A 57,671-nucleotide genomic window follows, 5' to 3' on the forward strand; every position below is an offset into this window, starting at 1 on the left:
AGGAAGAGAGTTGGAAGAATGGCAGAAACTTATTTCTTCAGAAATTTTCTCATTTGTCACAAGCGGCTCAAGAGGATGGGCAAAATATTACTCTAAAAAAGGAGAGCAATTATTCGTTCGAATAACGAACATGGATTATGGGACGTTTAAGCTTAACCTTGCTCGGACTAAACTACAGTTCCTTGATTTACCTGATTCATCGGAAGGAAGAAGAACGTTGCTTCAACCGAAGGATATTTTAATATCGATAACTGCAGACGTAGGTATGATCTCCTTAATTCCAGATGATTTTAAATATGAAGCATATGTAAATCAACATATTTGTTTAGCTCGTCCCAAAGCTGATTTCAATGAAAAATACATCGCTTTATACTTAATGTCCGAGAGTGGGCTTGGACAATTTGAAGAGAAAAAAAGAGGTGTTACAAAAGTTGGACTAACACTGGGAGACATTAAAAGTTTAATGATCCCTATACCTTCGTTTGAAGAGCAGCAAGAAATCGTCCGACGGGTAGAATCCCTTTTTGTTAAAGCCGATAAAATAAAAGCCCAGTACCAAATCATAAAAGAGAAAATCGAACAGCTGCCACAAGCCATCTTAGCGAAAGCTTTCCGAGGTGAGCTGGTGGAACAGTTGCCCTCTGACGGAGACGCCCGGGAGTTACTGGAGCAAATCAAACAGGCCCGGGCCGAGCTGGAGAAAAAACCGAAAACAACAGCCAAACGTGGTAAAACCCGGAAGCTGGCGCAGGAAAGAGCGGAGAAGAGGGTGGCGGAGCCAAAAGTAGAATACAAGAAATCATAATATCACTTTAAAGTTAAATTTTAAAACAAATGTTGTACAATATTCAACTTTTTAGTGTAATCAAGATAAAAACATCTTAACTTTGTCACGAATGACAACCAAAGCAGAGGTTGAACGTTTTTTGAAAGACTTTAAGGTCAAAACGGGCATTTTTCAAATCATCTACATGAATAGAGGGAAAAATGCTCAGGCTCTCCTGGACCTCGACATCAGCCCGAATCGCAGAACAGAAATCATTGAAAAGCTGACGACAGAAGATTATTCAGAAGGTCCGTTGGAAGAGAATATGCGCGGATTACCGCCAATGTGGGTGTTTGGAAAAATGGTGAAAAAACAGGAAGTGTACATCAAAATCAGTATGGGTAGGGAGAATTCAAATACCATCTGTATCTCATTTCACTTGGCCGAGCACTCAATGAATTACCCATTCAAATAAAAAACCATGAAACCAGCCATGAAAAGTCCGTTTACAGGGAAGGATATGATAGTCGTAAAGGAACAGCGGACCATGACATACCGGAAGGAGCCTTTTGATGTCATATTTCACGCGTATCAATGTGAAGATACCGGTGAGCAGTTCGAAGATGAGCATTTCGCTCAATTGAACTATCAACAGGTGGTTCATCAGTACCGGGTCAGGCATCGCATCCCGTTTCCGGAACAAATCAAAGCCATTCGGGAAAAGTATGGTCTCTCTGCTGCAAAAATGTCGGAGATAATGGGCATGGGGGCCAACTCCTGGGGGCTGTATGAAAAAGGTGAAGTCCCGTCCAAAGCTCACGCCAGCTTGATTCAGCTTATCCGCGATCCGGATAACTTTGAGCTGCAGGTATCGAAATTTGCTGAACTCAAAGAGGCCGAAAAGGCAAAAATATTAAAACGCATCAGTAAGCTGAAAAACGAAGGGATTGACTTCAATGATCAGCTCCTTCGTTTCAAAAACGAACCAGACCTCGTCACCGGATTTAAAGAGTTTAACCGGGAAAAAACCAAACAGGTTATCCAATTTTTTGCGGAGTATTTAAAGCCATATAAAACAAAGCTCAACAAGCTGCTCTTTTATTCTGACTTTGCCTTCTTCAGAGCGTACGGGGAAAGCATCACCGGCTTAAAATACCAGGCCATCCAATTCGGACCTGTACCCGTGAATTATGACATCCTTTTCGGTGCATTAGCCAATACAGATGTCATTGATGTGGAATATGCAATGACATCCAAGGGCGAGGTGGAACGGATTCTCCCATCGCCAGTCAACCCGTTCAACAAATCATTGCTTACAGAACAGGAGCTCGAAGTACTGGAGTACGTCGCTCAGAAATTCAGAAAGACCGGAGCAGCAGAAATCGCGGAAATCAGCCACAAAGAACCCGCCTGGATAGACAACATTGAAGAGAAGAGCATCATCCCGTTCTTCTATGCTTTTGATTTGAGGATGGTGTAAAACAGCGCTGTAAAAAGCATTCTTTGTTTAATTCGTGTAATCCGGATTCAAAAATTAGCGTAATCTGTTTTAATGTCAATCCGTGAACTAAATCCGCCCCTATCGGTGGTTTTTCTCACCTTCACCGTTTCTCCCACTCTCCCCCTTCACACCAAAATGATTCCCACCAATTTAACCATTGGCATAGTATCGGAATATGTTTGTCGATAAAATATCCCAAATTGTCGATTGCGTTTTAGAAAGACGACCTGTCCAAATACTTTTATATCAATAAAATCATAAAAACGTATTGATATGAAAGCAATAAAATCAATTTTGGCAATAGCATTCTTTTTAACGTGTAGTTTAACTTTTGCACAACCTCCGGGTGGTGGACAACGGGACGGGCAACAAGGCCCTCCACCAATTCCGAACAATAAACAGATTACACAGTTGGTCAGCGACTTGGCCGACAACCTTTCACTAAGTGACGAACAGGAAGTCAAAGTTCTTGAATTATACAAAGAGCATTTCGCACAAGTGAAAGCAAAAACATCGGGCAATAGTCGTCTCAAAAGGGAAGAAATGGAAGCGCTAAACACTGCCCTTGTAAAAAAAGTGAAGGCTGAATTAACAAAGGAACAAACCAGTAAATATGAAGCCTATCTGAAAAAGCAAAGCAAACAAAGACCTCGTAGGAGGTAATAAAATTTAAAAATGAAACGGGCATGACAACAAATTTGGCTCACACACAACGAATTGAAATCATGTGAGTTCCTGGATGTGCAGAAATATTTCGAACACTCAGAAATCAAAGAAATTTAAACAGATGAAATTGTGATGCAAAGCAAACCTGACAAATACAGATTTAACAAAGTTGGACTATTTCCATCTATTTCATTAGGAGAAATGGAGAAGGTAAGGCTAATGAACCGTACCGATACCAAGTACTGGTTCCATGCCAACCATCTGCACCGGCTACTGGAAATGGTTCAGGACAACTATTTCATTCTGAACATGCATAACGAAGTTGCCCTGCCCTACTCAACCATATACTACGACACGGATAGAAACCGGATGTTTACAGCCCACCATAATGGCAAACTCAATCGCTATAAAATCAGGCGACGGTGCTATGTATCCAGTGGTATTGGCTTTTTAGAAGTAAAATTTAAAACCAACAAAGGCAGGACCATAAAAAAAAGGATACCGACCGATATTGAAAATAACGAGTTCAATGAAATAGAAAACGTATTTATACAGGGTATCACACCTTTTTCAGTTGAAGACTTAATACCCTCACTAATTAATAATTTTTCGCGCATTACGCTGGTCAATAAAAACTTCAACGAGCGTTGTACCATCGATTTCAATCTGAATTTTGCACATAACGCCAAACAAATTACGCTTAACAATCTGGTTATTGTTGAAATTAAAGCGGATGGTTCGCCATCCGGATCGCCACTTGCCAGGGCTTTGCGCAACCAACGAATAAAAATCTCAGGATTCAGCAAATACTGCATTGGCCGAACAGTAATTGATTCTGGAATCAAACGAAATGCGTTCAAACACAAAGTCAGAATGATTGAAAAAACAATCAACATAACAGGTTTGTATCACGATTAATTCAAAAACCATGAATGCAATAGAAATAGCGGCCAACGCATCGAATAACCTAGCCAACGGAAATTTTGAGGCGCTGATAAATTGGACAGAAAACCTGCGCTTTCTAGACATTAAAATTATTAACGTTGGCGACTTCACCGAGCTTTTGGTACGCCTGACATTAAACTTATTTGTAAGCTTCCTGGTGGTGCACTTTATGTACGCGCGGAACAGCAGAAGAAAAGACTTCTACTTTAGCTTTTTAGCTGTAGGAACTGTTGTTTTCCTCTTAAGCTTTTTACTCAATAGCGTAAAGCTCGAATTAGGATTTGCACTCGGACTTTTCGCCATTTTTGGCATCATCCGCTACCGGACCGATGCCATTCCGATTAAGGAAATGACCTATCTGTTTATTGTGATTGGCATATCCGTTATCAACGCTCTAGCCAACAAAAAGGTGAGTTATGTTGAGCTGATTTTCACCAACTCGGTAATCGTATTTGGCTTATGGTTACTCGAGAAACGATTGATGCTGAAACAGGAAGGATCGATTCGGTTGATCTACGAAAAAATTGAAAATATACACGCCGATAAACAGGAAATGCTCCTTGCAGATTTAACAGAACGTACCGGTATCAATATTAAGCGCTATGAAATACAGAAAATTGACTTTTTGAAAGACGTGGCAGACATTACACTCTATTTTGACGCGAATGGAAAAAACGAAATACATCAAATCTCATCAACAAATAATGAACCTAATGAAAACCATAATGCCATCTAGCATGAAACAAAATATTTTCATCGCTATACTATTGGTTGCCTTGTTGGCCGCAGCATCCAAAAGTTATGCGCAAGAAACAATAAATGAGCTGCAAACCCGTACCAGCCTCGACTTGAGTTTTAAGCCATTTAAAAAGGTGAAGTTCACGCTAAGCCCGGAACTGCGTTTCGATGAAAATTTTTCACTCGATAAATACCTGATAGAAGGAGAAGTTGAATATAAAATATGGAAACCTTTTTCGGTAGCAGCACGATATGGGTTCGTAGCAAATTTACGAAATAAAAAAAACACCGAATATCTTGGCCGTTACGCATTTAGTGCACAAATCGAAAAAGAGTTTAAACACTTCGAACCTTCGCTGCAAATCATGTACAGCAACTATGCCGATGACGATGTAGATGACAAAAACTTTTTACGCTATAAAGCAGGGATAAAATACGATATACCCAATTGCAAAATTACTCCTTTTGCCGCCGCCCAGCTTTTTCAGGACTTGAATAGTGGTGAACGATATAAAGCCAGGTATGCCGTTGGTGCCGATTATAAAATCAATAAAAAGAACTATCTGGGGATGAGTTATAAGTTCGATTATTATTATACAGAATACCTAAACAAACACATTATTAGCCTGAATTATAAGATTAAATTTTAAATGTTTCCGATATGAAAAAAATAAGCCTGATTATAACAGCGATTTTACTTGTGATATTTAGTGCCTGCAGAGACGATGACTTCATAGCTGAAAATGAGGAAGACGAGGAAGTGAAAGTTGACACAACCGTTTACTCTGATTGGACCGTTGCCACTCATGGTAAAGATGCCGAATTGAATTACGATGTAGTGTTTAACCAGAACGAAGTACTGCGTTTCGACATTACAATCGACAGCGATGATTGGTCTGATATGCAAGCCAACCTTGCCACTGTTTTAAGCTCGGGCAGCATTCGCCCCGGACAGTCACTCGACTTTGATGACCCGATGTTTGTGCCCTGCTCATTTAAGTTTAATGGTATTGAATGGTACCATGTGGGCATTCGCTACAAAGGCAATTCCAGCTTGCAATCTACCTACCAGTCGGGTATTAAAAAATTCTCGTTTAAACTCGATTTCGATGAGTTTGAAGACGATTACCCTGCTATAAAAAATCAGCGCTTTTATGGCTTCAAGCAACTGAACCTGCAAAACAATTACGAAGATGCTTCACTCATGCGCGAAAAAGTAGCGGCAGACCTGTTCCGTCAATTTGGACTGGCTTCGTCGAAAACAGCTTTTTGTGTAGTTTATATTGACAATGGCAGTGGTCCGCAATATTACGGTGTTTATGCCTTGGTTGAAGAAGTGGACGACACTGTTTACGAAACACAGTTTGAGCAAAGTACAGGCAATCTCTACAAGCCCGACGGCGATGCAGCATCATTTGCCAGCGGGACATACAACACCAATGAATTCTATTTAAAAACCAACGAAGATTCAGCCAATTATTCTGATGTAAAATCATTGTATGATGTTATTAACAGTTCACTGCGTACATCGGATGTGGAAACCTGGAAAAGTAACCTCGAAAATGTTTTCAACGTGGATGGCTTCTTAAAATGGCTGGCAGCCAACACGGTTATCCAAAACTGGGATACCTATGGTAACATGACACACAACTACTACCTGTACAACAATCCTGAGAACGGCTTGCTAACCTGGATTCCGTGGGATAATAACGAAGCATTCCAGGAAGGGAAACAAAGTAGTTCACTTAGCTTTTCGATGAGCGAAGTAAGTAGCAGCTGGCCCTTAATAAGATATATCATTGACCAACCCGATTATGAAGCTGAGTATGAAACTTACCTGCAACAGTTTATCGACCAGGTATTTGTTCCTGCTGATATGATAAACACTTATTCAACGTACTACGAATTGCTAAAAGACTATGCGTATGCTGAAGAGCCGGGGTACACCTTTATCTATAACAACAGCCAGTTCGACTCAGCTGTTCAAACCCTGAAAACTCACGTACAAGCAAGAAATGATGCGGTAATTTCATACCTGCAATAAATCATAATAGCATGGCTGTAAATTCAATCAAAGGGTGCATCGGTTGTGGGATATGTGTAAAAACATGCCCCACCGATGTAATCCGGTTAAATGAGAAAACCAAAAAGGCAGAAATAAAATATCCGGCCGATTGCCAGATTTGTCACTTGTGCCGTATGTACTGCCCGGTTGATGCCATTACCATTACACCGGAAAAGTCGATACCGGTAATTGTTTCGTGGGGGTAAAGCCCCTCCTAATCTCCCCCAATGGGGAGGAACAAAAAAACGCATTAACAATTAAATGAGCATGGAAAACAAGATGGCAATATACAATGGGATCGCAGCGATTACGGTCTTTATTGTCTTACCGGTATTGGTGTATTCCCTGGGAGATTTTGAACGGCGTACACTTCTTAAAGAGGCAATTTCTCTGCTAACCATTCTGGCTTTTTTTATCATGCTCATGCAGTTTTATCTGTCAAGGGCAAACAGAAATGTGTTAACCGGCCATAAAATGGCAAAAGTGGTAAAATGGCATAAGGTTCTGGGCTATGTGTTTGTGAGTGCTTTACTCTTCCATCCATTCCTAATCGTACTACCCCGCTACTTCGAGGCTGGAATTGATCCTCTTGATGCTTTCACTGAACTGTTATCCAATTTTAACCAGAAAGGACTATTGCTGGGACTAATTGCCTGGATATTTATGGTTATCATTGGCTTAACTTCCTTGCTTAGGAACAGGCTTCCTTTTTCGTATAAAACATGGCGTGTTATTCATGGCTATTTGTCTATGGCGTTTATTATAACTGCTTCGTTACATGTTGTCGACATGGGCAGGCACATAAACCAACCAATGGCCTGGATTATTGCCATCCTTTCCATATCCGGAGTGGCCATGTTACTGAGAACATTCATTCTCAAATCTGTATTACCAAAAATTAAGAACCATGCCTAAAAATGTATCACGCAGGGAATTTATTTCAATCTCCGGAACGGCTGCTTGCGGGGTGACAGCACTTGCCTCCATGGGAATCTATTCAGGTTGGGGAAAAAACGAACCGGAAATGACCGCAAATGAAATGGAAACCACAAACTTTAGTACCGATGTATTAGTGATTGGCAGTGGCATGGCCGGATTATTTGCAGCAGTAAAAGCACACGATGCCGGCGCCAAAACCATCATGGTATCCAAAGGGCGCTTGGGCTCATCAGGGCAAACCCCATTTGCAAAAGGTATTTTTGAATTCGATGCAAAAACATCAAAATATAGTATCGATGAATTTGTCGAACTGGTTGGAAAATCAGCTTTAGGAACCAACAATCCGGTTTACACCCGGCAGGTTGCCGAACATTCCCTGGCTCGGGTAAATGAGCTGCGCCAATGGGGTTTTTTCGATTCACCACTTTATAATAAATCGTTCAGAAAACCAATTAACGAACGAAAAATTCCCGCCATTGAACGGATAACCATCACCCACTTGATAAAGGAAAACGGCAAAATAGCCGGAGCAGCTGGTTTTAGTATTGACGAGAAGAAAATATATTTCTTCCAGGCAAAAAGCGTAATTCTTTGTACCGGGGCAGGTGGTTTTAAACCCAATGGTTTCCCCATTTGTGACCTGACACACGATGGAACCATTATGGCCTACAATATCGGAGCTAAGGTAACCGGTAAAGAGTGGAACGACGGTCACGGTGGCAGTGCTAAAAATGCAGCCGCTTGTTATGATGGCTGGCATGGCATGTTCGATCAAAAGCCTTCTACAACATCAGTCGAGATACACCACGATTTAGGTGTAGATATGAATTATCTGGCTTATGTAAGCGGAAATCCACTGAAGATGAGCCATCCGGGCGACTTGAATTCGATGAAAATATCAGGAGGTCCCTATCGCCCTGAAGGCTTCAACCAGGACGAAAAAAGGAAACCTTCGGGAGTATCTGATGGTGACAGGCCCGATGGACCACCTCCTCGTGACGGAAAAAGTGGAGAAGACGGCCCTCCCGGAATGGGTGGTAGCATGGTCGGAGGCTCATCCGCAGGGATGTCCATCCATAAATCGGAAGGACTCGTTCCGATAAACGACAAATGCGAATCGAATATTCCCGGACTGTATGCTGCCGGCGATGCGCTTGGCTCATACATGTCAGGTGCAATATATACACAAATTGGTTCATCATTGGCCGGATCGGCAGTTCAGGGTGCTATTGCCGGTGAAGCAGCGGCCGGATATTCCAAAACAGCCGGTATCCAAACAATATCGGCTAGTCAAATCAGCACAATACAGCAGGAGATAACTGCCCCGCTCGAAAGGGAAGCGGGCTACAGTCCTGCCTGGGTTACCCAAACCCTGCAGGGGATAATGATACCCAACTTTGTTCTCTACATTAAAAAAGAAAGTCTTTTAAAGGCCGCTCTGGCTTACATCGAAGAATTGCGCGACCACCACATGCCCATGCTTCGCGCATCAAATTTACATGAGCTACGGTTGGCGCACGAAACCGCCAACATGATTATCAGCGCTGAAATGAAACTGAAAGCCTCGTTGATGCGGACCGAAAGCCGTTGCAGCCACTACCGCCTCGATTACCCCGATATAGACAATGAAAACTGGCAGGCATGGATAAACATCTTCAAAGGCAGTGATGGAACCATGAAATTCGAAAAACAACCTTTTAGTTCCTGGAGTGAATAGTTGTATATTTAGGGTTGATTAATATGACAAAATTTTTCAAAAATAATCAGGAGCGTGCCCAGCTGTTGCTGGTAGTGATGGTTTGGCTGTTGCTATTTGCTATTCCCATCTTTTTTGGTGACTCGGCTGAACAAACCAACTGGCACCACATTTTTAAAATATGGAAAGAGTACAGTATTTTACTCATCATATTCCTGGTTAACCGGTTTGTATTAATGCCATATCTGTTTTTTAGAGAAAAGCAAGTGGCCTATTTCGTATCGATTACCGGGGTTATTCTACTCTTTTCCTCGGCTTTATTCCTTCTTCAATACATCGAAAGACCAGTTCCTTCCCTCGAGTTACCCCCGCCGCCCGCTGGTGGCGTACCCAATGGTTTTGAGCTTCCCTTGAGGCATGGCCCACGTGAGTTCATACCTCCGTTTGCAAATATGATCATCATGAGCATTTTGCTTATCGGTTTCGATTCCGGGCTGATTTTTTTCAGTAAATGGATGATATCAGAACAAAACAAGCTAAAAGCCGAAAAGGAAAGTATCCGGAATAAAATGGCGTTTTTACAAAACCAGGTAAGCCCGCACTTCTTCATGAATACGCTGAACAATATTCATGCTTTGGTCGACATCGATGCAGAGGAGGCAAAAGATGCCATCATTAAACTTTCGCAGATGATGGATTATATGTTGTATGAATCGCAATCGAATGGGATATCGTTAAAACAGGAAATGGATTTCACGAGGAGCTATGTGGATTTAATGAAGTTGCGCATCACCGATGAAGTTGACCTAAAACTGGAAATCCCGGAAACTTTGCCGCAGGTGAAAATACCACCGTTATTGACCATCTCATTTATCGAAAATGCCTTCAAATACGGTGTTAGTTACCAATCGCCCTCCTTTATCCATATCACGATCAATATCCGTGATAATCGTTTTATTTTTCATGTTGAAAATCGCATCCATCAGGAAATAAAACAAAATAAAAATTCGGGCATCGGTATTGTAAACACACAAAAGCGGCTGGAACTACTATTTGGCCATAGGTACGAGCTGAATATCGATAAGAAAGACGATATTTTTAAAGTGAACTTAACAATTCCGCTATGATTAGCTGTATCACGATAGATGACGAACCACTGGCACTTAAACAATTAGGTAGTTACATTGACAAGATACCGTATTTAACCCTCTTGAAGAGCTTTTCCAGTGCGGTAAAAGCATTGGAATTTCTTCAGGAAAACGAGGTTGACTTGATGTTCGTTGACATTAATATGCCTGACCTCTCCGGGATGGAATTTGTAAAATCTCTGACCAATCCATCCAAAGTGATATTTACTACGGCCTATCGTGAATATGCTGTGGAGGGATTTCAGGTGGATGCTGCCGATTATCTAGTCAAACCCATCTCATTTGCCGCTTTTTCCAAAGCAATAGAAAAAACAAAGCAACGTTATTTTTCACAAAACGAACAGCTCGTAAATATTAAGCACGATGATAAATTTCTGTTTATAAAGTCAGAATATAAAATAGTTCGGATCGACCTAAACAACATTAAATATATTGAGGGGATGCGCGATTACATCCGCATTCACCAGGTTCATGAAAAACCCGTTATGACCTTGCTAAACATGAATAAAATAATGGAACATCTTCCTGCTAAAAACTTTATGCGGATCCATCGTTCGTATATCGTAAATCTCGAGAAAATTCAAACCATCGAGCGCAACCGCATCATTTTCGACAAGGACGTGTACATCCCAATTAGCGACCAGTACAAAGATGATTTTCAGAAATTTTTGGATGATAACTTTCTGAAGTAGATGTCCACCCACTTACACCTGGAACGAACTGACTTCCTATATCATCCTACCGATATTTGCATCTAAAATTCATGTGATTGCCTTCGTCGAACTTCGTTTCGTGTAATTCGCGTTAGATGCCCTGCGTGCTGACCTAAATGTGTAAATTAACCCCAACCATCGGGGCAACATCTCCCATTAATACTCTTTTGAAAAATAGTATCTCGCAACCTGTCCCCCTCTGGAGGGGGTGGCCGGAGGAGGATAATGAATTCCAAACCCGTGTAAATCAGTAGACCTTAATTCGTGAAATTCGTATTTAAACGGAAAACAGCCACCATACATTCGCACGCCGGGTATTATTTGGGTCACACTTTTTGTGTGGCCACCTCCAACACCTTACAGCACTTTGCCTTTCGGTAAATAGAGTTTTCAGTGCGTTTTACTGAAGACCAGATCATCCGTCTATTACATAGTCACAGGAGCGAAGTCAAAAAGCTGTAGCCATCCCGGGTGTCCCAACAAAAAGACCGCTGCCTCCATAGCGCCCCTGGCAGCGTTGCGCCCAAAATAACACCCTCCCCTCACTAACTGAATTTACATAACATGTAGTTCATAGGAACAACCCCCACAGCCCAACCGTGGGCCTTATTGTCCTATAACCTAATTATGTAAATCACTTAGCCCCAACCACTCCACCATTCCATAGCACCGTCCATCATTCGTGTAATTCGCCTTAATTCGTGTAATCTGTATTTAGCCAATTCTCCCATTCTCCTTCTTCGCCTGAGCCTTTGCCTGAGCCAACCCCATATCAGCTGTTTACGATACCCAACCTTCATCCTTCTTTTAAGTCAGTCTAAATACAAACTACTGACCTGCAAAAGATTAAGTCAGAGTATAAAAAACAATCGGACAACCGCTACTGTTCCGTGGTTAACAAAATCAATTAGCTATTATGGATACTCTTCAGGTTAAAGGCTCTTCCGGAAGAGGCTCTCCCGGAACAACACTCGGGTTCTTCTTTGGCTTTGAAGCCAATTCGTTATATGGCCCCCCCTCTGGCAATTTTAAAGAGCTCATAGAACTGAGCGCCACGATGTTCGGACTCTTGGTGGCTACTCCCTCCCATACCTCCTCACTGCCTGGCATTCCTTTGGTGACCAGGGGCGATACGACAGGTGAAAAAAACATTTTTTTTCTGCTCCTGCTATCCGTCACCGGTTTGAGCGGAGTAACCGCGCTGTTGCACTGTTTTCGTTCTCATGACCGGCCATTACGGACAGAAGCGCGGCTTGATAATCCCCATGCAGCTAGGCGTTATGATGAAAATCCGCCTTACACCCCGTTATGGCAGGAACAAATCGCCGGTATTCCGAAAGAACAGGTGACCACCGTCGCTCGCCAGTTTGCGGAAAACGCGGCAAAAACCAAAGGGCGATCGATGATCATCATCGGGCCGGAGTTCTAATAATTGGCCTTTGGCCTCTTACCCGGCGGGTCCGTATGTGGGTTTTCCGATTGCTCATTAAAAAGTCGCATCGTATATCGAAGATAATGCAGGGGCCTGGTAATCATGCGACTTCTGTTGATTAACAACGGCAACTATTTTCTAATCAGTTTAACAATAAAAGCATGAAAAAAATATTTCATCTATTTGTAATCGTTTCGATTCTTTTTCCCTTTTGGGGAGGGAATTTGAATGCTCAATCACTCACTTTTTCGGGAGAAATCCGTCCCCGGTACGAGTTTCGCCATGGTTATAAGACAATTATCCCGGATGGAAATTCAGCAGCCAATTTCATATCGCAGCGTACGAGACTGAATCTTTCCTACGGAAGTAAGATGTTTAAATTTGGCATCGCATTACAGAACGTTCGCGTGTGGGGCGATGTTCCGCAGCTCAACAGCTCTGATGTTTACGGGACAGCTATTCACCAGGCATGGGGCGAAATGATCTTTAGTAAAAAGCTGGCTTTCAAAATCGGAAGGCAGGAAATATCTTACGATGACCAAAGGATTTTTGGAGGTGTGGACTGGACGCAGCAGGCAAGAAGTCACGATGCAGCGATTTTTAAATACCGCCCCAACAAAACGACGGAAATAGATGTTGGTATTGCGCAAAACGCCCAAAGCGAAGCGCTTTATAAGACTGATTATCTTGTTAGTAATTATAAAACCTTTCAGTACATCTGGTACCATGAACGGTTCAGCAAAACGGGACTAAGCCTGCTGTTTTTAAACAACGGTATGCCTTATAATGAATTAAATAATTCCCAGACAGTTGTTTACAGTCAAACCTATGGCGGCAGGTTTACCTATAAATCGAACCCGCTGAAATTTAATGCCTCGTTCTATTATCAGGGCGGGAAAAACAAACTCGATAAGACCCTCTCCGCAGAATATGCTGCAGCTGGTGTTACCTATTCATTGCCATCTGAATTTACATTCGGCCTGGGGGGCGAATATCTTTCGGGGACTTCTTCCAAAGAACAGGCTTTGAACCAAACGGATAAATCATTCAAACCCTTTTACGGAACGAACCATAAGTTTGATGGCTGGATGGACTACTTTTACGTAGGAAACTTCATGTACAGCAATGGTTTGTTTGATGTGAGTCTACCATTAACTCAAAAAGTAAATAAGTTTACGTTCAAATTAATCCCCCATTATTTCTTTGCTGCTGCAAAAGTATCGGCTTTACAAGGTGACGGAACCTGGAAGGATTATAAGAGTAACCTGGGAGCTGAAATCGATTTTTCAGCGAATTATAACTTCTCCAACGATGTATCTATTAGCGGAGGATATTCGCAAATGATGGCAACACAAACTCTTCAGGTATTGAAAGGTGGAAACTACAAAAATTCCAATAATTGGGCGTGGTTGATGCTTACGTTCAAACCGACTTTTTTCAGTAAACTCTGAGTTTTGGAAATTGACTAAACCCGGGCATTGAAAATATAATTTTGACCTTTCAATCCCGGGTTATTTTTTCCGGCCATTTCACTAAATGATATGACAATATTCGCTTTCCGACATTCAGGCTTCGAATATGAGTAAAGTCTTGTGATACTTCCGGAGTTTCGGGATTTTCTCCTGCTTCTTTTAAGTCAGTCTAAATACAAACTACTGACCCGCAATAGATTAAGACAGCATGTAAAAAACAATCAGATATCTGCCACTGTTCTGTGGTTAACAAAATCAATTAACAATTATGGATACTTTTCAGGTAAAAGGCACACCTAAACGGGGCTTACTAGGAACCACCCTGGGTTTCTTCTTCGGCTTCGCAGCCGTCTCGCTCTATGGTCCAACCGCCGTAAATTTTAAAGATGCAATGGGAATCAGCTCCACTCTCCTGGGACTACTGGTGGCAATTCCTTCACTTTCCGGGTCGTTATTGCGCATCCCTTTCGGGGCCTGGGTTGATACAACAGGAGGAAAAAAACCATTTTTTATCCTCCTCTTGTTGTCAGTCATCGGTTTGGGAGGAGTCACCCTGTTGCTGCACTTTAGCTATCCAAACCATATGCAGGGTATGTATGGCCTGATTTTATTCTTTGGATTCCTCAGCGGTTGTGGTATTGCCACCTTTTCGGTAGGAATTGGACAAACCTCCTATTGGTATCCTCAGAAAAAACAAGGTAAAGCGTTGGGCACTTATGCCGGTTTAGGAAACCTGGCACCAGGTATATTCTCGCTTATCCTGCCGTTATATCTTGCTCACTATGGCTTCATATCGGCTTACTTTGCCTGGTTTATTTTCCTTTTTATTGGCCTTCTGATTTATGCTAAGCTGGGTGTAAATGCCTATTTTTTTCAGTTTCGTGATGCCAAAATGAGTGTTGACGATAGTAAGGAGGAAGCCAAAAAGCTCGGACAGGAAATTTTCCCTTCAGGTGGGGTCAAAGATAGCCTAATCAATTCTGCAAAAGTGAAAAACACCTGGGCACTGGTTGTCCTTTATTTTACCACATTCGGCGGTTTTATAGCCCTCACTGCCTGGTTTCCAACTTATTGGAATCAGTTTCAGGGATTCAGTGGTGTGAAAGCTGGTCTGTTTACCGCCATTTTCTCGCTACTGGCATCGCTGCTTAGGGTACCAGGTGGCTCTTTCGCCGATAAGGCAGGAGGGGAAAAAATGAGCCTGCTGGCCATGGTTCTGGTTTTGCTCTCTGCCATTGTACTTTCAATCACGCAAAGTTCAGTCATTGGCATACTGGCGGCTATTGTACTGGCTGCCGGGATGGGATTTAACAATGCTGCTGTTTTTAAACTGGTTCCTCATTATGTCCCTAAATCGGTAGGTGGTGCAGCCGGATGGGTTGGCGGACTGGGCGCATTCGGTGGTTTTGTAATCCCTCCGGTAATGGGAGCTATAGCGGATAGCTATGGAAAAATTGGTTATGCACGCGGTTTCTTTGTTTTTGTTCTTTTAGCTGCCATCAATATGTTCATTATTTACCGGTTGCTAAAAAGTAAACCAGTTGCGGAAAATTAGATTGACAACATCTTTCAAACCTGAAAATCATTAGCATGAGTTTATTAAACCGGCTTTTCTACTTTAGCAGGGTGGCAGAAAAAACCACGGACCGACACATCGTTACAACAGAACGAAACCGCGACAGCGAACAATTCTACAGGAATAGATGGCAGTACGATAAAATTGTTCGTTCAACTCACGGAGTGAACTGCACAGGTTCCTGCTCATGGAAAGTATTTGTAAAGAACGGTTTGGTGACCTGGGAAATCCAGCAAACCGATTATCCCGAAACCCGGCCCGACCTTCCAAACCACGAACCGCGTGGTTGCCCACGGGGTGCCAGCTATTCGTGGTACCTGTACAGTGCCAACCGCGTAAAACATCCCATGGTGCGGGGAACACTAATCGATGCTTACCGCAAAGCCAAACTGAACTGCAGTGACCCGGTCGAAGCTTGGCAAGCCATAATGGAAGACACAGTTATCTCTAAAAAATACAAGGCCGAGCGTGGTCTTGGTGGATTTGTCAGAGCAGACTGGGAAGAGGTCAATGAAATCATCGCTGCCGCTAATATTTATACCATCAAAAAATTTGGCCCCGACAGGATAGCAGGATTCTCGCCCATTCCGGCCATGTCGATGGTTTCTTATGCTGCTGGTACCCGGTACCTGAGTCTTATCGGTGGTTCCGTTTTAAGCTTCTACGACTTTTATTGCGATTTGCCACCGGCATCGCCACAGACTTGGGGTGAGCAAACCGACGTACCGGAAAGTGCCGACTGGTACAACTCCTCTTTCCTCATGCTCTGGGGCTCCAACGTGCCCGTGACCCGGACACCCGATTCTCCGTTTTTTACCCAGGTACGTTATAAAGGGACCAAAACGGTGGTGGTTGCTCCTGACTACAACGACGCTGCCAAGTTTTCCGACCTGTGGATGAAACCCAAACAGGGAACTGATGCGGCCGTGGGAATGGCCATGGGACATGTGATTCTTAGGGAGTTCTTTCTGGAACAAAAAACGGCCTATTTTGATGAGTATGTACGACAATATTCTGACCTCCCCTTTCTGGTAAAACTGGAGAAGCACGAGAAGGGTTATGTCGCCGGCGCATTGCTTCGTGCCTCCGACTTTGCCGATAAACTGAGTGTTGATAAATCTCCCGAATGGAAACCTGTACTTCGGGATGAAAATTCCGGTGAATTATCTGTACCAAACGGAACCATCGGTTCGCGATGGGATAAGAGCCAGAAATGGAACCTGGAAATGAAGGATGCCCGCACCGGGAAGGATATTCAGCCGCTCCTGTCTGTATTAGGGAAACAGGACGAAATAATTGATGTGGCATTTCCATACTTTGGCGGGCCAACCTATAAACATCAACACTTCAATGCATCGGAGCATGACGATATTATTTTGCACAAAATTCCGGTACAAAGAATCCACACCAATGAGGGAGAATCCTGGTGTTGCACCGTCTTCGATCTGATGGTGGCCAATTATGGACTCGACCGTGGATTGAATGACCACAATGCAGCAAAAAGCTACGACGAGAATCTACCCTATACACCATTATGGCAGGAGCAAATAACCGGCGTTCCCAAAGAACAGGTAATTACTGTCGCCCGCCAGTTTGCCGAAAATGCAGCAAAAACTCGAGGACGGTCGATGATCATCATCGGAGCAGGTGTCAACCACTGGTTCCATACCGATATGATCTACCGGAGCGCTATCAATATGCTCGTCTTCTGTGGATGTGTGGGGCAATCTGGTGGTGGTTGGTCCCACTATGTTGGACAAGAGAAGTTAAGGCCGCAAACCGGTTGGTTACCGCTGGCTTTCGGTCTCGACTGGAACCGGCCTCCCCGCCATATGAATACAACCTCCTATTTTTATCTTCACAGCGACCAGTGGCGTTACGAAAAAGTGCAGCTGGATGAATTACTCTCTCCCCTGGCTGACCAAAAGCTTTGGAAAAACCTAACCATGGTAGACTGTAACGTGAAGGCCGAACGAATGGGATGGTTACCTTCTTCACCGCAGCTAAATGCTAATCCGGTAAAACTGGCTGGTGAAGCGGAAAAAGCCGGGAAGAAGCCGGAAGATTATGCCCTGGAGAAACTAAAAAGTGGTGAAATACATTTTGCTTCGGAGGACCCGGATAATCCGGTTAACTTTCCCCGTAACCTGTTTGTTTGGCGCTCCAACCTGCTGGGCTCAAGTGCCAAAGGAATGGAGTATTTCATGAAACACCTGCTGGGTGCCCAAAACGGTGTTTTAGGAAACGATCTGAAGGCCACCGGGCAACCGTTACCATCCGAAGTAAACTGGCACGATCAGGCGCCCGAAGGTAAACTGGATTTGCTCGTTACAGCAGATTTCCGCATGTCCACAACGGCTCTTCATTCCGATATTTTGCTGCCAGCTGCCTCCTGGTACGAAAAGAACGATCTGAGTACGTCTGATATGCATCCTTTCATTCATCCTTTTCATCAAGCCGTTGACCCGGTATGGGAATCGCGTTCAGATTGGGATATATACAAGGGACTTGCTAAAAAATTCTCCGAACTATCCATCGGTCATTTGGGTAACGAAAAAGATGTAGTTCTCTTGCCGTTGCAACATGATTCGCCCATGGAAATGTCCGAAACGACAGACGCCAGCGATTGGAAACATAGCGGGAAAGAGCCAAAACCCGGGCTTAATATGCCCAAAATCATCACCGTAGAACGCAACTATCCGGAAACATATAATCGCTTTACCTCTTTGGGTCCACTGATGAAGAGTGCCGGAAACGGGGCGAAAGGTATTAGCTGGAATACCGAAGAGGAAGTTGAGTTTTTGAAACAATTGAATCACACTGTTTCAGAGGAGACGGGTGCTCATGGGTTGCCACAAATCAGGACGGATATTCAGGCTGCAGAAGTAATTCTGAGTCTGGCACCGGAAACCAATGGCAAGGTCGCCGTAAAAGCTTGGAAAGCCCTCGGTGAGACTACCGGACGAAATCACCACGCATTGGCTGCCAGCCGTGCCGACGAAAAAATAAGGTATCATGATATCCTGGCTCAACCCCGGAAAATCATTACTTCCCCCATCTGGAGCGGAATCGATTCGGAGGAGGTTTCTTACAATGCTGGCTACACCAATGTCCATGAGTTGATTCCCTGGCGTACCCTCACAGGCAGGCAAACACTTTATCAGGACCATGCATGGATGAGGGCCTACGGTGAAAACCTGGTTTGCTATAAACCTCCCATTCAGACAAAATCGGTGGAAAGGATCCTTCAAAAACTACCCTCAGACGGAAATTACCTGGTCATTAACATGATGACCCCTCACAACAAATGGACGATCCACTCCTCATGGTCTGATAACCTTCTTATGCTTACCCTCGGAAGAGGTGGTCCGGTGGTATGGATGAGTGAGAAGGACGCCGAAAAAATAAAACTCGCAGACAACGATTGGGTGGAAATCTTCAACCAGAATGGTGCGTCGGTAACGAGAGTGATTGTATCACAACGCATTCCGGAAGGTGCTCTGGTATATTACCATAACCAGGAGCGGACCGTCAACATGCCGGTCAGTCAGGAAACTGGCAACCGCGGTGGTGTACACAATTCCCTCGAACGGTTGAGCCTAAAGCCAACCCATATGATAGGCGGATATGCACAACTGGCTTATGGCTTCAATTACTACGGTACCATCGGTTCGAACCGCGATGAAATTGTGGTCATACGTAAATTGGAGAAGGTAGAATGGAAAGATGAGGAAATCGGTTGATAATAACAGAGTAAATTACTGATTATGAGAATTCGTGCTCAGATAGGAATGGTGTTAAACCTGGACAAATGTATCGGTTGCCACACGTGCTCCGTTACTTGCAAAAACGTATGGACCACTCGCCAGGGAATGGAATATGCCTGGTTCAATAATGTGGAAACCAAACCTGGAACAGGCTACCCGACCGATTGGGAAAATCAGGATCACTACCAGGGTGGATGGAAGCTGGATAAAGGTGCGCTGCATCCCCGGATGGGTAGCAAAGCAGGGATTATGAAAGGAATATTTGCTAATCCTCATCTGCCGCAGATTGACGATTATTACGAACCTTTTACGTTTAACTACTCCGTCCTGCACAAACAGGCCAAATTCAAGACACCTCCATCGGCTCGGCCATATTCGATGATAACCGGTAAGTTGATGGATAAGATTGAGAAGGGCCCTAATTGGGAGGACAACCTGGGTGGAACTTTTGCCAAACGCAGCCAGGACCGGAATTTCGAACAGGTACAAAAAGAAATTCTCAGGGAATTTGAAAATGCATTCATGCTCTATCTTCCTCGTCTGTGTGAGCACTGCATGAATCCTACCTGTGTAGCTGCCTGTCCATCGGGTGCCATATACAAACGGGAAGAGGACGGGATAGTTCTAATTGACCAGGATGCCTGTCGTGGTTGGCGCGAATGTGTCAGTGCCTGTCCGTATAAGAAGATCTATTTTAACTGGCAGAGTAAGAAATCAGAAAAATGCACCCTCTGCTTTCCGAAAATCGAAAATGGCGAACCAACCATCTGTTCCGAATCCTGTGTGGGACGAATAAGGTACCTGGGCGTTATGTTGTATGACCAGGATCAAATCAAATCGTTGGCTTCAACTCCCGAAACAGAAGATTTATACGAGGCTCAGTTAAAAATCTTTCTTGACCCACACGACCCCGAAGTTATCAAAGAGGCCAGGAAACAGGGGATGACGGAAAACTACCTAAAAGCAGCTGCTGCATCGCCCGTGTATAAAATGGTGATGGACTGGAAATTAGCGCTACCTCTACACCCGGAATTCCGCACCTTACCCATGGTCTGGTATATACCTCCTTTGTCGCCCGTTCAAACCGCCGTTGACAGCGGAGAACTGGGGATTAACGGAATTTTACCCGATGTTGAGTCCCTCCGTATTCCGGTCAAATACCTGGCCAATCTTTTTACAGGCGGCAAAGAAAAACCGGTTACCGCCGTACTGAAAAAAATGTTGGCCATGAGAGCCTGGATGCGGGCTAAATCATTGGAGGAATCTCCCAATCCTGATATTCTACCGGAAGCTGGACTCTCTGAAACACAAGTCAGTGAAATGTACCGTTATCTGGCACTCGCGGACTATAAAGACCGTTACGTTCTTCCAACCCGTATGGTTAAACCAAATGAAGATGCCTACCGGGAGAAAGCCGAAAAAGGATTTGATACAAATAATTCAAACCGCCCACGAACCAACTTATTCGGAGGAATATAGCCATGATAAAAACATATAAAATACTATCTCTGCTACTCTCATATCCTCAAAAGGAGTTAAAGAATTTCCTACCGGATTGCCTTATGCTCCTCAGACAGGAGGAATTATTGAGGGATGAACAGATGAAAGGCATACAGAATTTTATCGATGTCTTTTCGAACGAGGAATTAACGAAATGGCAGGCACACTATGTTCAGCTTTTCGATTATTCCCGGTCGGTTTCCCTGCATCTTTTTGAACATGTGCATGGTGACTCGAGAGACCGTGGACAGGCGATGGTGGATTTGATTCGTTTTTACCAGGAGGCAGGTCTGGAATGGAAAACAAACGAATTGCCCGATTACATGCCTGCGTTCCTGGAATTCATTTCGCTTTCCCCTTCAACACAGGTGGCCGCTGAAATTCTCTCTGAACCGATCACCATCATCGGCAAGGTTTACCAAAAACTGCAGGAAAAGGAGAATGCTTATCAATATATTTTCAGCGCTATTATTTCCCTCTCCGCCAAACAACCGGAAATGGACAAGGTCAGTTCCCTCACTGAGGCGGAAAAGCCGATGAATCTAGATAAAGAATACAGTGAAGACCCCATCCGTTTTGACGGAGATAATGGTTGCTCAACCTGTCACTAAAAGAATTGGATCATGGAAAATTACATCAATAACTTTCTATTTACTTACCTGCCGCATATCGCGATGGCAGTCTTCTGGTTTGGTCTTATTACACGGATTGTGAAAACATCCCGGACCATTCAGGCAAAATCCAGTCAATTCCTGGCCGGAGATGGATTAAAGTGGGGCAGCAACCTTTTTCATTATGGCATAATCCTGGTGTTCATAGGTCATTTTACAGGCCTCTTCACCCCCGAAAAATTATACCACCTGGTCATGACGACCGCTACCAAGCGAGTCTTGGCCGTATCTCTAGGGGCTGTTTTTGGAACCCTTACCTTCATTGGAATCATCATCCTGATCATCAGACGGTTTCGGAATGAACGAATCCGACTAAACAGCAGCCCGCAAGACTATTTCATTATTTTTCTGCTGTTGGTAGAAGTGGGATTAGGCCTGGCTTCCATGACTACTACTGCCACCTCTTCGGTGCAAAATTATGCGGCGCTGGGCGAATGGGCACAAAAAATTATCACCTTTCAGCCCGACGCTGGTGCGGTGATAGCGGGGCATAGTCTAATCTACAAACTACACATTGTAACCGGCCTGTTCATCTTCATCATTTTCCCATATACCAAATTAATGCATATGATGGTTTTACCAATAGCCTACTTCTTTCGTTCAGGATACCAGTTGGTGCGAAGAAGATGAGAAACGGCTAAATAGAACTGTTTTTAATAAACAACTTCCGGTGGATTCACTCGTTACGAATATGACTTAAAATCGAATGCCCGATGGCTTCCGGTTTGTAGGCCGAAAGGTCATAAACAGATATATCCGCTCCGTTTAACCTGCTGATAAGGTCCTTAGCATATCGCGTTCTTGTCGTCAATAAAAGATGACGCTGATTCCTATGGAGCAATTGATTTAGGCTATCGGACCACCCTCTGTCTTTCAGCTCCAATTGACCAACTTCATCAATAACAACAATGTCGCAATCAGAACCGGTTGTCAGCAAACTGTTTGTTCCCATACGTAGTCCATTCGGATGAATGTAATACCGGCCAATCTGTTCAAATTGAGGTTCACCGGTTAATCGAAGAAAAACCTCACGTTCTCCGCTTTTGATATCAACAACATCATATCCGATGGTTGTATCTTCATTCATAACCCGATCGGAATAAATACCGCCGACTGTAATTTCTTCTTGTCGAAACAAGTTGATAATTTCACGGATGTAGCGGGTCTTTCCTTGCCCACGTTCTCCAATGAGGATAAATATCCTGGGGTGCACTCGTTTTTGCCTTTTCATTTCGGTTAAACGTTCTCCAGCCTGCGACAGTATCTGATAGAAAAAAGGAATCGGTTTCCGGAAGAAAGATTGAGCGTTGGGCAAATTGGCGACCGTAGTGGGCAAACTGTTAAAAGAAAGCTCCAGGGCCATCGACAGTTTCTCAAAAGACCTTCTTTTGAAAAACTCCCGAATTTTAGGATGATATAATTCCGTTCCCAGTACCGAAAATCCCATGATGATGACCACCGCTCTGAAATTCATTTGTAAGCCAATAAGCAGTCTCTCGCCTATGCTGGAATCACCGTTAAAGACTAATGCAACGAGCATGGTGATGAAAACAAAATATACCCAGAATTTGGGGCTGGCTATCTGCCTGAAGGCCCTTTTATATCGAATGGACCAGATCGTTCCAATGAGAATAATTGCGATACTCCATATTTGCCAATGGGAAAAACTGAGCAGAAGAAAGGAGCCGATCAGGAGAATGACATCCACAAACAACCAGTTGAGTGAATAATCAAATTTGCCTCTTTGCGGGTTTTGTCTGGAAGATAATGTAGAAGTGCTTCTTCCGGGTCGGTACAAGTCTTGTTCATTTCGTAGCTTCCGTCCAATTTTTATCCCCAAAAAACCATATACTATTCCCAAAAGAACATAAATCCCTGAGAAAATTAAAATCGGCATCCAAACTGTCTGGAAATGGAGCTGCATCTCTTTTTCAGCCATCTCAACAAGATGAGTGTAAAGCTCAACAATATGAAAACCGTAAAAAATAATTAAGTTGATGATTCGCTGAACCAGATTCCATGAAACAGCCAGTGCGGCTCCAGTTAAATAACCGGCTATGGTGCGCCCCAAAAGCAACGTGGAAAATTCAAGCAATACTGATTCGGCAAAAATGGCGATCATCGGCCCAAAAATAACAGCACTTGGCGATAACGTCTTCAAAATGGCCGTTATCAAACCAGCCCGCCAAAACAAACCCTTTTCATTCCATAGATAGCTCACCGAAATCAATACAATCAATCCAATTCCGGTGAGTAGCGTTCCACTAAAAGGAATCCGTAGGTTATGCAAAAAGCTTCCAAATACAATCTCGAACGAAGCCCAAATTGTTCCAATCGCTGAGGCCTTTATCCATTTATCGTGGTTTCTCAAGTTCTTATGTGTTTAAATGTTTTGCCATCAAGTATAAAAATAGAAGAGAATCATCAGAGAATAGTTGGCCTTGGGATAAAAAATCACTTACCAATACCTTATTCGTCACAACATAATTTTCTGACAGTTTCAATCTTGCACTTAAAATCCGAAGATACAATTTGGCAAATAATATTATATTCATAAATGATTAAAATTTCAACAGCATCCTCGAATATTTCTCACATATCAAACATAAATCATGCAATGCCCTTCATTCATTCATTTAAGTATTTTACTAAAAACTACCTTGAGGTGTATTATTTCATGAATTAACTCTTTTTGGATTTAATTCACTTTATCGTTAGTTAATATTCACTAACTTTGTTCGAGCAGAACATACTTAGGTGTAATGATGGCAAATAGCACTATATAAGTGGATCTGAGTAAATCTTTGGTATTAAAAAGGTGGGGGCATCCACCATTGCAGTAGGGGACGTAAGCCCGGCACAGGCCGACTGACCCTGTTGATAGCAGAATCCCAGCTGGTTTAACCGTCGGAGTATGTCAATTACTAAGGGGAAAACCCTTTTTTGTCGACAAAAGTTGCACCAAGTTTCCGTTGCAGCTGAGTGCCGACTTCGGCCGGAAGTCGATTTTTCAGCCCTCTTATGTGCCCTTTAGCGTAACCAGAGAAGAACGGCTCTTTTTAGGACTAGTCATTTTGTGCATAATATTTTTACACGTTGTCGTTTGAAACGGGCCGCTTTTTGTTTAATCTATTCTTTCAGACAAATCATCAATGTTTTATCTTTTTCAAAGTGAAATATTTTCCCCTCCCTTGCTAGCCAACCAATTGCCATGAAAAACTCGGGGGTACCCAATTTTAGTTCTTTTTTCAACTCTTTTACTGAGTTTTCTCCATGTTCATCGAGATGTTTCCATATTTTCCCAGCGTTTAAACCAATATCATCTGTTATCATTTTTTTTTTGTTTAAGTTATTATTTAGTACTTAGTGTTATATAATCAACATATCATAAGCTATTTATGTTTTCAGATTCCGTAATCGCGATTTCATGCAAATTCCTTTGATCTAACCCGTTATGAGAATAGCATACTGATAGATATAGTGCTGATGTATAGTCTCTTGTGATTGTGATGCAAATAAATCAATCCGTCATATATACGATGTAAAAGCGAAATTAAAATCCTCTTTTAAGTTAGTCTAAATATAAACTAATGGCAGATAATACATAATACATGAACAGAAAAAACAATAGGGAATTCAAAGCTGTTTCTGGTTAACAAAATCAATTAACAGTTGTGGATACTTTTCAGGTAAAAGGTACACCTAAACGGGGTTAATCGGGACTACCCTGGGTTTCTTCTTCGGCTTTGCAGCCGTTCGCTTTATGATCCAACCTCTGTAAATTTCAAAGATGCAAGGGAAATCAGCGCACGCTGCTGAGACTGCTGGTTGCTATTTCCTCACTTATTCCTGGCTTTGACATTGATGTTCGTGGCGAACACCGCGAATAAAGCACAAGAGAAAGCTGCGGTCGTATCAAAAGTAATTAGTTAACTTGAGAGGAAAATCAAAACAGACATATTTCAGGAGAAAGACGGGAAAGATTAGCTGCTAAAAAACTGTCTGAATAAAATTGAATTGTAGAATAAAAGAAAACAACAGTCTTTCAGTCTTTTATCATATACTACCTATGGAAAGAAGGGAGGAGGTTAGGTGAATCTGGGACTTAGGTTATCGGAAATTTATTTTTTATCAAATGAAAAGGCGGGAAGTTGAATACAGAATTATATTACATATTTTGCCTGACTCCTGTTGTTTTCTCTTCTGATCGCTTTTCGCTGCGAAATTCCCGCCTTTTTACTAAAGTACAAATAATTGATGAATTGTGGGGAGTACGTACAAAAAAAAATATAGGACTTAAATAACCTGAAATACGAAAGGACCGCGCCTGACCGACTGCTTATTGACACGGTACAAGTATTTAGCCCCGTACCCTACGAGTTTCGGAACCATTGGGCCGATGTTTTTTGTCGATAAAATACGCTCAAGGAATTTGCTCCAGGTGGGCGCCCGGACAACTTTTATGTCGATATTCCACTCGCCGGCCACCTGGTTAACCTCTTCCGAAACTCGTTTTTTTGTCGACTGCATTTAGTCAGTAAACTAGAGGCCGTCTCATAACAAGTTTATGGGACGGTTTTTTCTTTTCTCTGTGATTTGTCTTTTGACGATAGGTTTGTTTGATTTTCGATTTATTTAAACCTCTATCAGTTTTTTCGGACAAAACGAAGGTTCCTGACAGCTTTTAGGCGCTGATTTTGGATAAATTGTGTGCTAAAGCAATTAAACCGGTCTCAATTTCTACTTTTCGCTTGCCCCGGAGCATAAGCCTGCGGAAACCCTTGTTATTTTTAATGATCCAAAAAGTTGCTTCAACGTCGGCAGGCCGCTGTTTGCGGCGCTTAACCCCTTCAGCACTTAACAGTTTTTCGCGTGCCTTTTGTTTGTGACTTTCCAGGTTGTGATTGATTTCGATTATACGATCGCCCTTTGCTTTATGGCAGCCTGGGCGTAAGGGGCATCCGTAGCAATTTTGAGCCTTGTAGTAAGTTATTTGCTACCTGAACCCGGTTGTCGTTTCCCGGTCGGCTGTACCGGATTTTTTCATTTCCTGTCCCATTGGGCAGTAGAAACAATCATTGTCGGAGTTGTAATAAAGGTTGGCCTTATGGAAGAGGGCTGCCTTAAACTTCTTTGTCTGTTCTTTATGGAAGTAATTGAACTTTACGAAAGCTTCGATTTTTTTGTCTTCCATGAACTCATAGTTCTCCTCGCTGCCATAACCTGAATCGGCGACAGCAACTTCCGGGTATTCCCCATAAAGCCTTTCATGTTCGTCCAAATGGGCGGGAAGTGTGGTCGTATCGGTGGTGGTTTGTTCTACCGTATAATTGACTACAAACTGATTATTGGTTGAAAACTGCCAGTTGTAAGCGGGCTTTAGCTGCCCGTTTTTCATGTGGTCTTCTTTCATGCGCATGAAAGTCGCATCCGTATCAGTCTTGGAATAGCTGTTGCGTCCCTGTAGGATTTCTTCCTGCTCCCTATACCTGGCAAGGTTTACCGGCCAGTTCCGGGCTGCATACTTCAGTTTTTTTTTACTTCAGCACTGGCCTGTTTGTCTTTTAGCGCTTCATTGATTTGGGCAATGGCTTTTTCTACTTTCTCCGGTGATATTTCTTCGAAGTCAGGTGTCGGCGGAAGATCTTTTTCCTGCTGGTAAACCGACTGGACATGTGACCATATCTGCTCGAGCTGTTGCCTGATTTTTTCTTTTTGTGTTTCGATGGCATTGCCCCAAACAAAGGTATAGCGGTTAGCATTTGCCTCGATTTTGGTACCGTCTATGCAGACCTCCCTGATATTCAGGTAGCCCGCTGCTGCAAGCATCTCTACCACAGAACCAAATATCTCTTTCAGGTTGCCATCCAGACGTTTGCCACGGAACCGGTTGATGGTATTGTGGTCTGGCTGGCTCATTCCGCTAATCCACATAAAATGGATGTTTTCTTTTAGGGCTTCCTCTATCTGACGGCTCGAATAAATGTTCCGAAGGTAAGCGTAGACCAACACCTTTAACAACATCCGCGGATGGTAACCGGAACTCCCGCCACCCGGGTAAGTATTCAAAACCGCCTGGATATCGACCTTATCAATAATGCTGTCAACTATGCGAACCGGATGTCCTGATGGAATCAGTTCTTCTAGATTGGGTGGAAACAGCATCGATTGTTTATCGTGATAAGGCTTGAATGGTATTTTTTTGTATCTCCTTGCCATATGTGAAGATACCAAATTGCTGACAGTCAACAAAATCGAAGATTGGTGACTTTTAATCTTTTTTTCACTATTCGCTGTAAATCAAAAAAAAGGCCATCTCTTTTGAGACAGCCTCCTTTCTTAAACCATTGCCTCTAAAAAAGGCGGAAATCTGTGCTGTCGGATTCGCGCCTCTTTTCCTCTTCTTCCTGGTACTTGATGTAACGCCGGACCACTTTCTCTTCTACACCTACAGTTGTGGCAAAGTAACCTCTTGCCCAGAAGTGATTGCCCCAATATGGCTTCTCTTTTAATCGCTTCCTCGTCTTGAATAGATGAATCGCACTTTTGCCTTTGATGATTCCAACAATCTCTGACAATGACCGTTTCGGGGGTACGCTTAGAAGTAGATGAACATGATCCGACTGGATATTAATTTCTTCTATTTCTACCTCATTCCATTCACAGACCTGACGTATCTTATATTCTATCAGCTCCTTTACCTTCCCCTCCAAGATCCGATAACGTTACATCGGTACAAAGACACCGTGATAATTGCAGTGGTAAACTGTGTGAGATAGTTAGCGGTATTTTGCCATACCGCTAAGTTAACAAATGCGTAGCACAACATACTTTACCATCGCCATAGGCGAAGGTTTAATATTGAAATAATAAAAGGAGGCTGAACCTCCTTGTATTTCTTATATCCCTAACAGGCTGGCATCTTTATTTAGTCCTGTTTTGCAAGTCCAAACCCCAATGTAGGGCTAAGGTCGGTTTCGTACCAACCTAACTTTTCATCCGGACTATTGGTAAAGACCTTATTCCAATGGTCTTTATAATTTACTTCTTTTACTTCCGGTTTAGAAGAGCAACAGCTTTTCTCTTTGTCACTGATACTGCAACTTTCTCCAGTCATAACAAATCCTTTTTAATTTTATCAAATTCATCCTTTGTAATTTCTCCATTGGCATATCGTTTTTTAAGAATTTCAAGAGGGGTTTCCTTATGCTCATATGGGTCATAATTTCTGTCATAACGATTCCAGGGTGGGATGAAGCCTCCTCTGCCAAAAATCATGAAAACGACTAAGAGCATTACTATTATCATAACGAATGGAAAAATCCACATTCCACCCATCCAAAAATGTTCTGGCCACATAATTTTTTATTTAGGTTCTTTTGTAATATTTTCAAGTGTTGCAATCATCTTTTCCATCATTTCTTTCATAAATTCTTTCATAATCCTATGAGTTTAATTAATATTACTAACGATATCTATATTGCTTTTTAATCGGTCAATTAGAACTTCCCTTATTAATCCGCAAGCTGTTGTAATTTTGTCAGATGTAATTTTATAATAAACATTTACACCTTCTTTTCTTTGTATTAAAATTCCATTCGTAACCATTATTGATAAATGCCTTGCAAGCGTTGATTTACCAACCCCTATTAAATCTGCTATTTCTCCAAAGGACAGTTCACGTCCATTGTCTTTTAAGTGATGAACAGTTTCTAACCTTATTGGATGTGCAAAAGAGTTACACATTTCAGCGTGTAGTTTAAATAATATTTTATCTGAATTCATGCTCGTTCCTGTATTTGTCTGTTTCCGAATTCGCAAATATACGAATTAATGAATTAACAGACATCAATTTTTACATTAATTTTTAAATTGTGAGCAAATTTTTGCTAAATGGTTTTACTAAGAAATGACTCTGCGATTTAATTTGGTTGCTATTTGTTATCGTTTTACAATTATTAAATTCAAATGCACTGGCAGGCATTTTCCGGTATGCTTTCCTCTCTTTGAAAACTACAATTTGGACATGTTATTATTGATTGGGTTTGAAAAATCATTTTGATAAAATTTTAACAATCGGTTTTGCACTCCTTTTCAATTTTTTCGTTTTCGATTTGAAAAGTCGTATGGCCTATCCCGAATCTATGTTCAAGTTTCTCTTGCAATTCAGAAATAAATTCATCGTTAAATCCATTTGGCATAATCAGGTGGGCAGTTAATGCAACCTGGGTTGTACTCATTGCCCAAACGTGCAAATCATGAATATCTTCAACCCCGTTTTGAGATGAAAGAAAGTCACGTACTTTTTCGAGCTTTATGTGTTTTGGTACAGCATCCAATGCCAAATCAATGGAATCGGTAAACAAACGCCATGTACCCCAAAGAATTACCAAAATAATAATGAAACTCATTATCGGGTCAATCCATTGGATTCCGGTAAGGTTTATCAATAATCCGGCAACAACTACGCCGAGGGAAACTCCTGCATCGGCAGCCATATGAAGAAAAGCTCCTTTGATGTTCAGGTCGTCTTTTTGACCTTTCATAAATAACAAGGCGGTAATGGTGTTGATGACCACACCTATTCCGGCTACAATCATTACCTGTGTACCTGCCACGGGTTCGGGGTTTTTGAATTTGCCGATGGCATCCCACCCAATAGCGATAACCGCCCCAAACAGTAAAAGTGCATTCAGTATTGATACCAGAATCGTTGTTTTTCGCAAGCCGTATGTGTATTTCCCTTTTGGTTTTATGGAGGCAAGCCTGATTGCTGCCCAGGCAAAAATCAAACTCAGTACGTCGCTTGCATTATGCCCTGCATCGGCTAATAATGCTGATGAGTTGGCTATTAAACCATAAAAAATCTCAACGGCAACAAAGATGATGTTTAAACCTATTCCGATGGCAAATGCCTTGCCGTGACCTTTCTGAGTAGTATGTTCGTGCGAATGTGCCACGCTTCGTTTATTTTCCGAGTTTTAATATCCTGAAAGCGCCCCTTACCACGATTAAAAATACAATTGTACCTATGATTAAATCGGGATACTTTGATTGGGTCAACAAAACCAATACTCCTGCTGCGATAACACCGGCATTGATAATAATATCGTTTGATGTGAATATCATCGTGGCTTTCATGTGCGCTTCTTCGCTTTTTGATTTTTGCAGCAGATAAAGGCAAACTGAATTGGCAATCAACGCCAGTATCGAAACAATAATCATGGTTTTAAAATCCGGCACGGCTTCAAAACTGATAAATCGGCGAATTACTTCCGAAAGTCCGAGCAGTGCCAAAGCCAGTTGAAAATAGCCGCTCAGTTTTGCCACTTTTTTCTTGCGAATTACCGTTGAGCCGACTGCCCAAAGACTGAGACCATAAACGAGCGCATCTGCCAGCATATCCAACGAATCGGCAACCAGCCCCATCGATTTAGAAATAAAACCCGTGGTGATTTCAATAATAAAGAAAGCAAAATTGAAAATCAGTACCGTCCAAAGGATTTTGGATTGTACCGATGAGCTGTCTTTGAATTCATCCGCTTGGGCAACGATTGTTTCCTGGAGTTGCGACCCTAAATTGAGTTCTTTCAGGTGATTCTCAATTTCAGGGCTTTCGTCGGAATGAAAGACAGTGAGTTTTCGGTTTTCAATATCGAACGCCAAATTTTTAATAGCGGAAAGCCCTTCCAATTTCATCCTGATAAGGTTCTCTTCCGAGGGGCAATCCATTTTGGATATTTTGAATACTGATTTGTACATGAAAGCTATTTCTTATACAACACCACATTTAGCGGAATAAATGCGCCTACTTTCAAGCCCCAGTCAATATTATCAATGGGTGTAAACAGAAACACAAATGCATTTCCCACATTACCCAATTTGAAATTGGGCCCGGACTGGACTATGAATTTATTTTCATCAAACATGTACTCTTCTGCCAAAACCCACGATACCGGGATTTTTTTGTCAAACCCTACAAACCAGTATTCATTGAAATTGTAGATGGCGTTGGCAAAGGGCGTGTATCCCATCGACAGATAGGTTTTATTGTTGAACATGGCACCTAATTCGGCATGAATACGCGTTATTTCCGTTTTGTTGCCATCAAAATCGTACATCACAAAAGGGTTTACACGTACCCCCGTGATTACTTTTAACCGTTCTCCCTCCTGAGCATTCACGGTGAATGCCCAGAAAAGTACAAAGGTTAATAACAACAGTTGTTTTCTCATTTTTAAATATTTTCGAACTACTTAAGGTTAAAATGCCGGCCGTATTATACGTTTTTAATGACCTTTTCAAGTTTCGACCTGATTTCGCTTGCAATTCCAACTAATTTGTCATTTTCAACTGCCTGCATGGAAGCCACCGGGTCAACAGCGGCTACTTCTGTTTTGCCATTATCCAGTTCCTGCACAATCACATTGCAGGGGAGCATGGCTCCTATTTTGTTTTCGGCCTTTAGTGCTTCATGGGCAAATGGCGGATTGCAAGCCCCTAAAATTTGATATTTTCTGAAATCGACATCCAGTTTCTTTTTCAATGTGGCCTGCACATTAATCTCAGTCAACACCCCGAAACCTTCTTTTTTTAGTTCTTCGGTTACTTTTTCAACGGCTTCGTCGAAACCGTAATCTGTTGTTTTATCAATATAATACTTCATGATAATTTATTTTACATTAAATCCTTTTTTCGTTCTTCAAACTCCTGTTTGTTTATTTCGCCACGGGCGTAGCGCTCTTTTAAAATATCGAGCGCCGACTTACTTTCGGGTTGGTTGCCGGGGCGGTTACTTAGACTCATTCCTTTAACAAACATCCAAACAACGGCAATTACGATAATGAGCCCAATAATCCACCACCAGCACATTCCCATTCCCATTCCCCATCCGTGGCCTCCAAATCCGTTCATCATAACATTCTCCTTTCTTTTTACCGCTTATTTTTAATTTATCCCTTTAGTGATTCACTATGAATCAAACTGGCGTTTACCAACAATGGTTGCGACTGGACATCATCATCTGTTTACGAGAGTTCATTCCCATGTTGCCGGAATACCAGCAATTTTCTGCCATATCCCACCAGTTGTATTGGTTGTTGTTAAAGTATGCCAACTGCTCTTTATTAAAAAGCTTTTTTACCTGAACTTTAGTTTCCAAATTAATATCCTCAATTTTTTCTTCCTTATCGCGGATATTGCTCCTCAATGACTTTAGCTTTTTTACATCCAGTTCGGGATTTGAATTTGCCGCCCGGTATTCTATTCTCAAACTACGAAGCTCATTTTCAAGCGGCAAAATCTTTTCATTGCTGTTTTTACGGAGCTTGTTGATTTCAGTAATTTGTTCGGCTGATAACGCATATTCTGCCGGGGTGTTATAATTCCACCATTGGGCATCGGCGTTTGCCGACCAATTTGAGTTGCAACAATGTGGTTGTGCCGATACCTGAGAAGCGGAAAGGGCAATCAACCCTGCCAGCAGAAACATCCATTTTAATTTTCCGGTTTTCATAATTAATAATTTTTAATGTTTGAAATTCTAATACTATCAACATCAAAATTACCAATAAGTTAGTGCAACCCTGTTGCAAAGTTTAATCACAACGAGGACAGACACCGTTAATAATAAACTGGGCATTTTCGTAGGTGTAGCCTTCGGGCAGGTTAACCCGGGGAATAGGCAATTCTTTCATGCAACGTGTCCTTCCGCAGCGTTTGCAATAAAAATGGACGTGTAAATCATGTAAAGTACAGGTACACTCATCATCGCAAACGGCATACTTAGCAGAACCTGTCCCATCGTCAACAGGATGCACAATGTAGTTGTCCTCAAAAGATTTTAGAGTCCTGAAAATGGTTGAGCGCTCCACTTTTTCAAACTGTTGCTCCAATTCGGCCAAGCTCAGTGCTTTACCTGAATCTGCAAGTATTTTGTACACCAATGTCCGCATGGCGGTTGGCTTAAGGTTTTTCGACTCAAGTTTTTTGTCAATTTCTTCGTTATCCATAAGGGTAATTTATAAGTTTAGTAAGAATTGTTATTCTGTTTTCTACAATTTAACTACTCTGGTTAAGTAATGCATAGAACCGCCTGCCTCTCCTTTTATCGGTTTTGTAAACCCCACACCCCACAATTTTGTGCCATTGAATTAAGGCCCATTGCAGTAAATATTACTGCCAATGTGATATAGAATTTATTTGTTTTCATAACGATAATATTTTATTAAAACTTGTTTATTTCTTTGAAAGAAAATTAATTGTCATTTGAACTCGATTCAAGTGACAATTGTTAAATCATCTTATTCCATCAGTATTTTCACGCCACCTTTAAATCAACTCCCATAAGTAGTAAGATAATCAGCAACAGTCCGATCACAATACGGTACCAGCCAAATAGTTTGAATCCATGTTTCTGAAGGAAAGTGATGAAGGTTAATATGGCTATCATGGCAACCACAAAGGCGATGATATTGCCGAAGAGAAGGATTCCAAGATCATCAACACTAATGTGTTTATAGTCCTTTAGGAGTTTGTAGGCCGAAGCTGCAGCCATTGTTGGAACGGCCAGAAAGAAGGAGAATTCGGCTGCATTGGTGCGGCTTAACTTTTGTTGCATACCACCTACGATAGTGGCCGCCGAACGCGAAACGCCCGGTATCATGGCAATGCATTGCCAAAAGCCAATTTTAAACGCTTTCGGATAACTCACCTCCTGATCAGGACTTTCTTTCTTAAACCATTTGTCGACAAATAGCAAAAGCACCCCGCCAACCAGCAGCATAACAGCCACCACCATGACATCAGCAAGCAAAGTATCGATCAAATTGCTCAATAAAAGCCCAATTGCCGCTGCTGGAAGAAAGGCTACAAAAAGTTTCTGGTAAAACGACCAGTTTTGCAAAAAACGACGCCAGTACAGAACTACCACAGAAAGGATGGCTCCAAACTGGATGTTCACAGTGAATGCTTTGGTAAAATCATCGATGTTCATTCCCAGCAATTTTTCAGTAATAATCATGTGGCCGGTTGATGAAATAGGCAGGAATTCGGTGATGCCTTCTACAATGGAAATAACGGTTGCTTGAAAAAGTGTCATAGTTTTTAAACTTGTGGTTGTATTTGTTTTTATTTTCGGATGTAAAAGTAGGTTTATCCTTCAGTGTGGTCGTCGAAATTGTAAATTCTCTTTCCGCTTATTTGTTTTCATAATGATAATATTTAATTGAAACCTAAATTGTAATTATAATATTGTGTTTTTCGGGAGCAATTAAATACCATCTCAACATAAAAACACCTGAAGTTGCGCCCTATTTAAAGCAGACTTAGGTGTTGAAGATAAATTAAAAGGGTTATGAATTTTTTGTCCATTTCCACCATGGCTGAAGTATTTAGTTTCACACGTAGAAAACGGGCATTTTATGAATGCCTTTGTATTGTTGCTATTTTTTTTCGAGGTGCTGAAAAAGGTATCGGTTATTTTAAATGTTACAACCTTTATATGGCAATCCGAACAAGGATTTTCGCAACATTTTCCTGAAGTTTTATCAAAATAAATTGAAAGTAGTTTGTTGTTACAGAAGTTCTCCTGAATGGTCACCCCTGTTGCAGTTAAGGTAAAAAACAGGGCAAAAGTTATATAAAATACTTTTTTCAACATCAACCAAAATTTATCAAAATCATTTCAAAATCAGACTTAACTTTTTAGAATTCTCATGGCATTAAAAACCGCTATCAAAGCTACGCCCATATCCCCGAAAACAGCTTCCCACATGGTTGCAATCCCGAAAATGCCCAGACCAATAAAGGCTGCTTTAACCACGAGGGCAAAAATAATATTTTGCCATACTATATTTCTGGTTTTCCTGGCAACGTCCATTGCAACAGCGACTTTTGAAGGAGAATCGGTCATCAGCACAACATCGGCAGTTTCGATAGCTGCATCGGAACCAAGTGCGCCCATGGCAATTCCCACATCTGCACGGGCAAGCACAGGGGCATCGTTTATGCCATCGCCCACAAAAGCAACTTTGCTGTTTTTGTTCAGCATTTTTTCGATAAACTCAACTTTGTTTTCAGGTAGTAATTCGGCATAATATTCTTTAATGCCCAGCTTCCTGGCGAAAATACCCGCGGCATACTTGCTGTCGCCTGTAAGCATTACTGTCTTAATGCCTTTTTTGTTTAAACGTCCGATAGATTCTATGGAATCCTCTTTCAAACTATCTGATATAACAATATAGCCAGCGTACTTCCTATCAATCACAACATGCACAACCGTACCTTCAATTTCACATTTGTCATGTTCTATATTTTCTTTATGAAGGAGCTTATCATTCCCAACAAATATTTCTTTTTTGTCAATGTTTGCCTTAATCCCATGCCCGGATATTTCTTCCACTTTTCCGATTCTCGAATTGTCAAAATCCCGCTTATAGGATTCTATTATGGATTTTGCTATCGGATGGTTAGAATTATATTCAGCATACGCCGCGTATTCTGATATTTCTTCCTTTGAAAAGCCGTTTGAAACCACAATTTCGGAAACCTTGAATTCGCCTTTGGTCAATGTGCCTGTTTTATCAAATACCACCGTCTTGACTTGTGTTAACGCATCCAGAAAATTGGAGCCTTTAACCAAAATACCCCTTCGGGAAGCCCCACCAATTCCACCAAAATAACCCAGGGGGATGCTAATGACCAGGGCGCAGGGACAAGAAATAACCAACACAACCAACGCGCGATAAATCCAATCGCTAAAAGTTGCACCACTTATTAAAAGCGGGGGCAAAACAGCAATAAGAAGGGCGCCAAAAACCACTACTGGCGTATAATATTTCGCAAAAGTGGTAATAAACTTTTCAGTTTCTGCTTTTTTTGAAGTAGCATTTTCAACCATCTCAAGGATTTTCGAAATGGAAGATTTGCCAAAAAGCCGGGTTACTTTTACGGTGATTAAACCGGATTGATTTATCATGCCCGCCAATACTTCATCATTTGGGTTTATTTTTCGCGGGACACTTTCCCCTGTGAGGGCAGAAGTATCAACAAAGGAATTACCGTCGATTACCAAACCGTCCAGCGGGATTTTTTCGCCGGCTTTTACTACTATCTCGTCTCCAAGGTTCACATCTTCCGGCGAAACCTTTATTGTATCTCCACCATCTTTAAGGTTCGCATAATCGGGTTTAATTTCCAGCAAAGATTTGATTGATTTGCGGGAGCGGCCAACGGCAATATCCTGAAACAATTCACCAACAACATAAAATAACATAACCGCTACTGCTTCGGGCATTTCATCTATGGCAAAAGCCCCCAGAGTTGCTATCGCCATCAAAAAATTTTCGTTAAAAACCTGGCCTCTTATGATGTTTTTTATTGCCGCTGCAAGGACTTTCCATCCAACAATTAAATAAGTTGTGACAAATACCAGATATTCAGCGATGTGATAAGGTGTACCGTGAAGCTCTTCTTCGAATATCAACCCGATAAGTAAAAGAAGAATGCCTGATGCCGCTTTAATTATTGTCCACTTGTTTTCGGCAAGTTCACTTGTTGGAACCAATGTTTTCCCTTTATCATTGTCTCCTACTTCAACCTCCGGTTCTATCTCCTTGATACGGGCTTTAACTTTTTCAAGATTATCGGTATCAATTGTCATCGAAGAGGTTGCGAAATTGACAGTTACAAATTTTACTTCATCAAGTCTTGTCAGGCTGCCTTCGATTTTTGCAGCACAGGATGCGCAGTCTATGTTTTTTAGTTTATATTTTTTCATGCCACTGTTTTTACAACTATTCTCTTATAAACGTTAGGCAGTAAAACAGCAGATTGCTATTCACTTCATAACAACCTGCTGTTCGTTCGGCGATTATTCTTTGCCGTTTTCCAAACCAGTTTTTACCCGGTACACCTTTTCAACATTGGAAACATAGATTAGTCCATCGCCGGGATTTCCCGTGCGTCCTTGTTCCGAAATGATGGCAACAATTTTATCCACATTTTCTTTGTTACATACTATTTCAATTTTGGCCACCTGACTGTCGGTTATTGAAAAAAGCGTTGAAACAGACGGGTCGGAATTTTCAAGGTTTCCGGTTCCTTCAGCCATAGATACCGTCAGGTTCGGGCAACCAGCTTCGAGTAAGTGATGAAAAATGTCATTCACTTTAAATGGCTTTACAAATGCTTTTATTTCTTTCATGATATTATATTTTTTATGTTGGAAAATTTGATAATTGATATTCTCTTTGTTTGCTATTCTTCGCCCGTTTCGCCCTTTTTCATTTCCGATAGCAGGTAATAGGCATTGTTCATGGCCACCAACGAACCTTTTTTCAAGGGTGAAGACAGTTTTATCTCTACAAAACCATCTTCCTGCTGACCACTGATAATTTCTACCGGTTCAAATTTCCAACCGTCCTTATCCTGCTCTGAAATAAATATTACTGATTTTCCGTCCTCATTAACAATAGCTCCTTCGGGAAGTGCATAGGCATAATCTTCACCCGTAGAAATTCTTCCGGTGATATACATACCCGATATCAATAGGCCTTTTTTGTTTTCAATTTCGGCATGAACATGCACTGCCTTGGGGTTTTGTTCAAAGGATTTGCCCACGGCAAAAATTTTAGCTGACAAGGTTTCACCGGGAACCGATTCAATTGAGAAAGTTACGTTTTGACCTTCTTTCACCTTGTGAACGTCTTTTTCGAAAACCATTAAATCTGCATGGATATGGTCGTTGTTAATTATTTCAAACATTTGCATCTGGGGGTCGACATATTGCCCGGTCTTTACGTTCACTTTTTCGATGAAGCCATTGATTGGACTAATTACCGGAACTTGTTCAACAATATTCCCCTGCTTAATTTTCTCCGGGTCGAGTTTAAGTAATTTCAACTGGGCTTCGAGGTTTTTCACTTCACCGGTAAGTGAGAGGAAATCAGATTGTATTTTTTGAAAATCCTTGCCTGAACCAACCTGTTCTTCGTACAGCCTTTTTTGCCTTTGGTATTCTTTGTCTGCATATTGCAACTGGTTCCACGCATTTAAATACCTGGTTTGTAAATTCAGTAAATCGGGATGACTCAGATAGGCCAGTACCTGCCCTTTGTTAACCTTTTTGCCTTCAAAAACATTAATCGAAGTGATATTTGCACCAATGATTGCTGTTACCGAAGCCTCATTCTGGGGCAATACCTCAAGCTGCCCATTGGCCACAACCACACTTGAAAAATTACGTTTCGACAAAGTATCCACTTTCATCCCTAAAGCGTTAAATTGTTGTGCTGTTAACACAACAGTTGTTAAACCGCCTTCGGCATTTTCTTCCTGACTTCCGCTCTCCTCGGCGGTTTCAGGTTTTTGGCTGCAAGCTGAAAAGGCAAAGATGAGAATTCCTGCTATGATTACTGTTTTCATAGTTATGAGCATTTTTTTTATTATTTCTATTTTCATTTTTTTTATTTTGAAGCATTTATAAAATATTCAACCTTAAACCTTGAATCGAGATAGTTGGCATTTGCATCCCAGTAATCGAATTCAATTTGCATGGCATCCCTCATGTTTTGGAGGAAAGTAACATAATCAATTGCACCTTCCCGGTAGGATGTGATTGCCCCCTGCTTTTGTTCTTTTGCAACAGGTAAAGCCACATCACGGTAGTATTCCGACGTGCGAAGCCACTTTTGATAATCTTCGTACAGGCTTTTATACGCAGCGTTGATTTCCAATTCTTTTTGGTAAAAATTCTCCCTCGCAATACTGCTTTCTATTTTTGCCGATTTGATTTTACCTGATTGTGACGCGAAAACAAGCGGGATGCTTAATCCGAACTGGTATTTATAAAACCCGGTTTGGGTGCCGATTTTCTGGCTCCCATATTCGGCGGTAAATTTAGGCAGGTATCCGGCCTTTGCCAGCTTAATCCTTGCATCGGCCAATTGCACCCTTTGTTCATAAAGTTGCAATTGAGGGTGTTGATAAATCGAATCCAAAGGTAAATATCCCGGAACGCCTGCATCTTTAATAGAATTGTCGTCGACCGTAAAGACGGTATCACTAACAAGCCAAAGATTTAATTTTTGCAGGGCAATTTGGTAGTCCATTCTTGATTTTTCCTTTTGGACGGTGATTTGTTTGGCCTGGTTTGATGCTGACAGGTATTCAAGTTTTGACGTGGCCTGGGTCTCGTAGCGCAGCTTTGCAGCCCGTTCAAAATTCCTGAAAACAGAATCGAGTTGTAAATAAAGCCTGTACCGGTTTTTTGCACTGTACACTTCACCCCAGGCAATACTAACTTCGCGCACAAGCTCCAGTTCTGTCAGGTTAAGGGCAGTTTGGGAAATAGCTACCTGCTTGTCCTGCACCTTTGATTTAGCCCCGATACTTAAAACATCAAATTCCTGTCTCACCAAAATGGTATTGTAGATACCATTATCCGTGTTGTTACCAACTTCCTCAGCGCCTGTTGAAAACTCGGTATTTCCGATATCCCACGCTGTCTTTTTCAGGGCTTCCTGGTTTTTTATCTCAAGTTGGGCAGCTTTTATCAACGGAAATTTATTTTTTGCCCTGCTTACTGCCTCATTAATTGTAATTTGAGGTAGGGAATCCGTTTCCTGTGCCTGGGTATTTAGAGAAATAGAAAATAGCCCAACGCTCAAAAACAACAAGATAATCAGCGTTGCGTTAGGAGTTTTAAAACGCCTTTGTTTTCTTTTTTGCGTGAACGATTCAACCAATGCATACAATACCGGAATTACAACCAACGTAAGGAAAGTGGCACTAAATAAACCACCAATTACCACAGTTGCAAGAGGACGTTGTACTTCTGCACCTGCTGAAGCTGAAACTGCCATGGGCAAAAATCCCAACATAGCTGCTGTCGCAGTTAGAAGGATGGGTCTTAACCTTTCTTCTGTCCCGATGGAAATCCGTTCCATAATATTAGCGACACCCTCCTTTTTAAGCGAATTGAAGCGACTGATAAGAACCAGGCCATTTAATACGGCGACACCAAATAGGACGATAAACCCAACCCCTGCGGAGATGCTAAAGGGCATTCCCCTAATCCACAGGGAAAATATGCCTCCAATGGCAGCGAGTGGCACAGCCATGTAAATCATTACCGTTTGGGGAAACGAATGCAGGGCAAAATATAAGAGGATAAAAATCAGGGCTAAGGCAATAGGTAAAACAATCGACAACCTGTTTTTTGCCCGTTGCAGGTTTTCAAATTCACCGCCGTAAGTAATGTAATAACCGGCTGGCAAATCGAGTTGTTTATCCAGTTTCTGTTGAATTTCATTTACTACCGATTCAACATCCCTTCCCCTGACATTTACTCCAACATAAATTCTCCGAAAAGTGCCTTCCCTTGAAATTTGCATTGCCCCGGGCTGAAAGTCTATCTCAGCGACTTCTTTAATAGGGATTTGCTTTCCGTTAGGCAGGTCAACATATAAATTTCTTAAATCTTCAATGCTTTTCCGGTGTTCTTTATCAAGCCGGATAACCATGTCGAAACGCCTTTCGCCCTCAAAAATCACCCCTGCGCTGCTTCCTGCAAAAGCTGCACTCACATACCTGTTGAGTTTGGCAATATCCAAACCGTATTGGGCTATTTTTCTCCGGTCATATTGTACCGTCATTTGCGGTAATCCGGCAGTCCTTTCAAGGGTAACATCTTCCGCACCAGGTACTGTTTTTATTATCTCCTCTATTTTCTCCCCCTTTTCAGAGAGCACATCCAAATCTTCGCCAAATAATTTAACTGCGACATCTTCCCTTACTCCCGTTAAAAGTTCATTGAAACGCAACTCAACAGGTTGGCTAAATGTAAAATTAAGGCCAGGCAGATGAGCCAGTTTTTCCCTGATTTTTTCTATCAGCTCTTCTTTTGTTGTTGCAGAAACCCATTTGCTTTTATCTTTTTCAAGAATAATAAAGCTATCGGTAAAGTCAAATCCCATCGGGTCAGTTGGGATATCGGCAACACCAATCCGGGCAGCCATAGTTTTTACTTCCGGGAAATTTGTCATAATAATTTTTTCAATTTCTTTTTCCCGGTCAATTGTTTCCGACAAAGAACTCCCGGGACGAAGGAACGTTTGCATGGCTATATCCCCTTCATCAAGGCTTGGGATAAATTCGCCCCCCATCCGGGTAAAAATAAAAACGGCGCTTCCTAATATTGATATGGCAATAACGAGGGTTACAATTTTACGTTTTAGCGCTATTTGAAGAACCGGTACATAAGCAACATGAATCCTGTGTAACAATTTACCGCTGATTTTTTCCAGAATATTTTCGAAACGGGAGAACCAACTGGTTTTGCTTTTTGAAGGTCTCATTATAATGGATGAAATCATTGGGACGTATGTAAGACAGAGCAATAAAGCCCCAAGGACGGCAAACCCAAATGTGAAAGCCATTGGCTGGAACATTTTGCCTTCAACCCCGGTAAGAAAAAGTATCGGTGCAAAAACAATCAGGATAATTAGTTGTCCGAAAAATGCGGAATTCATCATGGTACTGGAGGCATGATAAGTTAGTTCATCCATTTGTGCCTGGCCAAATTTTTCTTTCCCCGCTTTTATCCTTTTCTCGATTTCATGGACCGTCCCCTCGACGATTATCACAGCGCCATCTACGATAATACCAAAGTCAATTGCCCCAAGGCTCATCAGGTTTGCCCAAACATTAAATATCTTCATTAAAATAAAAGCAAACAGCAGCGAAAGAGGGATAACCGAAGCGGTAACCAGACCCCCGCGCAAACTTCCCAATAAAATAACCAGTACAAATATGACGATAAGGGCGCCTTCCATCAGGTTTTTACTGACAGTACTTGTCGTTCTTTGAATTAAATCGGAACGGTCAAGAAAAGGAACTATTTCCAGGCCTTTTGGTAAAGTCTTCTGTACTTTGGCAATACGGGCTTTTACGCTTTGTATCACTTTATTCGAGTTTTCGCCTTTCAGCAGCAAAACCATGCCCCCAACGGCTTCATGCCCTTCCTGCGTGAATGCGCCGTAACGAACCTGGCTACCAAAATGAACCTGTTCAGCCACATCGCTAATTAATATGGGTATTCCATTTTCGTTTTTTACTACAATATTTTTTATATCGTCCAACGACCTGGCTAAGCCTTCGCCCCTGATAAAATTGGCCATGTGCCCTTTTTCGATATAAGCTCCTCCGGTATTGACATTGTTGTTTTCCAATGCTTCAAAAACCTCGGTAATTGAAACACCCATGGCATTTAATTTATCTGGATTCAGGGCTATTTCGTATTGTTTGATGTTCCCCCCGAATGAATTTACTTCAACAACACCCGGGATTAAAGCCATTTGCCGTTTTACAATCCAATCCTGGATGGTCCGTAATTCGGTTGGGGTATATGTGGTATCATAACCGGCTTTAGGCTTTATCGTGTATTGAAAAATCTCACCCAAACCTGTCGTAATAGGCCCCATAAACGGTTCGCCAAACTGAGCAGGTATCTCGTCTTTTACAGCATTAAGTTTTTCCTGAACAACCTGCCTGGGCAAATAGGTACCCATATTGTCTTTAAATACAATTGTTACTACAGACAAGCCAAACCGTGACACTGAACGTAATTCAATAACCCCCGGCAAATTGGCCATAGCCAGCTCTACCGGATAGGTAACAAATTGTTCGATGTCAACTGTGGATAAATTCTGTGAAACGGTAATTACCTGCACCTGATTGTTGGTAATATCGGGAACCGAATCAAGGTTGACTGTTTTTAAAGAATAAATACCTCCCCCAATCAGGGCAAAAAGCATCAGGCTTACAATAAATTTATTCTTTATTGAAAAAGAAATTATTTTGTTTATCATTTCATATCTGTTTTATTTGTTTGAAACTTGAGTTTATTTTTAGTGTCTTGATTCATAATATTCTCTGAAGTTTTCTTTATTCCTGAAATAAACCAATTCGGGCTTATTTCTTTTTTTAAGACCGATAATTGCATCCGATTTATTTATTGAATCTCCTGAAACGGCATCAGCGACAATAGCAACTTCCCTGAAATGCTTCGCGAGATGATTGAAGCATTGCTGGCTACAGAAATAGTATATTTTGTCATCAAAAACCGCTTTGGTGCTTTCATGGATTTGAAGATTATCCCCATTCATACATATCCAATTCTTAGGTACTACTTTACCATACCATACCATTTTACGCCAGGCTAACCTTGTGTCGCACCGATAGGTATAAAAAGTCAGAATTGACATTGAGCATAGAAAAAGGATGCTGAAACTTATCAGCATGGTCCTGTTAAATTTTTTATTTTCAAGCCTTTGCTTTTCAATCAACTCATGCTTGCTTAATCTCTTCTTTTTCATAATTAAAAGATTAAGTGATTACTATTGCCGATAAAATTCTCTATCGGATTTATAAGAAAATCAAAAAGAAATTAAACAGTAGCGGGGGGCGCCCTTAATGAATGGTTGGTAAGGAATATTTGTTCGGGTGGAGAAAACCTAAAAGGAATGGGTAGGATTAATGAATTTCTTGTTAATTGTAAATTAGGTTTTGGTTGAGTTATTGACAAATCAAAAGCAGGTTGCGATACGACTGATGTCGCAACAGTTAAATTGCCAGGCTTTTCAGAAACGACAATATTTAAGGCGTGGCAATGCGTTTCAGGATTGTCACCGTGTTTTTCAGAATTTGAAGTTTCACAGTGAGAATTTTGCGAATGCGAATCAATGGAATCGAAGTGATGGTGGTGGGGAATAACGGCATGGGCAAAAATAATTATCCCTGCAATCAGGACAAGAAAATTACCCGTATGTTTCTCCATTAATTTCAATCTGTCAGAATTTTATTCAAAAATTACAACGTCAAAGATACTAAATTGTTGATGCAACCGGGTTGCAAAGTTACCGTTCACAATTGGAGCAAACGCCTTTAACAACCATATTCACACTTTCGAGGGAAAAGCTATTGGGGAGATTAATTGTTGGAACAGGAATGTCGTTTAAACAAAAAGTTTGATTGCAATTTGTGCAAAGGAAATGAACATGAAGGTCTTCGGGGTCGCACTCGCAATTGTCCTGACAAAGCGCGTATCTTAATGAGCCGGAACCATCTTCAATGGAATGAATCAATTTATTTTCCTGAAATGTTTTTAGTGTTCGATATAAAGTTGCCTTATCTGCTTTTTCAAATTTTTGTTCCAATTCGGGCAAGCTTATAGCTGTTTTTTGCTCCGTTAAAACTTGTAAAACCAATTGTCGCATTGCAGTTGGCTTGATATTTTTCGAGTTGAGTTTGTTGTCTATTTCTTTGTTCATTCTATCCAAAATGAGCTATTATTATTTGCTCAAAGATAACAATTTAGCATGGTTGGGCTGGTAATTACGGCTTTTAGATTCCCTTAAACTTGTTAACAACTGCCTAAAAGCTAAGTATGTTTAGCTTAAAGCTCAAAAACGGCGAAAATACAATTTTTTGTCAACGGGTAAAACGCTGATGGAATACCTGATATCGATTTATATATTTCTTTCGAATGGGCAAATCGCAAGCTTCATTTATTGGGGCTTTTCGAAGTTTTTAACCAAAAATGGAAGAAACAGTGAGATTTAACAGAAGGACCCGAAAGATAATTTATTTTTTGGGCGGAGGGTTGCAACTTGACAACGAAAGGTAGAATGTTGTCCCTTTATTTTCAGTGCTTTTAAACCAAAGTTTTCCTTTTAATTCTTTGCTTAGTTGTTTACTGATAGAAAGGCCCAGCCCCGAAGAGGGCTCGTTTTCAGTGCCTGGCCGTTGTATTTGTTTGAACTTTTTAAACAGTTGGTGGTGCAAATCTGCTGGAATGCCAATACCTGTATCTTTTATAAATACAATGGCTTTTGGTCCACGGCGTTTAAAACCCAATATCACCTGCCCTTCCCGGGGCGTGAATTTTACCGCATTGTCAAAAAGATTATCGAGCACCCGAAGTAACAATCCGGGTTTTGTCTCTGCATATATATCATCATCGGGAAAGTCGGTGTCAAAATTTATATTTTTCCGGTCGGCCTTGTATTGGTATAAATTTGCCTGTGAAGTAAGTAATTCTTTCAACGAGCAGATATCTTGTTTGAAATTTTTAACCAGCCCGGTAGAAACGTCTATTCCGAGTTCACACTGTTTGGTAATAAGCTCCGTCAGTTTTTTGATTTCAGGATTAGGGTGCTTTTCCAGTTCCTCTTCAATTATTTGCGTTAGCCCGTAAATTCCCCCTATAATATTCCGAAGGTCATGGGCTGTCGTGGCAAGAAGTTCACTAATACCAGATTTGTCAGTTTGTTGTACTTCCTTTTCAGTTTCTTCTTCCCCCAACTTTTCCCTTGCTCTTTTTTTCATAGATTTCAGTAGCGTATTTTTTGGTTTAAATTAACTAAAGACAAGTATTTTCCCGGAAATTTGTGAAGACTTTTTAATTAGAAAAAGTAAATGTAAAGCACAAATAGCGGATATAAGTTTTCTCATAAGGTCGATTTTTGTTTTAACCGGTTCCTGCAACAACTGCAAAAAAAAGCGTGGAACCGTGACTTACTGATATCAGAGGTATCGCCAAACACCCACGCACCAAATAAGCACAGCCCACGCCCGTAGCGTGAGCGACTTACTTTTAAATTTGGTGCATTTGAAAAATGGCGATTTTCTGATACCAATATAAAAGCTAACGCTTTCTATCTTAATATTTTGTATTATTTGTTATTTGCTATATCAGGTCTTTTTAAAATTGTACCGTCCAAACTTACACAAAATTGGTTTCACATTAAAATTACCTTCACAAAAATGAAAAGCAGCAATTATGTACCATCATTATAGTTTTTTACTGGTATAGATTTCTATTTATACGAATTATGCTTCTATACGTTGCTGACCTTTCTCTTGGTCTTCATTGAAGAAAAAGTTTCTCTGTTACCTTTTTAAGTCAACATATTTCACCAAAAGACAAACCGTACATCATTCAGGACAAGTACTACAACGAATTAATAATCAACATTCCTAAGCCATAATTTCAGTGCATTATAAATTCTAAATGTACAAATTATGGACAAAGATTTAACATCCGAAACCTTACTGGTTGCCCAGGAAAAAGAACAAGGCAAACCGGTTGTAAAAGCTGTAACGGGGAAACTGAACAAAGACGGGACTCCCCAAACCGTATCGGCCCGGGACAAAACTAACCCGGATTTCCTGCAAATCGACAGGCACGGCAATGCGCTGGAAAACTTCTTTTCCAATTTCATGCGACAATGCAAAAACCCCACCCAATTCAGTTTTTTCAAAGTTCCAATCAACAGTGTTTCTGAAATGTCCATTGTTATCGGCGACATCCTGAAAAACGGCTACGAATCGGGCAAAGAACTGCTGGACGAATACCGGGTAAAACCCGATGACTACCTTAAAAAACAAAACAAAGAGCAAAATCCGGAACAACACAATCAACAAGCTTCAAAACCAGGAACCACACAATCAACTCCTGAAAAGAAACCAACAGCCATATCAGAAAACGAAGTGGACTGGGACAGCCTGGCTAAAATGGGGGTCAGTAAAGAAATGCTGCAAAAAAGAAAATGCCTGGATACGATGCTGAACTATGGAAAATCCCCTTTGCTTCCCGTAAAAATGGATTTGGAAGGGATTAGTGTAGATACACAGGCAAGGCTGGCATTCCGCAAAGGAGAAGACGATAAACTTACCGTTACTGTCCACGGGGTGCGCCAGCAACCTGAACTGGACAAACCGTTTTACGGCCATCAGTTTACCGACCAGGAGAAAAAGGCTTTATCGGAAACCGGTAACCTCGGGAAAGTGCTCGACCTGAAAAAGACAGACGGTTCAACGCTTCCGGTATATGTAAGCGTTGATAAACTGACCAACGAAATCGTCGCCCTTCGTGCCGATAAAATAAATATCCCGGATGAGATTAAAGGCGTGCGCCTTGACGATAAACAAAAACTGGAATTACAGGAAGGCAAAGCAGTTTTGGTTGAAAACATGACAGCCCGGAGTGGAAAAAAGTTTTCTGCACACTTGCAGGTCAATGCCGAAAAGCGGGGGCTGGAATTCATTTTTAACAACCAGGTCCAAAACCAACAAAATAACCTTAGGATTCCTACGAAGCTCGGAGGGGTAAGCCTCACCGAAAAACAACAGGCCGACCTGAAAGTAGAAAAAACCATTTATATGGAAGGACTGACCGATAAAAAGGGGGAAAAATACAATGCCTACATTAAAGTAAATCCTGAAAAAGGGAAGCTTGATTTCTTTAAATGGAACCCGGACAAAGCACAGGAGAAAACACCTGATAATGCCCACAAGACACAGGAAGCCGTCAATTCGCAAGGCAAAACCAACGAGGCCACCAAAAATGTACAAGAACCTCTGAAACCGGGACAAACCAAGCCTAACGAGAAACAACAACGCGAAGAGGCCAAACAGCAAAAACCCAAAGCAAAAGGGCTCAAAGTGTAGAATTGCGGCAATCAAAAAAAATAGCAAAAAATAAAAATATGAAAGCAATATTAGCAGAGAAACCAAGTGTAGCAAAAGAAATAGCCCGGATAGCAGGGGCAACAAAGAGACACGACGGATACCTTGAAGGAAACGGGTGTGTGGTTACCTGGGCTTTAGGCCATTTAATTGGACTGGCCAAGCCCGAAGAATATGGCTATGGCAGTTTCCAAAAAGAAAACCTGCCCATGCTCCCCGCAGAATTTATTTTAACGCCACGCAGTATAAAGGCAGGCAAATCGTACCAGTTTGACAAAAGGACGTTACAACAACTGGAAGTTATCGAATCCGTTTTCAACCGGTGCAACCACATTATCGTGGCCACCGATGCCGGGCGCGAAGGGGAACTTATCTTCCGGTACATCTATAATTACCTGGGGTGCAAAAAAACTTTTTCCCGCCTGTGGATAAGCAGCCTGACGGACAAAGCAATCAGGCAGGGGCTTAACAACCTTAAAAGCGGGCATGAGTATGATAACCTTTACCGGGCGGCCCAAGCCCGGAGCGAATCGGACTGGCTGGTGGGAATGAACGCTACGCAGGCGATTACCTTAAATGCGGGGCACGGGCTGTATTCGCTTGGCCGGGTACAAACCCCAACACTGGCAATGGTCTGCAAACGATTTCTGGAGAACAAAAATTTTGTTCCAAAGCCCTTTTGGGTTGTGGAGGCTGAACTTGAAAAAGATGGCCTGGTAGTTAAAGCCCCGGTTACTACAGAATTTGAAAATGAAGAAAAAGCAACACAGGTTTTGCAGGTAATAAGGGATTCCGGGCAGTTAAAAGTTTCCACTGTTGAAACCAAACAACGTACCGAAAAACCCCCGTTGCTTTACGATTTAACCGCCCTGCAAAAAGATGCCAACAGCAGGCTGGGTTTTTCGGCTACCCAAACTTTGTCTGTTGCCCAGAAACTCTACGAAAACAAACTCATCACTTATCCACGTACCGGAAGCAGGTTTATACCGGGGGATGTTTTCGAAGAGATACCTGCATTAATTTCGACGTTGCACCAGCACCCGGTTTTGGGCGATTATGCGAAAAAACTGAACCCGCTGAATGACCAGTGTGTCAACGATGGAAAAGTAACCGACCATCATGCATTGCTTATTACAGAAAATAAACCTATAGGTTTAAAGAAAGAAGAACAGGCAGTATATGATATGATAGCCGGACGGATGCTGGAAGCTTTCTCCCCGAATTGTCAAAAAGAAATAACCCTGGTTGTATTCAATTGTAACGGCATTGAGTTAAAAGCCAACGGAACCGTTACCACAACCAAAGGCTGGCGTGCAGTGCTGAATGCCTGCGAAGAAAACGAAACAGCGCTACCTGAATTTTCCGAAGGGGAACAGCTGCCAATAACCAGGGCTGAAATTCTTAAAAAGCGGACCAGGCCGAAACCATTGCTGACCGAAGCCGCTTTGTTGTCAGCCATGGAAAATGCCGGAAAAGAACTGGACAACGAAGACTACCGCAAAAGTTTAAACACAGTGGGGATTGGTACCCCGGCAACACGTGCCGCCGTTATCGAAATCCTTTTTGCAAGGGAATATATAAAAAGGAACGGTAAATCACTTGTCCCGACCGAAAAAGGGCTCGCTGTTTATGCCGTTGTAAAAGATATGAAAATTGCGGATGTAGAAATGACAGGCAACTGGGAATATGACCTGGCACGTATTGAACAGGGGGCTATCGATGCCGGGACATTTTTGCGGGGAATCCGGCAATACACAACACAAATCACAGAAGAACTGCTCCACAGCAAAATTAGGATAGAAATAAATGATACTCCCGGCGTTGTTTGCCCCAAATGCAAAAAAGGAAACGTGTTTTTCTATTCCAAAGTTGCCAAATGCGACCATTCAGATTGCGGGCTTGTCATTTTCCGAAATATTTATGGCAGAATACTGACCGATGCTCAAATCGGTCAGTTGCTGTCCAATGGAAAGACCCCCGAAATCAAAGGCTTCAAAAGCAATAAGGGGAATACATTCAATGCAATTCTGGTATTAAAGGAAGATTTTAAAACAGGTTTTGAATTTGTACCCGATAAAAAGTCATTAAATACCCGAAGTGATACCTGTAAATGATGCTCTGCGGTACTTTGGCGCCTGCTCATTCAAAACTGCGGCGATATCCCCGCTGCGCCGGGGACGCGGCAGTTTTTTTTCATTCACAAACGCCAAAGAACCCCGCATATCCCGGGCAGGAAGGCAAAAGGGCGTTTCACGGTTTACACCGGCCACGCCCTTTCACCACCCTGCTTTTCCGGGAGTGGTTCCCGTTAACAACCGGTATTCCTGTTAAAGTAGAATTTCTTTTCAATAGTGTGATTACTAAAAACTCAACAAATCATGGAACTCTCATATTTTCAATTACGCCTTATCACTTTCCTGGAAGAAAACCATCCCGATAAACTCAACGACCGGCAATTTATCCGGCATCGCAGTGAACTGGCTGCAGAGGCTTATTCAGAAGCCATCCGAAACGGGGCAAATCATATTGAAGCAGAGGAGCTGGCTAACGCAGAGTTACTCCGCGGGCTACACTTCTCAAGATACAATGCGCTTTTTGAGGTACTGTCCGAAGAATTTTCAGATACGGTAAGCGATGAAAAAATTCAACAGTATGCACTGGAACTACTGCCCCTGTGCAAAGATGTCTTTGCAACTTATGACCTACACGACAGTTTTGAGGACACCCCGGAATATGAAAAATTATATACGGAATTAACCGGAAAAATTGTTGCGTATGGCTTATAACAAAAGACAACACCTGCTGGATAATACACAGGCCATCCGCACACTTTTCCGCCTGGAAAAAGGAAACAGGCAACCCTCCGGCGAAGAACTGGCAGTTTTGCGGAGATTTTCCGGCTTTGGCGGTTTAAAATGTGTACTGAACCCTGTAAAGGATTTAAGTGATGCCATGCGCTGGACAAAATCTGATTTGCCGTTGTTCCCACTGGTCAGGGAACTGCATAAAGTTATCTATGAAAACAGCACAGACAGGAACCAGTACCGGCAGTTTTACAACAGCCTGAAAAATTCGGTTTTGTCTGCTTTTTACACGCCACCGGAAATTGTAACCGCACTGGCAGATTCATTGAGTAATGCAGGGATAATACCCGGTCGTTTTTTAGACCCCTCTGCCGGGATGGGCGAATTTTTGTCAGCTTTTAATAATCAGGAAACCATTGAAGAAACTGTTGGTTTTGAAAAGGATTTGCTCACCGGCAAAATGCTTGGCTATCTTTATCCTGATAGCACAATCAAAGTAGAAGGCTATGAAAATATCAGGGAAAGCCGCAATAATTATTTTGATTTGGCAGCTTCCAATATCCCTTTCGGGGATGTTGCCGTTTTCGACCCTGCGTTTCATGCTTCATCGGTAATCGCCGAAAAAATGGCAACCGGGGCCATCCACAACTACTTTTTCCTCAAAGCAGTCAAAACCCTTCGGGAAGGGGGCATACTGGCCTTTATTACTTCACAGGGAGTGATGGATTCCCCGAAAAACCAACCAGTGCGCAACTGGTTAATGGGCGAATGCAGCCTGGTATCTGCCGTTCGTCTGCCCAATAACCTCTTTTCAGATTATGCGGGGACTGATGTGGGGAGCGACCTTATCATCCTTCAAAAAAACGGCTACAAAGAACGCATCTCCGACCGGGAAGAAGCATTCATCCACAGCCGTCCGCTCTCTTCCGGTATTATTGTAAACGATTATTATCAGGACATGCAGCGAATTGTGCACACCAAGGGGTTTATTGATTCCGACCCTTACGGAAAACCAGCCTGGATATACGAACATGAAGGAGGGGTGAAAGGAATTGCAGGGGACATGCAAAATATGCTGCAAAATGACATGTCCCGCTACCTGGATATTGGACTGTTTAGCCACCATAGTGATAAGAGCCAACAGGATAAAGTTCAATCTAAACCGCCACAACAGACACAATCAGCACAGCAGGGAGTAAGCTCTCAAAAAAAAGAAACTAAAAACAACCCACCGCATACTGTAAAATTGCAACCCGGTGGCGCAACGCAACTCAGCCTGTTTGACCAGTTTGAAGCTGCATCGAATAACCGGAAGGAAAAACCCCAAAAAGAAAATTTTGAACCACGCCCCTTTGAGGGGGAACTGCACCATTTTCTCAGCGATGGCAGCCTTGTAGCAGTTAATGGTTCACAAGTGGGGTATTTACGGAACATAAATGATAAGGGTACCATTTTTCATCCCCTGGACATCGGGCAAAAACAAAGGGGCATTATTCGTTCTTACATCGAAATAAGGGATGCCTACGAGCAACTCTACCATTTTGAAGCTACGGAGAAAAAAGAGAACTCCGAAATACGAAAATTGCTAAACAACCAATACGATACTTTTGTCCAAAAGCATGGTTTCCTGAATGCCCCGGACAACCTGAAAGCCATTAAAATGGACAAAGGGGCGTTATCTGTTTTGGCTTTGGAGCGATACATTGATGGTAAGGCAGAAAAAGCCGATATTTTCCTCACCCCGGTGAGCTTTTCCAATTCAAACCAGGCAGAAAATATCAGCCCGGAAGAAGCGTTGGCTTTGTCGCTAAACCGGACCGGAAATGTGGATTTGGATTTTATGGCCCGGCAGACAGGTATGGAAATTTCAGAGGTTAAAGAACAATTGCACGGGCATATCTGGTTTAATCCTTTGGAGGGAAGCTATGAAACTGCTGACAAATTTCTGGCCGGGAACGTGGTACAAAAGGCAGGTTTAATAAAAAAATACCTGGAAGAAAATGACGGTAATCCCGCTATTATAAATAAACAGGAAGCAATTGAAGCTTATAATGCTTTGGAAAAAGTCATCCCTGAACCAATTTCTTTTGAACAACTGGATTTTAATCTTGGTGAACGCTGGATACCCACCGGGATTTATGAAAAATATGCCTCTTATCTGTTCGATACCGATGTGAAAGTACACTATCTCCCGAACCTTGACGAGTTTTCAGTGGAAGCAGGCCATTATACTGCCCAAATCCACGACAAGTTTTGCGTACGCAGCCAAAGCCGTTCATATAACGGGATGGCGCTCTTGAAACATGCGCTGCTCAATACCACCCCCAACATTACCAAAACCATTACTGTAGATGACAAAGAGGTAAAAGTCCCCGACAATGAAGCTATCCAGATGGCCGGTAGCAAAATTGACGAAATACGTGAAGGTTTTACCGAGTGGCTTTACGGGCAGTCACCGGAGTTTAAACAACGGTTGGCCGGGCTGTACAACAATAAATTTAACTGCTTTGTCCGTCCTGAATATAAGGGCAGCCACCAGTCATTCCCCGGCCTGGACTTAAAAGGGCTGGGCATAACGGATTTGTACGACAGCCAGAAAGATGCCATTTGGATGTTAAAGCAAAACAGCGGTGGGATTTGCGACCACGAGGTAGGGGCAGGCAAAACCCTGATAATGTGTTGCGCCGCCTACGAGATGAAACGTCTGAATATCGCTTCAAAACCAATGATTATCGGGTTGAAAGCCAATGTGCACGAAATAGCGGAAACATTCCGAACAGCTTATCCCCATGCCAAAATACTATATCCGGGCAAACAGGACTTTACCCCGCAAAAACGTCTGAAAATTTTTCATGACATAAAAAACAACAACTGGGACGCCATCATCCTGACCCACGACCAATTTCAGAAAATTCCACAGTCGCCGGAAATGCAGCAACGCATATTACAGGAGGAACTGGACAGCGTGGAAGAAAACCTGCAAGTACTCAAAAACCAGGGGGCCAATGTGTCGAATGCCATGCTGAAGGGTTTGTTAAAACGCCAGTCCAACCTGGAGGTAAAACTTAAAAATATTGCACACCAGATAGAACAACGCACCGATGATATTGTGGATTTTAAACAAATGGGCATAGACCACCTGTTTGTTGATGAAAGCCATAAATTCAAGAACCTCATGTTCAATACCCGCCACGACCGTGTGGCAGGGCTGGGCAATTCGCAGGGAAGCCAGCGTGCCTTAAACCTGTTGTTTGCTATCCGTACCATACAAGCAAACAAGGGCAAAGATTTAGGGGCGACTTTTCTTTCAGGGACAACCATCAGCAACTCGCTGACGGAACTGTACCTGTTGTTTAAATACCTGCGCCCTGAAGCCCTCGCCCGGCAGGATATTCATTGCTTTGATGCCTGGGCGGCCATCTACACAAAAAAAACTGCCAATTTTGAATTTTCCGTAACCAACCAGATTGTGCAGAAAGAGCGTTTCCGCTATTTTATTAAAGTCCCGGAACTGGCTGCTTTCTATTCTGAAATAACCGACTACCGCACAGCCAAAGATGTGGGCATTGACCGGCCGGAGATGAACGAACAGCTTTACCACATTCCACCCACGCCTGACCAGGAAGATTTTATAAAAAGGCTGATGGCTTTTGCCCAAAACGGGGATGCAACAATTTTGGGAAGGGCGCCCTTGACGGAAAGGGAGGAAAAAGCCAAGATGCTGATTGCAACCGATTATGCCCGCAAAATGAGCCTGGATATGCGGATGATAAGCCCGCATTATGAAGACCACATTGACAATAAAGCTTCGCATTGCGCAACCAATATAGCCCTTTACTACCGGAGCTACCAACAGCAAAAAGGGACACAGTTCGTATTTTCTGATTTAGGGACTTACAAGCCGGGAGAATGGAATGTTTACAGCGAGATTAAGCGAAAGTTATATGAAGAACACGGCATCCCGGCCCGCGAAGTCCGGTTTATACAGGAAGCCAAAACCGATAAAGTTCGAAAAGAAATTATCAGAGGTATGAACAGTGGGCAGGTTAGGGTTTTGTTTGGTTCTACCGATATGCTCGGCACAGGGGTAAATGCACAGAAAAGGGCGGTGGCCATCCATCACCTGGACATTCCATGGCGCCCTTCCGATTTGGAGCAACGAAATGGGCGGGCAGTGCGGAAAGGCAACGAAATTGCCAAAGCCTTTGCCGGAAATAAGGTGGACACTTTTATATATGCCGTAGAAAAGTCTTTGGATTCCTATAAGTTCAACCTGCTGGCCAACAAACAATTGTTTATCCGTCAGCTAAAGTCTAACAATATGGGTACCCGCACCATTGACGAAGGCGCTATGGGCGAAAACTCGGGTATGAACTTTTCGGAATATGTGGCTATTTTGTCCGGCAATACCGAATTATTGGAAAAAGCAAAACTGGAGAAGAAAATTACAGCGATGGAAAGTGAACGCAAAGCCTTCTACCGCTCCCGGAGTTCCTCTGAATACAAACTCAGTGAAATACAGCACGCCATAAAACACAGCAATACGGTTATTGAAGAAATGACAGCCGATTGGCAATTCTTACAGCGACGCTTACAGAAAGATGACAATGAAAATTTATTAAATCCCGTACATCTGGATGGGTTGAATACTTCCGCTTATGAAGTTGTTGGGGCAAAACTTAACCAGATAAATGATACTTTCAATACTAAGGGCGAATATCAGAAAATTGGGGAACTTTATAGCTTTCGGCTATTGGTAAAATCAGAACTGTCGGCTATAGACGGCTCATTTTTTAGCGATGACAATTACATTGATAACCGTTTTTTTATCCAGGGGCAAAGTGTTATAAAATATACCTACAACAATGGCAGGATAGCCAGGGACCCTAAACTGGCTTCCATGAACTTTTTGAATGCCCTGCATAAAATCCCTGAATTGATAGAAAACCACCAAATTCAAAATGAAAAGCTTAAAAAGGACATCCCTGTTTTGCAGGAGGTAGTTAACGGGAAATGGCGGAAAGAAGAAGAACTTAATAAACTGAAAACGGAACTTTCGGTACTGGAACGTAAAATTAAGGTTTCGCTTGAAAGGCAAAGCCAGCCAAAGGAAAGTAGTCCGGAGAAAGCTGAAAAGGAAAAAGAGATGGTTGAAGTGGAAGAAACAAGAAACTTTTACCAGCCGAAAGGATGCAGGTTGTAGTTTACAACTGACTTAGTTTGAATATAGCTGATGAATGAATTGGTTAATATTCATTAGAGAAGGTTCACAATATTCAACTAATTGATAAAGGCATCAAAGGACGATTGACAAGGACCTAGCTCTGCATGCCATTCTCCGGCTGAAAATAATTTCATGCACATACAATAAATGAACGCTCGCTTGCAGGTACCACCGGTCTTTATTAAGATTGGCATCCTTTATCGAAATTACAGATTGATTACTGAATTATAGTCTCCAACATCTTGACCGTTTGGAATAAGTTTATCGGCTTCTGGGTCATTGTCCCAAAAAACGTCATCAACTAATTCATTTCCTTTTTCATTGGTTAGGAAACTCTGTTGTTAAGGAGGCAGGTTACAAAAACATGCTATACTCAACTTATCGTGTCGTTTTTTTACTTCAATTTTATTTTATGATTTTGTTCAAGGGCTGGAATCAAAAACCTTTGGTTGCCAAATTAAATTTGATATTTTTGAATAAATTGCAAGGAAACAAAAGTAGCCAAACTATCGCTAATCACAAAAGAGACCCAAATACCGTTTAAGCCCCACATGTAGTTTAGGCTATATATTATAGGAATAAATAGCACAACAGGACGCAGAAAAGCGAAAAATGTAGCAATCCTTTTTTCGTGTAGCGCCTGAAAATAACGGGTAACCACAATTTGAACCATGTAAGAAGGGATAGATAGGGCGAAAATACGTAAAGCTATTCGGGTAATATTGATGACACCCTTGTTATCATCAATAAAAATTCCGATGATTATATTGGGAAACAGTTCCAGTACAATCAATCCTAACATCCCGATTAAACCCACTATACTCATGGCGTATAGTAAGGTTTTACGGCTGCGATCGAGGTTTTTCGCACCAAAGTTAAAGCTTACAATGGGCTGCATACCATCGCCGGTTCCCAGTGCAGTCATCTGAAAGATAACATTCACACTAAAAATAATTCCCATTGCCGCAACCGCAAAAGTTCCTCCCGACTGAAGTAGCAAATTGTTGGCAGTTACATTTTGTATACTGCTGGACACATCCATAATAAAGGGAGCTAAACCCAGGGAAAAAATGGGGAGAATCATGTTTTTCTGCAGTCTAATATTTTTCCATTCTATTTTAATCAGGCTTTTTCCACTGAGGTAGTATCTGAGTAAAAGGATGGCATTTACACTCTGTGCGATAACTGTTGCCAGAGCAGCTCCACTAATCCCCATCTGTAAATATTTCATAAATACAAGGTCGAGGGAAACGTTTATGAGCGATGAAATTAAAATTAAGAAAGCAGGCAAACGAGGATTTCCTTCGGCACGGCAGGTAAACTCCAGCGCAATAAAAAAGGAAAGAGGAAAGCCAAAAATGATTATCTGCAGATATTCGCCCGATATTTGAAGAAGCTCTCCCTGAGCACCAAACGCGTGTAGTAAAGGTTTGTAAAACAGCAATCCGGCAGAAGTAAACAAAACAATGGTAATCAAAAGGCCTGCCATCATCGTTCCAAGTGCTTTTTCTGCTTTGTC

49 protein-coding genes and 1 pseudogene (2 of these 50 cut by a window edge) are annotated in these 57,671 nt (G+C 42.0%); 24 read left to right on the forward strand and 26 right to left on the reverse strand.

Translation table 11 applies throughout. The features are described from left to right. From AC060N_RS14825 to narI, 20 genes are all read left to right on the forward strand, one after another. Positions 1–805: the 3' portion of a restriction endonuclease subunit S gene (locus AC060N_RS14825; protein ID WP_479524504.1), read on the forward strand. It extends 620 nt beyond the left edge of the window; only the last 805 of its 1,425 coding nucleotides appear in the window; its start codon lies off the left edge, out of view; the stop codon is at positions 803–805. Positions 806–896: 91 nt separating this feature from the next. Further along, on the forward strand, positions 897–1,241 hold the full coding sequence (locus AC060N_RS14830; protein WP_479524505.1) for a toxin: 345 nt from the start codon (positions 897–899) through the stop codon (positions 1,239–1,241). Between the two features lie 6 nt (positions 1,242–1,247). Then, the gene (locus tag AC060N_RS14835) at positions 1,248–2,246 is read left to right on the forward strand and encodes a type II TA system antitoxin MqsA family protein (RefSeq protein ID WP_479524506.1); all 999 of its coding nucleotides are present in this window, start codon (positions 1,248–1,250) and stop codon (positions 2,244–2,246) included. 294 nt (positions 2,247–2,540) lie between these two features. Further along, positions 2,541–2,930 carry a hypothetical protein gene (locus AC060N_RS14840; protein WP_479524507.1) on the forward strand — a complete coding sequence of 130 codons (390 nt, stop codon included), beginning with the start codon at positions 2,541–2,543 and terminating at the stop codon, positions 2,928–2,930. Between the two features lie 135 nt (positions 2,931–3,065). Further along, positions 3,066–3,851 carry a polyphosphate polymerase domain-containing protein gene (locus AC060N_RS14845; protein WP_479526998.1) on the forward strand — a complete coding sequence of 262 codons (786 nt, stop codon included), beginning with the start codon at positions 3,066–3,068 and terminating at the stop codon, positions 3,849–3,851. Positions 3,852–3,861: 10 nt separating this feature from the next. Beyond that, complete coding sequence (locus AC060N_RS14850) at positions 3,862–4,614, forward strand: DUF4956 domain-containing protein (RefSeq protein ID WP_479524508.1); 753 nt, start codon at positions 3,862–3,864, stop codon at positions 4,612–4,614. Between the two features lies 1 nt (position 4,615). After that, complete coding sequence (locus tag AC060N_RS14855; RefSeq protein ID WP_479524509.1) at positions 4,616–5,266, forward strand: DUF2490 domain-containing protein; 651 nt, start codon at positions 4,616–4,618, stop codon at positions 5,264–5,266. Between the two features lie 11 nt (positions 5,267–5,277). Beyond that, positions 5,278–6,660 (forward strand): CotH kinase family protein, encoded by a 1,383-nt coding sequence (locus AC060N_RS14860; RefSeq protein WP_479524510.1) that lies wholly within the window; start codon positions 5,278–5,280, stop codon positions 6,658–6,660. An 11-nt stretch (positions 6,661–6,671) separates the two neighbouring features. Then, positions 6,672–6,887 carry a 4Fe-4S dicluster domain-containing protein gene (locus tag AC060N_RS14865; RefSeq protein ID WP_479524511.1) on the forward strand — a complete coding sequence of 72 codons (216 nt, stop codon included), beginning with the start codon at positions 6,672–6,674 and terminating at the stop codon, positions 6,885–6,887. Positions 6,888–6,948: 61 nt separating this feature from the next. Further along, positions 6,949–7,596, forward strand: a complete 648-nt coding sequence (locus AC060N_RS14870; RefSeq protein ID WP_479524512.1) for a ferric reductase-like transmembrane domain-containing protein — start codon at positions 6,949–6,951, stop codon at positions 7,594–7,596. After that, positions 7,589–9,337: an FAD-binding protein gene (locus AC060N_RS14875; protein WP_479524513.1), complete on the forward strand. Its 1,749-nt coding sequence runs from the start codon at positions 7,589–7,591 to the stop codon at positions 9,335–9,337. Before AC060N_RS14870 ends, AC060N_RS14875 begins: the two co-directional genes overlap by 8 nt. 23 nt (positions 9,338–9,360) lie before the next feature. After that, a complete protein-coding gene (locus tag AC060N_RS14880; RefSeq protein ID WP_479524514.1) occupies positions 9,361–10,443 on the forward strand; it encodes a sensor histidine kinase in 1,083 nt (360 codons plus the stop codon). Beyond that, complete coding sequence (locus AC060N_RS14885; RefSeq protein WP_479524515.1) at positions 10,440–11,156, forward strand: LytR/AlgR family response regulator transcription factor; 717 nt, start codon at positions 10,440–10,442, stop codon at positions 11,154–11,156. The genes AC060N_RS14880 and AC060N_RS14885 overlap by 4 nt, the downstream gene beginning before the upstream one ends. 937 nt (positions 11,157–12,093) lie before the next feature. Beyond that, a complete protein-coding gene (locus AC060N_RS14890; protein ID WP_479524516.1) occupies positions 12,094–12,606 on the forward strand; it encodes a hypothetical protein in 513 nt (170 codons plus the stop codon). Positions 12,607–12,770: 164 nt separating this feature from the next. Then, positions 12,771–14,060: an alginate export family protein gene (locus tag AC060N_RS14895; RefSeq protein ID WP_479524517.1), complete on the forward strand. Its 1,290-nt coding sequence runs from the start codon at positions 12,771–12,773 to the stop codon at positions 14,058–14,060. A gap of 289 nt (positions 14,061–14,349) precedes the next feature. Beyond that, entirely contained in the window at positions 14,350–15,636 is a 1,287-nt protein-coding gene (locus AC060N_RS14900) for an MFS transporter (RefSeq protein ID WP_479523720.1), read from the forward strand. 35 nt (positions 15,637–15,671) lie between these two features. After that, a complete protein-coding gene (locus AC060N_RS14905; RefSeq protein WP_479524518.1) occupies positions 15,672–19,400 on the forward strand; it encodes a nitrate reductase subunit alpha in 3,729 nt (1,242 codons plus the stop codon). A 24-nt stretch (positions 19,401–19,424) separates the two neighbouring features. Then, entirely contained in the window at positions 19,425–20,903 is a 1,479-nt protein-coding gene (gene narH, locus AC060N_RS14910; RefSeq protein WP_479524519.1) for a nitrate reductase subunit beta, read from the forward strand. A 2-nt stretch (positions 20,904–20,905) separates the two neighbouring features. After that, positions 20,906–21,535: a nitrate reductase molybdenum cofactor assembly chaperone gene (gene narJ, locus AC060N_RS14915; RefSeq protein ID WP_479524520.1), complete on the forward strand. Its 630-nt coding sequence runs from the start codon at positions 20,906–20,908 to the stop codon at positions 21,533–21,535. Positions 21,536–21,547: 12 nt separating this feature from the next. Continuing rightward, positions 21,548–22,225: a respiratory nitrate reductase subunit gamma gene (gene narI / locus AC060N_RS14920; RefSeq protein WP_479524521.1), complete on the forward strand. Its 678-nt coding sequence runs from the start codon at positions 21,548–21,550 to the stop codon at positions 22,223–22,225. 46 nt (positions 22,226–22,271) lie between these two features. Here narI and AC060N_RS14925 read toward each other — a convergent pair whose 3' ends face one another. The 25 genes and pseudogenes from AC060N_RS14925 to AC060N_RS15045 all read right to left on the reverse strand — a co-directional run bounded on the left by AC060N_RS14925 (position 22,272) and on the right by AC060N_RS15045 (position 45,982). Then, complete coding sequence (locus AC060N_RS14925) at positions 22,272–23,966, reverse strand: nucleoside-triphosphatase (protein ID WP_479524522.1); 1,695 nt, start codon at positions 23,964–23,966, stop codon at positions 22,272–22,274. 758 nt (positions 23,967–24,724) lie between these two features. After that, positions 24,725–24,928 carry a winged helix-turn-helix domain-containing protein gene (locus AC060N_RS14930; RefSeq protein ID WP_479524523.1) on the reverse strand — a complete coding sequence of 68 codons (204 nt, stop codon included), beginning with the start codon at positions 24,926–24,928 and terminating at the stop codon, positions 24,725–24,727. A gap of 963 nt (positions 24,929–25,891) precedes the next feature. Beyond that, on the reverse strand, positions 25,892–26,125 hold the full coding sequence (locus tag AC060N_RS14935) for a hypothetical protein (protein ID WP_479524524.1): 234 nt from the start codon (positions 26,123–26,125) through the stop codon (positions 25,892–25,894). Positions 26,126–26,279: 154 nt separating this feature from the next. Continuing rightward, a pseudogene (locus tag AC060N_RS14940) lies at positions 26,280–27,814 on the reverse strand (IS1182 family transposase). 134 nt (positions 27,815–27,948) lie between these two features. After that, complete coding sequence (tnpA, locus tag AC060N_RS14945) at positions 27,949–28,308, reverse strand: IS200/IS605 family transposase (RefSeq protein WP_479524525.1); 360 nt, start codon at positions 28,306–28,308, stop codon at positions 27,949–27,951. Positions 28,309–28,523: 215 nt separating this feature from the next. Further along, on the reverse strand, positions 28,524–28,712 hold the full coding sequence (locus AC060N_RS14950; protein ID WP_479524526.1) for a hypothetical protein: 189 nt from the start codon (positions 28,710–28,712) through the stop codon (positions 28,524–28,526). Further along, a complete protein-coding gene (locus AC060N_RS14955; protein ID WP_479524527.1) occupies positions 28,709–28,954 on the reverse strand; it encodes an SHOCT domain-containing protein in 246 nt (81 codons plus the stop codon). Before AC060N_RS14955 ends, AC060N_RS14950 begins: the two co-directional genes overlap by 4 nt. Before the next feature lie 93 nt (positions 28,955–29,047). Beyond that, on the reverse strand, positions 29,048–29,380 hold the full coding sequence (locus AC060N_RS14960) for an ArsR/SmtB family transcription factor (RefSeq protein WP_479524528.1): 333 nt from the start codon (positions 29,378–29,380) through the stop codon (positions 29,048–29,050). 284 nt (positions 29,381–29,664) lie between these two features. Continuing rightward, positions 29,665–30,555, reverse strand: coding sequence for a cation diffusion facilitator family transporter (locus tag AC060N_RS14965; RefSeq protein WP_479524529.1), 891 nt, complete (start codon positions 30,553–30,555; stop codon positions 29,665–29,667). A gap of 7 nt (positions 30,556–30,562) precedes the next feature. Continuing rightward, positions 30,563–31,357: a cation efflux transmembrane domain-containing protein gene (locus tag AC060N_RS14970; protein WP_479524530.1), complete on the reverse strand. Its 795-nt coding sequence runs from the start codon at positions 31,355–31,357 to the stop codon at positions 30,563–30,565. A 5-nt stretch (positions 31,358–31,362) separates the two neighbouring features. Next, positions 31,363–31,830: a hypothetical protein gene (locus AC060N_RS14975; protein WP_479524531.1), complete on the reverse strand. Its 468-nt coding sequence runs from the start codon at positions 31,828–31,830 to the stop codon at positions 31,363–31,365. Positions 31,831–31,874: 44 nt separating this feature from the next. Then, a complete protein-coding gene (locus AC060N_RS14980; RefSeq protein ID WP_479524532.1) occupies positions 31,875–32,261 on the reverse strand; it encodes a DUF302 domain-containing protein in 387 nt (128 codons plus the stop codon). Positions 32,262–32,272: 11 nt separating this feature from the next. After that, on the reverse strand, positions 32,273–32,512 hold the full coding sequence (locus AC060N_RS14985; protein ID WP_479524533.1) for an SHOCT domain-containing protein: 240 nt from the start codon (positions 32,510–32,512) through the stop codon (positions 32,273–32,275). Positions 32,513–32,585: 73 nt separating this feature from the next. Then, entirely contained in the window at positions 32,586–33,110 is a 525-nt protein-coding gene (locus AC060N_RS14990; RefSeq protein WP_479524534.1) for a hypothetical protein, read from the reverse strand. A gap of 82 nt (positions 33,111–33,192) precedes the next feature. Then, the gene (locus AC060N_RS14995) at positions 33,193–33,606 is read right to left on the reverse strand and encodes a Fur family transcriptional regulator (protein WP_479524535.1); all 414 of its coding nucleotides are present in this window, start codon (positions 33,604–33,606) and stop codon (positions 33,193–33,195) included. Between the two features lie 308 nt (positions 33,607–33,914). Continuing rightward, entirely contained in the window at positions 33,915–34,694 is a 780-nt protein-coding gene (locus AC060N_RS15000; protein ID WP_479524536.1) for an undecaprenyl-diphosphate phosphatase, read from the reverse strand. 183 nt (positions 34,695–34,877) lie between these two features. Next, positions 34,878–35,255: an HYC_CC_PP family protein gene (locus tag AC060N_RS15005; protein WP_479524537.1), complete on the reverse strand. Its 378-nt coding sequence runs from the start codon at positions 35,253–35,255 to the stop codon at positions 34,878–34,880. Positions 35,256–35,291: 36 nt separating this feature from the next. Next, positions 35,292–37,373: a heavy metal translocating P-type ATPase gene (locus tag AC060N_RS15010; protein WP_479524538.1), complete on the reverse strand. Its 2,082-nt coding sequence runs from the start codon at positions 37,371–37,373 to the stop codon at positions 35,292–35,294. 93 nt (positions 37,374–37,466) lie between these two features. Further along, positions 37,467–37,799 carry a P-II family nitrogen regulator gene (locus tag AC060N_RS15015; protein ID WP_479524539.1) on the reverse strand — a complete coding sequence of 111 codons (333 nt, stop codon included), beginning with the start codon at positions 37,797–37,799 and terminating at the stop codon, positions 37,467–37,469. Positions 37,800–37,852: 53 nt separating this feature from the next. Continuing rightward, positions 37,853–39,019 (reverse strand): efflux RND transporter periplasmic adaptor subunit, encoded by a 1,167-nt coding sequence (locus tag AC060N_RS15020; RefSeq protein WP_479524540.1) that lies wholly within the window; start codon positions 39,017–39,019, stop codon positions 37,853–37,855. 41 nt (positions 39,020–39,060) lie between these two features. Continuing rightward, positions 39,061–43,464, reverse strand: a complete 4,404-nt coding sequence (locus AC060N_RS15025) for a CusA/CzcA family heavy metal efflux RND transporter (RefSeq protein ID WP_479524541.1) — start codon at positions 43,462–43,464, stop codon at positions 39,061–39,063. 39 nt (positions 43,465–43,503) lie between these two features. Further along, positions 43,504–43,971, reverse strand: a complete 468-nt coding sequence (locus tag AC060N_RS15030) for a hypothetical protein (RefSeq protein WP_479524542.1) — start codon at positions 43,969–43,971, stop codon at positions 43,504–43,506. A gap of 71 nt (positions 43,972–44,042) precedes the next feature. Beyond that, positions 44,043–44,441, reverse strand: coding sequence for a hypothetical protein (locus AC060N_RS15035; protein ID WP_479524543.1), 399 nt, complete (start codon positions 44,439–44,441; stop codon positions 44,043–44,045). A 70-nt stretch (positions 44,442–44,511) separates the two neighbouring features. Further along, positions 44,512–44,925, reverse strand: a complete 414-nt coding sequence (locus AC060N_RS15040; RefSeq protein WP_479524544.1) for a Fur family transcriptional regulator — start codon at positions 44,923–44,925, stop codon at positions 44,512–44,514. A gap of 313 nt (positions 44,926–45,238) precedes the next feature. After that, positions 45,239–45,982: a sensor histidine kinase gene (locus tag AC060N_RS15045; protein ID WP_479524545.1), complete on the reverse strand. Its 744-nt coding sequence runs from the start codon at positions 45,980–45,982 to the stop codon at positions 45,239–45,241. 696 nt (positions 45,983–46,678) lie between these two features. Here AC060N_RS15045 and AC060N_RS15050 point away from each other — a divergent pair. The 4 genes from AC060N_RS15050 (at position 46,679) to AC060N_RS15065 (ending at position 56,131) form a co-directional block, all read left to right on the forward strand. Then, on the forward strand, positions 46,679–48,106 hold the full coding sequence (locus tag AC060N_RS15050) for a DUF3945 domain-containing protein (protein WP_479524546.1): 1,428 nt from the start codon (positions 46,679–46,681) through the stop codon (positions 48,104–48,106). A 38-nt stretch (positions 48,107–48,144) separates the two neighbouring features. Further along, positions 48,145–50,238 carry a type IA DNA topoisomerase gene (locus AC060N_RS15055; RefSeq protein WP_479524547.1) on the forward strand — a complete coding sequence of 698 codons (2,094 nt, stop codon included), beginning with the start codon at positions 48,145–48,147 and terminating at the stop codon, positions 50,236–50,238. A 264-nt stretch (positions 50,239–50,502) separates the two neighbouring features. Next, complete coding sequence (locus AC060N_RS15060) at positions 50,503–50,910, forward strand: DUF1896 family protein (RefSeq protein WP_479524548.1); 408 nt, start codon at positions 50,503–50,505, stop codon at positions 50,908–50,910. Further along, entirely contained in the window at positions 50,900–56,131 is a 5,232-nt protein-coding gene (locus tag AC060N_RS15065; RefSeq protein WP_479524549.1) for a helicase-related protein, read from the forward strand. Before AC060N_RS15060 ends, AC060N_RS15065 begins: the two co-directional genes overlap by 11 nt. 478 nt (positions 56,132–56,609) lie before the next feature. Here the strand turns inward: AC060N_RS15065 and AC060N_RS15070 are convergent, their stop codons facing one another. Then, positions 56,610–57,671: the 3' portion of an MATE family efflux transporter gene (locus AC060N_RS15070; protein WP_479524550.1), read on the reverse strand. The gene runs 264 nt beyond the window's last position; only the last 1,062 of its 1,326 coding nucleotides appear in the window; its start codon lies off the right edge, out of view; it ends in the stop codon at positions 56,610–56,612.

This window comes from Prolixibacter sp. DSM 2831, assembly GCF_056493735.1.

Excerpts from the sequence above, each read along its gene's own strand:
- AC060N_RS14830 (WP_479524505.1), top strand. The coding sequence starts at position 897 with ATGACAACCAAAGCAGAGGTTGAACGTTTTTTGAAAGACTTTAAGGTC.
- AC060N_RS14835 (WP_479524506.1), top strand. The coding sequence starts at position 1,248 with ATGAAACCAGCCATGAAAAGTCCGTTTACAGGGAAGGATATGATAGTC.
- AC060N_RS14840 (WP_479524507.1), top strand. The coding sequence starts at position 2,541 with ATGAAAGCAATAAAATCAATTTTGGCAATAGCATTCTTTTTAACGTGT.
- AC060N_RS14845 (WP_479526998.1), top strand. The coding sequence starts at position 3,066 with ATGCAAAGCAAACCTGACAAATACAGATTTAACAAAGTTGGACTATTT.
- AC060N_RS14850 (WP_479524508.1), top strand. The coding sequence starts at position 3,862 with ATGAATGCAATAGAAATAGCGGCCAACGCATCGAATAACCTAGCCAAC.
- AC060N_RS14855 (WP_479524509.1), top strand. The coding sequence starts at position 4,616 with ATGAAACAAAATATTTTCATCGCTATACTATTGGTTGCCTTGTTGGCC.
- AC060N_RS14860 (WP_479524510.1), top strand. The coding sequence starts at position 5,278 with ATGAAAAAAATAAGCCTGATTATAACAGCGATTTTACTTGTGATATTT.
- AC060N_RS14865 (WP_479524511.1), top strand. The coding sequence starts at position 6,672 with ATGGCTGTAAATTCAATCAAAGGGTGCATCGGTTGTGGGATATGTGTA.
- AC060N_RS14870 (WP_479524512.1), top strand. The coding sequence starts at position 6,949 with ATGGAAAACAAGATGGCAATATACAATGGGATCGCAGCGATTACGGTC.
- AC060N_RS14875 (WP_479524513.1), top strand. The coding sequence starts at position 7,589 with ATGCCTAAAAATGTATCACGCAGGGAATTTATTTCAATCTCCGGAACG.
- AC060N_RS14880 (WP_479524514.1), top strand. The coding sequence starts at position 9,361 with ATGACAAAATTTTTCAAAAATAATCAGGAGCGTGCCCAGCTGTTGCTG.
- AC060N_RS14885 (WP_479524515.1), top strand. The coding sequence starts at position 10,440 with ATGATTAGCTGTATCACGATAGATGACGAACCACTGGCACTTAAACAA.
- AC060N_RS14890 (WP_479524516.1), top strand. The coding sequence starts at position 12,094 with ATGGATACTCTTCAGGTTAAAGGCTCTTCCGGAAGAGGCTCTCCCGGA.
- AC060N_RS14895 (WP_479524517.1), top strand. The coding sequence starts at position 12,771 with ATGAAAAAAATATTTCATCTATTTGTAATCGTTTCGATTCTTTTTCCC.
- AC060N_RS14900 (WP_479523720.1), top strand. The coding sequence starts at position 14,350 with ATGGATACTTTTCAGGTAAAAGGCACACCTAAACGGGGCTTACTAGGA.
- AC060N_RS14905 (WP_479524518.1), top strand. The coding sequence starts at position 15,672 with ATGAGTTTATTAAACCGGCTTTTCTACTTTAGCAGGGTGGCAGAAAAA.
- narH (WP_479524519.1), top strand. The coding sequence starts at position 19,425 with ATGAGAATTCGTGCTCAGATAGGAATGGTGTTAAACCTGGACAAATGT.
- narJ (WP_479524520.1), top strand. The coding sequence starts at position 20,906 with ATGATAAAAACATATAAAATACTATCTCTGCTACTCTCATATCCTCAA.
- narI (WP_479524521.1), top strand. The coding sequence starts at position 21,548 with ATGGAAAATTACATCAATAACTTTCTATTTACTTACCTGCCGCATATC.
- AC060N_RS14930 (WP_479524523.1), bottom strand. The coding sequence starts at position 24,928 with ATGATAACAGATGATATTGGTTTAAACGCTGGGAAAATATGGAAACAT.
- AC060N_RS14935 (WP_479524524.1), bottom strand. The coding sequence starts at position 26,125 with ATGCAGTCGACAAAAAAACGAGTTTCGGAAGAGGTTAACCAGGTGGCC.
- AC060N_RS14950 (WP_479524526.1), bottom strand. The coding sequence starts at position 28,712 with ATGACTGGAGAAAGTTGCAGTATCAGTGACAAAGAGAAAAGCTGTTGC.
- AC060N_RS14955 (WP_479524527.1), bottom strand. The coding sequence starts at position 28,954 with ATGTGGCCAGAACATTTTTGGATGGGTGGAATGTGGATTTTTCCATTC.
- AC060N_RS14960 (WP_479524528.1), bottom strand. The coding sequence starts at position 29,380 with ATGAATTCAGATAAAATATTATTTAAACTACACGCTGAAATGTGTAAC.
- AC060N_RS14970 (WP_479524530.1), bottom strand. The coding sequence starts at position 31,357 with ATGTACAAATCAGTATTCAAAATATCCAAAATGGATTGCCCCTCGGAA.
- AC060N_RS14975 (WP_479524531.1), bottom strand. The coding sequence starts at position 31,830 with ATGAGAAAACAACTGTTGTTATTAACCTTTGTACTTTTCTGGGCATTC.
- AC060N_RS14980 (WP_479524532.1), bottom strand. The coding sequence starts at position 32,261 with ATGAAGTATTATATTGATAAAACAACAGATTACGGTTTCGACGAAGCC.
- AC060N_RS14985 (WP_479524533.1), bottom strand. The coding sequence starts at position 32,512 with ATGATGAACGGATTTGGAGGCCACGGATGGGGAATGGGAATGGGAATG.
- AC060N_RS14990 (WP_479524534.1), bottom strand. The coding sequence starts at position 33,110 with ATGAAAACCGGAAAATTAAAATGGATGTTTCTGCTGGCAGGGTTGATT.
- AC060N_RS14995 (WP_479524535.1), bottom strand. The coding sequence starts at position 33,606 with ATGGATAACGAAGAAATTGACAAAAAACTTGAGTCGAAAAACCTTAAG.
- AC060N_RS15000 (WP_479524536.1), bottom strand. The coding sequence starts at position 34,694 with ATGACACTTTTTCAAGCAACCGTTATTTCCATTGTAGAAGGCATCACC.
- AC060N_RS15005 (WP_479524537.1), bottom strand. The coding sequence starts at position 35,255 with ATGTTGAAAAAAGTATTTTATATAACTTTTGCCCTGTTTTTTACCTTA.
- AC060N_RS15010 (WP_479524538.1), bottom strand. The coding sequence starts at position 37,373 with ATGAAAAAATATAAACTAAAAAACATAGACTGCGCATCCTGTGCTGCA.
- AC060N_RS15015 (WP_479524539.1), bottom strand. The coding sequence starts at position 37,799 with ATGAAAGAAATAAAAGCATTTGTAAAGCCATTTAAAGTGAATGACATT.
- AC060N_RS15020 (WP_479524540.1), bottom strand. The coding sequence starts at position 39,019 with ATGAAAACAGTAATCATAGCAGGAATTCTCATCTTTGCCTTTTCAGCT.
- AC060N_RS15025 (WP_479524541.1), bottom strand. The coding sequence starts at position 43,464 with ATGATAAACAAAATAATTTCTTTTTCAATAAAGAATAAATTTATTGTA.
- AC060N_RS15030 (WP_479524542.1), bottom strand. The coding sequence starts at position 43,971 with ATGAAAAAGAAGAGATTAAGCAAGCATGAGTTGATTGAAAAGCAAAGG.
- AC060N_RS15040 (WP_479524544.1), bottom strand. The coding sequence starts at position 44,925 with ATGAACAAAGAAATAGACAACAAACTCAACTCGAAAAATATCAAGCCA.
- AC060N_RS15045 (WP_479524545.1), bottom strand. The coding sequence starts at position 45,982 with ATGAAAAAAAGAGCAAGGGAAAAGTTGGGGGAAGAAGAAACTGAAAAG.
- AC060N_RS15050 (WP_479524546.1), top strand. The coding sequence starts at position 46,679 with ATGGACAAAGATTTAACATCCGAAACCTTACTGGTTGCCCAGGAAAAA.
- AC060N_RS15055 (WP_479524547.1), top strand. The coding sequence starts at position 48,145 with ATGAAAGCAATATTAGCAGAGAAACCAAGTGTAGCAAAAGAAATAGCC.
- AC060N_RS15060 (WP_479524548.1), top strand. The coding sequence starts at position 50,503 with ATGGAACTCTCATATTTTCAATTACGCCTTATCACTTTCCTGGAAGAA.
- AC060N_RS15065 (WP_479524549.1), top strand. The coding sequence starts at position 50,900 with ATGGCTTATAACAAAAGACAACACCTGCTGGATAATACACAGGCCATC.